The following is a 55,737-nucleotide window of genomic DNA, read 5'->3' as shown; positions in this document are numbered from 1 at the left end:
GTGTCGATGCCGAGCGAATCCGACTCCGCTCGCATCCACGCGAATGCCGCTGCGCAATCGTCCAAGGGAACGGGGAAGGGATGCTTCGGCGCGAGCCGATAGTCGACCGACACGACCACGGCCCCCGTGGCCACCGCAGTCTCGGCGCTCATGCGGTCGTCCATGGCCGCCGAGCCGAGCACCAGTCCCCCGCCGTGGACCCAGAGAAGGCCCGCCCCGGTGGGCGCGGGCGGCGTGTGCACGCGGACGCGGACGGGCCCGCGCCGGACGATGCGCCGATCGACGCCGGCGATCCGCTTCCCCGGTGCCAGCCGGGAGAGCGTCGCGATCAGGCGGAGACGATGGCGGCCTTCGAGATCGAGCACGGGGACCCTCCGCGTGGCATCCCGGAGCGAGGGGTCGACTCTCTCGAGGTCCACTACTCCTCCTTCACCCCTCCCGCGCTTCACTCCCGGACGAGACCCGCCAGACGCAGAGCCATGTCGCCGTACTCCGACTGTAGTTCCGCGAGGGTCAGCGGTCCGTCTGGCCGATACCACGACGCCACCGCGGAAGCCATGGCGAGAATTGCGCGGGTCGCGAGCACCGGGTTGCCCGCCTCGAAGACGCCATCGGCGACACCTCGCTCCATCACGCCGCGGAATTCCGCCTCCTCCTCGTCGCGCAAGGCGACGATCAGGCTGCGGCCGGGCTCCTCGAGACTGCGCAGCTCGGAGCCGCCGACGAACGCCTCCGCCTGATGGCCCGTGTGGTACTCGACGATCGCTCCGACCATGTGCCACAGCTGCTCCCGGGGATTCCCCTCGTGGAGCTTTCGCTGCGCACGGACGGCCTCCAGGTTGTCGCGCATGGCGCGACTCATGATGTGGACGAGCATGTCCTGCTTGGACTCGAAGTGGTGGTAGACCGCCGCGACCGTCACATTCGCCCGAGAAGCGATGTCGCGCACCGTGGCGGCGCCGTATCCCACTCGATAGAACGCCTCCAGTGCGGCGGCGATGATCGGCGAGGGACCGGGGCGCGCCGCGCGCTTCGATCCATCGACATCGGTCTTCTCAGCTGTCCTGCGACTCATCCGCTCGCCTTCCCGTTCTGAGCGATCGCTCGATCCTATCCTCATTGTGATCTTGCTAAACGAGCGTTCAATTAGTTATGGTCTGATCGAGCCCTATCGATGCCACCCGGACGAAGTCGTCCCCGAGGAGAGATCATGCGCACCACGGTCGAAGCCGCCTCCGGCGACGAGCTCGTGCGGCTCATTCTGGGGGCCCGCGAGAGAACCGCATTGATCGACTCGCCCGCATGCTTCGCGGGCCTCAAGGCCTTCGCCCCGGGCGAGGTCTTCGAGAACCACTTCCACGAGCACTACGACGAGTTCTTCGCCGTGATCACAGGAGAGGTGGTTGTCTGGCAGGGCCGCGCGTCGCACACCGTCCTCAGCGCCGGATCGACGCTCCTCTGCCCGCGTGGGTCGCATCACCGGCTCGCCAACGAGCGGGATGCCCCGGCCGTCCTGCTCTACGTGAAGACGCCGTATGTCGCGGACGACACCCACTGGGTGCCGTGGGCTCCGGGAGTGCAGGAATGACGAAGTTCGGCACCGCCGCCGTCGCCGGCTCCACCCGGGCGTTCCGCGTGGAAGGAGAGGCGGTCGCGCTGCTGCCCGCCGCCGACGTGGGCGAGCTGCTGCGATCGCCGGCTCTGCGCGACGCGCGCGGAGAACCGGCCGCGGCGCCCGCGCCGCAGGAGTTGCGACCCCCCGTACTCAAGCCGGGAAAGGTCGTGTGCGTCGGCCTCAACTATCGCGACCACGCACGCGAGGTGGGAAAGTCGGTCCCCGCCTATCCGACGCTGTTCGCGAAGTATCCCAGCGCGTTCGTCGGCGCGTCCGAGCCCATTCGCCTCCCTCGGGCGGACGTCTCGGACCGCGTCGATTGGGAAGCCGAACTCGTCCTTGTGATCGGCACCACGGTCTTCGAGGCTGACGCCGAACAAGCGGCCGCGGCGATCTTCGGCTACACGGCGATGAACGATGTATCGATGCGCGATTGGCAGCGCCGTACCGAAGAGTGGCTGCAGGGCAAGAACTTCGAGCGCTCCACGCCGATCGGCCCCGTCGTCGTCACGGCCGACGAGCTGTCGCTCGACGGCGGGCTCGACGTGGATTCGTGGGTCGGCGACCGCCGAGTGCAGTCCGGCTCGACCGACGACCTGATCTTCCGCCCCGTCGAGATCGTGCAGTACATCACGCAGTTCATGTCGCTCGAGCCGGGAGACCTGATCGCGACGGGCACTCCGGCGGGCGTCGGGGTCTCGCGCACGCCGGCCGAGTTCCTCGAGGAGGGCGACATCCTGACCACCCGGATCACGGGGATCGGGGAGCTGCGCAACCGGTGCGTGCGGGAGGTGTCCCGATGACTGAGACGAAGCCTCCGGAGAACCGCTTCTTTCCCCTCAACAGCGGAGAGCGGCGCGTGGTGGTGCTCGACTCCGCTACCCACGCCCACCGCCACGCTGCGAACTCGAAGGCGGCGGCCCGGAGCGAAGTCGTCGTCAACGCATCGTACGCGGGCGTGTACTGCGCGCGGCTGCTCCAGGAACTGAATCCCTTCGCGACGATCGGACTGGACTGCGGCATCGGGAAGGACGGCGCCGGGATCGCGGGGCTCTGGTTCTTCGAGGCCCTCGAAGTCCCGGCCGCGGCTGTCCGCATCGACGATGTGCAGCACGGGAACGGCGCCGACCTCTGGGAGAACGGCACCATCTCGCGGGTGAACGCCTACGCGGCCGCCGCCGGAGTGCGGCCGGGGATGACGGTCGCCGACGCCGCTCTGGTCCTGCTCGAGGCACCCGACCACATCGTCGTCGACTCGACGGAGCGGGAGGTGGTGTTCCGCGGCGACGGGCACGACGTCGTCTGCACCAACTCGATCGCCGACGCCCTTCCCGAGGATCGGGACCGCAACGTGCTCTGCACCGCCGGGCATACCGGCCGCAGCGTCGTGGACTACGTCCTCGGCTTCCGTCCGTGGGGCTTCATCTGCTCCGACGGGGCCATGGGGAAGGACGACTCCGGCATCGCGGCGCTCGCGCCGGCGAACGACGCCGGTATCCCCGGAGCGGCGGTCTCGGCCGCAACGGCCCGGATGGGCGACGGGCACAGCACGTACTTCGATGGCGTGATCAGCGCCTGCAACGGCCTCGCATTCGCGGCCGGCGTCCGCGTCGGTCAGTCCGCTCGCGAGGCGGCGCGACTGCTGGTCTCACGGTGACTGAGGAGAACAGGATGACCGCTCGATACTGGAATCTGCCGGAGGGTGCGGACCCGACCGCGTTCGACGTCGTCGTCGTCGGCTCGGGAGCCGCGGGCCTGCTGGGCGCGCTGGTCGCGGCGCGCGGCGGCCGCCGCGTGGTCGTGATCGAGAAGGCCGACCTGTTCGGCGGAACCTCGGCGATCTCCGGCGGCACTCTGTGGGTGGCGAACAACCCCTACATGCGCGCCCGCGGTCTCGACGACAGTCCCGAGGCGGCCCTCCGGTACCTGTCGGAGATCACGCGGGGACACACGCCCGAAGCCGTGCTGCGCGCGGTGATCGCCGAGGGCCCGACGATGCTCGAGTGGGTGGCCGACAACGCCGGGCTGACCTTCACATCGGTCGACGACTACCCCGACTACCGGCCTGATGTCGATGGATCCGTCCCCGGGGGACGGTCGCTCGATCCGGCCTTCTTCGATAGCACCACCCTCGGTCCGCTGCGCGAGGCTCTGCGTCCCGACCGCCGGATGCCCTTCTCCATGCAGGAGTACGAGCAATGGGTCGCCTTCACACGGTTCCCGTGGGATCTGCTGCAGGAGCGGTTCGACGCCGGACTCGTCTCGCGCGGGAACGCCGTGGTCGCGCCGCTGCTGAAGGCCGCAGCGGATGCCGGGGTGACCCTCGTGTCGGGTGCGGCCGCCGAGCGTCTGTCGACGACCGACGGGCGGGTCGCGGGCGTGGTGGCGGACGGCATCGCCTTCACGGCGACCGAGGGCGTCCTCCTCGCGTGCGGTGGCTTCGAGTGGAACGACGAGATGACGTCCCAGTTCCTCGCGGGCCCCCTCATGGCGCGCTGCTCCCCTCCCTCCAACACCGGCGACGGCATCCGGATGGCCCAGCGGCTCGGCGCCAAGCTCGGCAACATGCGCGAAGCCTTCTGGGCGCCGATGTCGGTCATCCCGGGCGACTTCTCGGAGGGCCGTCAGCTGGGCACGCTGCTGCGGTTCGAGCGACAGGGACCGGGCTCGATCATCGTCGACAAGCACGGACGCCGGTTCGTCAACGAGTCCCAGAACTACAACGACATGACGCGGGCGTTCCACGCGGTCGACCCGGTGAATCACAATTTCGCGCACATGCCCGCCCACGTGGTGGTGGATGACGAGTACATGAGCCAGTACGGTTACCTGACCTACCGGTCGGGCGACGAGGTCCCCCCGTGGATGCTGCGCGACGACACTGTCGAGGGCCTCGCGGCGAAGATGGACCTCCCTCCGGGGGCCCTGACCGCGACGATCGAGCGGTTCAACGCCTTCGCGCGCGCGGGTGTCGACGAGGACTTCGATCGCGGCGGCAACGACTACGACCAGTACTGGGGCGACGGTGACCGCGGCTACCCGAACCGCTCGCTCGCCCCGCTCACCCGCGGCCCCTACTACGCCGTCCGTGTCGTCCCCGGCGCGTTCGGCACGAACGGCGGGATCGTCACGGATCACAACGCCGCGGCCCTCGATGTGGACGGTGTCCCGATCCCCGGCCTCTACGCCGCGGGCAACACCACTGCCCACCCTTCGGGCGCCGGCTACCCCGGTGCGGGCGGAACGCTGGGCCCGGGGATGACCATGGCCTTCATCGCGGGCCGCCGGCTCGCGGGAGACCGCACCGACACGAAGGAGACGACCCGATCATGACCGAAGAGCTGCGCTGGGACGAACGCCCGCAGGTGACGAAGTCGGGCGAAGAGGACACCCACACGATGCAGTCGGGCGGCGCGGTGCGCGTGAGCGGAGTCGGCCCGCAGCACACGCCGGCCACGCGCATCTGGTTCGGCCAGGTCTCCAACACCCCTGGCTACCGCTCGCTTCCTCACCACCACGGCGAGGCGGAGACGGGGGGCTACGTCCTCCGCGGCACCGCCCGGATCTATTTCGGCGAGGGATACCGCGACTTTCTTGACATGTCCCAGGGAGACTGGGTCTGGGTCCCGCCCTACATGCCGCACGTCGAAGCCAACATGTCGACGACGGAGGACCTCGTCTGGCTCACCACCCGAACCCCGGACAACATCGTCGTCAATCTCGAGGACGTCGACGACGACACCCTCGAGGGCTACCGCCGCGCCTAGCGGCATCCACACCACCCATCCTGTCGAAGGAGACAGCAATGTCAGAAGCAGCCAACGTCCGCGACCTGCTCGCCAACTCGCCGACCAACTGGGGCCGCTGGGGAAGCGACGACGAGCTCGGGGCCGTCAACCTCCTCACGCCCGAGGCCGTGAAAGCCGCCGTGGGAACCGTACGCTCCGGGAAGGTGTTCACGCTGGGAAGCGAGTTCGGCACGGGCAACGATCCGATCTGGCCCGGCCGCGCACAGACCCAGCGGTACAACACCCAGGACCGCAGCTCGTACACGGCGGGGAAGAAGATCACCAATCCGGGCGGCACCGAGTACGCCGACGACTATGTGGCGATGTTCCTGCAGGGCGCCACCCACTATGACGCCCTGGGCCACGTCTGGTACGACGATCAGATCTACAACGGCTATCCCGCCGACACGACCACACTCGGGATGGCGAAGGACGCGGTGCTGCCGATCGCGCGCCACGGCGTCGTCGGACGCGGCGTGCTGCTCGACATGGCGCGCCACTTCGAGGTCGACTACCTCGCCAAGGCGACCGCGATCGGGCTGCCCGACGTGCTCGCGTGCCTGGAACGGCAGCAGGTCGAGATCGGCACGGGCTCGATCCTCCTCCTGCGCACCGGCGAGATCGGGAGCTTCGCCTCGCGCGACCCGCAGGAGTTCTACGCCGATTTCATCGAACCGGGCATCAACTTCAGCCCCGAACTCGTCCAGTGGTTCGCCGACAACGACGTCGTGAGCTTCGCGACGGACACGATCGGCAACGAGCGCACCGTGCACGAGTCCGGCGCCGCCTTCGTGATGCATGCCGCGCTCATGCGCAACCTGGGCATCGCCTTCGCGGAGATCCTCTCGCTGGACGCACTCGCCGCCGACTGCGCCGAGGACGGCCAGTACGACTTCCTGTACGCCGCGGGACCGATCAAGATCGCGAACGCGACCGGTGCGCCGGTGAACCCACTCGCGATCAAATGAGCACCGTCTTCGAGGCCCGTCCCTGGGATCGCATCTGGGGCGACACGACGGGCTTCCACGACGCCGGCGAGGCGCCGAGCGTCCTCGCTCCGTTCCTCGCACGCTGCCGCACCCACCCCGACCGCATGGCGTTGGCGTACTTCGACCGGGCCTGGACCCACGCCGAGTTGGATGCCGAGTCCGACGCGCTCGCGGCAGCCTTCGCCGACGCGGGCCTCGGCCCCGGTGATGCCATCGGGCTCTATCTCCAGAACATCCCCGAGTTCCTCGTGGCGACCATCGCGGCGTGGAAGATCGGCGCGGCGATCGTGCCGATCAACCCGATGTACCGGGAACGCGAACTGGGGCACATCGTCGAGGACTCGCAGCTCGCGGCGCTCGTGGCGCTGGACTCCCTGCTTCCGACGGTCGACGCCGTCCGAGAGCGCTCCGCGATCCGTCTCGTGATCGCCACGAGCGGGCTGCGTGCGCTCGGACGCACCGACGACCTCCCCGCCCCGCTCGCCGACGTGGAGCCGCTGGCCGTCGAGGGCGCTGAGCTCTACGACGACGTCATCGCGCGATTCGCCGGGCACCCGCCCCCCGCCGTTGATCCGTCCCCGTCCGACACGGCGTACATCGCGTACACCTCCGGAACGACGGGCGCTCCGAAGGGCGCCGTGCTCACGCACGGCAACGTGCTCTTCAGCGCGCAGACCTTCCGCAGCATGCGGCAGCTGGACGAAGACGACGTGATCTTCGCGATGGCGCCCCTGTTCCACGTCACGGGTCTGATCTGCAGCGTGGCGCTGACGCTGCTCGTCGGGGCCCCGCTGGTGCTCGGGTACCGCTTCGACGTGCCGACGATCCTGGATCTCATCGACCGGTACAAGGTCACGTTCACCGTCGGCGCGACGACCGTGTTCCTCTCGTTCCTCGACAGCCCTCGATTCGGCGAGGTCGACATCTCATCGCTGACGAAGATCATCTGCGGCGGGGCACCCATCCCTCCGAGCGTTGTCGAGCGCTACGAGAGCGCCACGGGCGTGTACCTCCACAACGGGTACGGGATGACCGAGACGACCTCACCGACTTTCGGCACTCCGCTCGGGCACCGCAGCCCGGTGTCGTCCGCGGGGTCACTCGCCCTCGGCATCCCCGTCCCCGACACGGAGGCGATGCTGCTCGGAGACGACGACCAGCCGGTCGGGGTCGGCGAGACGGGCGAACTCGTCGTGCGGGGGCCGCACGTGATGGCAGGCTACTGGAACAACCCGGAGGAGACGGCCCGCCAGCTCACGGACGGGTGGCTCCGCACCGGCGACATGGCCACGATGGATGCCGAGGGATGGTTCTACCTCGTCGATCGCAAGAAGGATCAGATCAACGCATCCGGCTTCAAAGTCTGGCCCCAGGAGGTGGAAGAGGTGCTGTACGAGCATCCATCGGTGCGCGAGGCGGGAGTCGTCGGGGTTCCGGACGAGTATCGCGGCGAGACCGTGAAGGCGTTCGTGAGCCTTCGACCCGGCCGGACCGCCACGGCCGAGGAGCTGATGGCGCACTGCCGCGAGCACCTCGCCGCCTTCAAGGTGCCCCGCGTGATCGAGTTCCTCGACGACCTGCCCAAGACCGTCACCGGGAAGATCACCCGCATGTCGCTGCGAGAGCTGGATCGGGATGGATGACGCTGCGCTCACGGCGAAGTCGGACCTGTTCGACAGCGAGTCGCTGCTGACCGACGAGGAGCGTCGCACGCGGGCGAGGATCGCACGGTTCAACGCCGACCACGCGGCACCGGGAGCCGCCGAACGGTGGGTGGAGGGTCGCATGGCGCTCGAGCTCGTTCCCGAGCTGACTCGCCTGGGGGTCTACGGCGGCGGGGTGCAGGGCTACGGATGCTCCGGCCTCGGCGACGTCGCGGACGGGCTCGTGGCCGCCGAGCTGGCCAAGGTCGACTTCGGACTCAGCGCCTTCTTCGGCATCCACGGCGTTCTCACCCTGCGGGCGATCTCCTCGCTCGGCACGCCCGAGCAGAAGTCGCGGTGGCTGCCCGGGATGGCGGACGGCTCATCGATCGGCGCCCTGGGCATCACCGAGCCGGATCACGGGAGCGACACGGCGGGGATCGAGACGCGCGCGCGCAGCGTGGAAGGCGGATTCCGGATCACGGGCCGCAAGCGATGGGTCGGGAACGCCTCGGTGGCGGATCTCACGGTGGTGTTCGCGAAGGACGACCACGACGCGGTGGCTGCGTTCGTCGTCCCCGGAGGATCCGAGGGATTCCAGGCGACTCCCATCGAGGGGAAGATCGGGATGCGCTCGTCGTGGCCGACGGACATCGTCCTCGAGGACGTGTTCGTGCCCTCGGACCATCGCCTGGACGGCGCGGACGGCCCGCAGATCGCGGGGGCGTTCAACGCGGTCCGCCCGATCGCCGCGTGGCAGGCGCTGGGGCTCTCCATCGGGGCCTTCGAAGCGACGCTCACCTATCTCGACGCGCGGGAGCAGTTCGGCAGCCCGCTCACCTCGTTCCAGCTCGTGCAGCACAAGCTCGCCGAGATGGCCGTCGCGATCTCCTCCATGCGGCTGACCTGCATCCGCGTCAGTCGCGCACTTCAGGACGGCAGTCTCACCCACGTGATGGCGTCGGCGGCCAAGATGCTGTGCGCCCGGCAGGGACGATCGGTGGTGTCCACCGCACGGGATCTGATGGGCGGGAACGGCCTCCTCGCCGACCGCGTCGTCGGCCGGCATTTCGCCGACATGGAAGCGGTCTTCACCTACGACGGCACGGATCACATCCAGAGCCTCATCGTCGGCAAGGCCATCACGGGCCGGTCCGCCTTCCGCCGCGCCTGACGGCCCTTGACACGACCCCGGTCATTCTTTAGCCTTTCCCAAACTAGCGTTCGTTTAGAACTGACGCACTCCGCCCCGAGGGACCATGATCACCACCTCCGTCCACGAAGACGTGGCCACCCTGACGATCGACCGTCGCGACATCCACAACGCGCTCGACACGGCGACGCTGCTCGACCTGGAGTCGGCGTTGGGCGACCTCGCCGCGCGCGACGACGTCGCGGTCGTCATCGTCACCGGGGCCGGCGAACGGGCTTTCGTTGCCGGAGGCGACCTGGCCGAACTCGCCCAACCGGCCGGCGTCCGGGAATCCCTCGGTCTCCCCATGCAACGGGTCTTCGATCGCGTCGCCCGGTTTCCGAAGCCGACCATCGCCGCCGTCAACGGCATGGCGCTGGGCGGGGGCCTCGAGCTCGCGCTCGCGTGCGACATCCGCCTCTGCGCCGAAACCGCCACCTTCGCGCTCCCGGAGCTGGGCTGGTCCCTGCTTCCGGCAGCCGGCGGCATCACGCGGCTCGTCAGCGTCATCGGGGCAGGGCGCGCGCTCGAACTCGTGCTGACGGGTCGGCGGTTCGATGCCGCCGAAGCCCTCCGGATCGGCGTCGTCACGGCGGTCTTGCCCTCGGACGAACTCCTGACCGCCGCCCACGAGGCGGCGAGGGTCATCGCCGACAAGGCACCGCTCGCCGTCCGGGTCGCCCGCCTCGTGACGTCCGTCGCGGCGGAGAGCGGGACGAACGCCGCACTGATCGCCGAGACGCTCGGCTCGGCGGCCCTGCACGGCACCTCAGACCGGGACGAGGGCCGTCGCGCCTTCGTCGAGAAGCGCGCACCACGATTCGGGGGCAAGTGAACATGAAGGTGGAGAGAGTCCTCGTGGTCGGAGCGGGCGCGATGGGATCGCAGATCGCGATGCTCGCGGCACTCGGCGGCATGCGGGTGCACGTGCACGACGCCTACCCCGGGGCGCTGGCCGCCGCCGAGCAGGCGCTGCGCGGCCGCGTCGGCCGCCGCGTCGAGAAGGGTCAGCTGAGCCAGTCGGAGATGGACGACGCGTTCGCACGCCTCACGTTCACGCCGGACCTCGCGACCGGTGCTGCGGATGCCCAGCTGATCATCGAGGCCATCAAGGAGGACCTCGATGCCAAGTCGGCGCTGTTCGCAGAGCTCGACGCGCTCGCACCGGCCGAAGCGATCCTGGCGACGAACTCGTCGAGCATCACGGCATCCCTGCTTGGCGCCCGGACGCGGCGGCCGGGACGCGTGGTCAACGCGCACTTCTTCAATCCCCCGCTCGTCATGGATTGCGTCGAGGTCGTCGCTCACGAGCGACTCGATCCGGATGTCGCACCCGCCGTTCTGGACGTGTGCCGGCGGATGGGCAAAGCCCCCGTCGCACTGCCGCGCGAGGTTCCCGGCATCGTGGCCAACCGCATCCTGAGCGCCATCGTGCGCGAGGCCGCGGCTCTCACCGACGGGGGCTTCGCCACGGTCGAGGCCGTCGACGAGATCTGCCGGAACGCCCTCGGCCACCCGATGGGCCCGTTCGAGCTGCTGGACATGGCCGGCCTCGACGTCAACCTCCAGATGCAGCAGCTGATCTTCGAGCAGACCGGTGTCGACCAGGACCGGCCCATACCCGCCGTGGTCGACCTCGTCGGCCACGGGCGACTCGGACGCAAGAGCGGCGGCGGGTTCTACGACTACGACGAGGAGACGTCACGATGACGAGCGAGCAGGCCCCCCGGATCACGGAGTCGCCCCGAGCCGTGTTCCTGCGCCACGCCGCCGAGGGCGGCCTCGCCTACCAGGTCGCTGCGGCGAGCGGCGCGCCGGTGTTCTTCCCGCGAGTGGCGGAACCGCTCACCGGCGACACCGAATTGGAGTGGCGGATCTCATCCGGCACCGGTGTCGTCTACGCCGCCACGACGGTCCGCCCACGCGGCGGCGAGCCGCACAACGTCTCGATGATCGAGCTCGACGAGGGATTCCGGATGATGTCGACCGTCGTCGGCGTCGCCCCGGACGACGTCGCCATCGGCCAGCGGGTGCAGCTCGTGATGCGCCCGATCGGCGACGACGGCGCGGATCTGCCGTGCTTCGAACCGGTAGGAGGAGAGCAATGACCCGGGAATTGAGGGGACGCACCGCGATCGTCGGCGTCGCAGAGTCGGATCTGGGCGAAGTCGCCCCCGGCACGACACCGGCGGACCTGATGGGTCAGGCCTCGGTGCGCGCCCTCGCCGACGCGGGGATCCCGCTCTCGGAGGTCGACGGACTCTTCGCGGCGGGCACCCAGATGATGATGGGGTCGCTGAGCCTGGGCGAGTATCTGGGCATCAACGCCCGGTACTCCGACGGGTCCAACACCGGCGGGTCTTCGTTCGAGGCGCATCTGCACCACGCGCAGGCGGCGATCGAAGCGGGGCTGTGCGAGGTGGCGCTGATCGCCTACGGGAGCACGCAGCGATCGCTGCTGAAGTCGGGGGGCGTGATCCCGCAGGAGGCTCCGAACCCGTACGAGGAGCCCTATCGCCCGATGATGCCGATCAGCGCCTACGCGCTCGCGGCGTCGCGTCACATGCACGAGTTCGGGACCACCCGCGAGGATCTCGCGCGCGTGGCGGTCGCTGCGCGGGAGTGGGCCGTGCAGAACCCCGTCGCCTGGTCGAGATCCCCACTGTCGCTCGAGGACGCGCTCAACGCGCCCATGATCAGCGATCCGCTGAGCGTGAAGGACTGCTGCCTGCTCACGGACGGCGGCGGGGCGGTGGTCGTGACCTCCGCCGACCGGGCACGCGACCTGCGCAAGCCGCCCGTGTTCGTCCTCGGCGGCGGCGAGGCCCAGAGCCACCTGCACATCTCGAGCATGCCCGACTTCACCACGACCTCCGCGGTGCAGTCCGGAGAGAGGGCGTTCCGCGCAGCGGGGCTGCGTGTCGAGGACGTCGACGTCGTCGAGGTGTACGACGCCTTCACGATCAACACCCTGCTTTTCCTGGAGGATCTCGGCTTCTGCGGCAAGGGGGAGGCCGGCGCCTTCGTGAGGGAGGTCGGAATCGGCCCCGGCGGTGGACTGCCCGTCAACACGAACGGCGGAGGGCTCTCCTACGCCCATCCGGGGATGTACGGCCTTCTCCTCCTCGTCGAGGCCGTGCGGCAGATCCGGGGCGAGAGCGGGGACCGTCAGGTGCGGGATTGCGACGTGGCCCTCGTGCACGGGAACGGCGGGTTCCTCTCGAGTCAGTGCACGACGCTGCTCGGAAGCGAGGCGGCGCTGTGACGACTCTGGAGCTGCGGACGTACGCGATCGTCCCGGGCCGCCGGGATGCGCTCTTCGCGAGGTTCCGCGACCACACGGACGGACTGCTGCGCGCTCACGGGATGACGCCGCTCGGCTACTGGAGCGCGCGAGAGGACCCCGACCGGCTGATCTACCTCATCCGGCACGACGGCGACCCGGACGCCAACTGGCGGTCGTTCCGCGAGGATCCGCGCTGGATCACCGCCCGCGACGAGTCCGTGGCGGACGGCGAGCTGACGCGCTCCATCGAGTCGGAGCTGCTGGTCGACAACGATCTGAGCACACTCACCGAAGGGATGCATCCACTCTCTTGACAGCGCGGGCGCATGCTTGCATGATGCAACATATCGAACGCTCGTTTAGAACTTTCGATTGGTCCGATCCCGAACCGGACCCTCACAGCAGCCGCGAAGACGCGGCGGAGAAAGGACGATGATGTCTCGAATCAGGAACACCAGGCGGGGCGTGCTCGCAGCCGTGGCGGCATCCATCGCCGCACTGGCGCTCGTGGCCTGCTCGTCGGGCCCCGCGGCGACCGACCCCACGGACGACGGCGGATCCGGCGTCGAGGGCGATGTGATCGCCCTCTCGGGCGCCGACGCCGACAACCTCGGCGGCGACTTGACCATCCCGGTCGGCATCAATGTGGCGCTGTCCGGCCAGGGCGCCTACTTCGGAGAGGTGATGGTCCAGGGCGCGCAGCTGGCTGCCGACCAGATCAAAGCCGCTGGAGGGCCCGACTTCCAGCTCAGCGTCAAGGACCACAAGTCGGGCGACGCGCAGGCGGGCGTGCAGACCACGCGCGAGTTCGCCCAGGAGGGGGTGCGGATGGCGCTGTACTCCTACATCGCGGTCCTGGGCTCGGCCCTCCAGCCGATCGCTCAGTACGAGATCCTCTCGCTCGACGGCGGCGGCGGCACCCAGGAATTCGGCAAGGGCCAGCCGTTCTTCTACGGCACCCGCGCCCTGCCGCCCAACGACACCTTCGCCGGAACCGCGCAGTACATCGCCAGCGCGATGCCCGAAGTGACGAAGGTCGCGATGATCATCGGCGACACCGGTGCCGAGAACACGCAGGACTCGATCGACAAGGCGACCGCCGAACTCGAGGGGAGCGGCATCGAGATCGTGGCCACGGAGGTCGTCACCTACGGCGGCACCGACTTCACCAGCGCGATCAACAAGATCATCGCCTCGGACGCCCAGCTGATCGTCGAAGCGCAGTACGGCACGGACGGCGGCTACTTCCTCAAGCAGCTGCGGGCCGCCGGCTCGGACCTCCCGGTCATCGGCACGGAGTTCATCCCCGACGTCGCCGAGATCGCGGGCTCTGCAGCCGACGGCTTCATGTTCTCGCTGGACTACTTCGACGCGGCCAACCCGTCCAACCAGTGGGCGCAGTACCTCGTGGACACCGCCGCCGAGGAGTACCCGGAGACGACGGTCGACTTCTACTTCGCGAATTACTACCAGGACATGTTCAAGCTGTGGACGGTCGTGCAGCGGGTGCTGGCGAACGGCGGCGACGTCAACAACCCCGACGACCTGCTGGCGGCCTTCGAGTCCGACCTCACCTTCCCCTCCGTCTACGGCGGAACCATGGACGACCTCCACGGCGAGGAGTCGATCGACGCGGTGTCGCACAGCCTCTCGGCCCGCGACATGGGCGTCTTCCTCTGGGACGGTGAGAACGTCACGCGCCTGGCCACCTACGGCATCGGCGGCGTCGACTTCAGCCTCGCAGAATAGCCGACCCGGGGCCGGCCCACCCGGCCGGCCCCCTCCCCTTCCAGGAAGAGATCGACGTGGATCCCACCCTCCTCGCACAGCTGGTGCTCAACGGCGTCATCACCGGTGTCCAACTCGCCGTGCTCGGACTCGGGATGTCGCTCATCCTCAACGTCGCGCAGCGCTTCCACTTCGCGTACTCCCTCACCATCACGCTCGGCGCCTTCGTCGCCGCGCTTCTCGCCGGGCTCGGCATCCCCGCGATCCTCGCCGCCCTGGCCGGCGTCGCGGCGGCGGCGGTGCTCGGCGGGCTGATCGAGCTCGTGCTGTACCGGCCGCTCGCCCGTCGCTCCGGCGACGCGGCTCTGCTGCCGATCTTCGTCACGGCTCTGGGACTTTCCATCGGCGGTCAGAGCCTGATCCAGTTCCTGTGGGCGCGGGAGAGCACCTCGATCCCGTTCGAGCTCTTCCCCATCCAGATCATCCCCCTCCCGTTCGGCTTGCAGATGACGACGCTCGACCTCGCCACGCTTCTCGTGTTCGGGGCGATCGCCGCCGCCGGGGTCGTCATCCTGCGATACTCCCGGGCCGGCCAGGTCGTGCGCGGAGTGCGGGTCAACCCCACGATGGCATCGGTGGTCGGCATCCGCCCCGAGTCCGTCTTCGTGGTCATCTTCGTCGTGGCATCCGCGGCATCGGGCCTCGCCGGCGTGTTCGCCGCGGCGCGATACTCCGCCACACCGGCCATGGGCTACGACCCGATGTTCGCCGCGTTCGTCATCGCCTTCCTCGCCGGGTCGACCGCCCCGGGCCTGCGGGTCGTCCTCGTGGGCCTCGCCCTCGGCGTGGTCCAGGTGGTGAGCGCCCTGTGGATCCCTTCGAACCTCACGAACATCGTGGTGTTCGGATGCCTGTTCGTGTACCTCGTGCTCAAGGGGCTCGGCGTTCTGCGACCCCTCGCACCGGCGACGGCGAGGAGCTGAGCCATGGAATTCTGGATCGGCTACCTCGATCAGGCGCTCATCTTCGCCATCTTCGCCGTATCGCTCAACGTCCTCATCGGCTACGCCGGCATCTTCTCGATCGGCTCCTCGGCGTTCGGCGCCTTCGGCGGCTACACGACGGCGATGCTCCTGCTGCACGCCGGCACGCCGACACTTCTCGCCTTGCTCGGCGGCGCCGTCGTCGGCGCCGCCGCGGCGCTCATCATCAGCGGTCCCATCCTGCGGCTCAGCCCCGAATACGTCATGCTCATGACGCTGTCGCTGTCGATCCTCACCGTCACGGTCATCGTCGCCTCCCCGGAGCTGGGAGGCCAGCAGGGCCTCATCGGCCTGCCGCTGCCGAGCTTCTTCGGAATCGAGGCGCTCCGGCCGACCGACTTCCTTCCGTGGCTCGCCCTCTTCCTGGTGGTGGCGGTCGCGATCTGCGCCCTCATCGCCGAGTCGCCGCTGGGCCGGCTGCTGCGGGCCGCGAAAGACGATCGCGTCGCGGTGCGCTCGCTCGGGAAGTCGCCGCTCGGAGTGCAGCTGTTCACCTTCGCCGTCATGGCGGGGCTCCAGGCCTTCGCGGGCGGGCTGCTGGTGCTCTACAACGGCATCGCCGCGCCGAGCCTCTTCTCGCTCGACCAGACGATGCTCGTGTTCGCCATGGTCGTCGTGGGGGGAATCGGCTCGATCCCCGGATCGCTCGTCGGCGCGGCGCTCATCATCGCGGTCACCCCGGTGCTCCAGCAGGTGCTGCGCCTCCGCCCCGAGGACTCCGCCCTCATCCGACCGGTCGTGTTCGGGCTGCTCCTCATCCTCATCATGCGCTTCCGGCCGGTCGGCCTGATCCCCGAGCGGCACCGCGTCCCCCGCGCGCAGCGCCGTGCCGCCGGGGACTCCCCCGAGCCGGCTCCCGCCCCCGTCGTCCCCGACTCCACCGCGCCACGCGACGGCGAGCGCGGCGAACCGGTCCTCACGATCCGGGGAATCGACAAGAGCTTCGGCGGAGTCCACGCGGTGCGCGATCTCAGCCTGCAGCTGCGCAGGGGCGAGATCACCGCGCTCGTCGGTGCGAACGGAGCCGGCAAGAGCACCGTCTTCAACCTCGTCACCGGAGAGATCCGGCCCGATGGCGGGACCGTGCTGCTCGGCGACACCGATATCACCGGGTGGAGCGCCGATCGCGTTGCCCGCGCGGGGATGGTGCGCTCGTTCCAGGACCTCCGGGTGTTCGGATCGCTCACGCCGATCGAGAACGTCATGATGGCCGGCCGGCCCCACTCCGGCGAGAACCCCCTTCTGCTGTTCCTCGCGCCCTGGGTCTGGATCCGTCGCGAACGCGCCCTGGCGGAGGCGGCGGCCGAGTGGCTCCGCTTCGTGGGCCTCGATCCCGGTACGCGCACACCCACCAGCGCGCTGTCCTTCGCGCAGCAGAAGCAGGTCGCCTTCGCCCGCGTCCTGGCGACGGGTGCCGAGATCTTCCTGCTCGACGAACCGCTCTCGGGCATCGAGGGCAGTGCGGCGGACGAGCTGCTCGGACTGATCGAGCGGATGCGGGGACTCGGTCACACGGTCTGCATCGTCGAGCACAGCATCCAGGCCATCAGTCGCCTGGCCGATTGGGCGTACTTCATGGAGAACGGCACGGTGACGGCGGAGGGACGCATCGAGGATCTTCTCGCCGACCCGCGACTGACGGAGGCCTACTTTGGAACCGCGTGACAGCGACGCCGCCCCTCGACTGGAGCTGCGCGGTCTGTGCGGCGGGTACGGCTCGAAGCAGATCGTCTTCGACGTCGACCTCGCGGTCGCACCCGCCTCCATCACGGTGCTCCTCGGGCACAACGGGGCGGGCAAGACGACGACCATCGCCACGGCGTTCGGTCTCCTGCCGACGAAGTCGGGCGAGGTGCTGCTCGACGGCTCCCGCATCGACAAGGGCAGTCCGCGCGATCGCGTGAGGTCGGGCGTCGGGTTCGTTCCGTCCGAACGGTTCGTCTTCCCATCTCTGACGGTGGAGGAGAACCTCACCTTGGGCGCTTTCACCGAGCAGGATGCCGCGCGCCGCGCGGCCCGCCGGGAGTGGGTCCTCGACCGCTGGCCCATCCTCGCAGAGCGGCGGTCGCAGCTGGCCGGCACGATGTCGGGCGGTCAGCGCCGCATGCTGAGCCTCGGCATCGCCCTCATGTCGTCGCCGCGCCTGCTCCTCCTGGACGAGCCCTCTCTCGGGCTCGCCCCCGTCGTCGTCGATCAGCTCTTCGCGGACCTCCGCCGGCTCGCGGACGAGGACGGCCTCTCTGTGCTCCTCATCGAGCAGAGCATCGCCAAAGCCCTCGCCGTCTCCGACTACGCGTACGTCATGCGCTCCGGCCGCATCATCGCGCAGGAGCCGGCGGCGGAGCTCGCCCGGAGGGACTCTCTGTGGGAGCTCTTCTGATGCCGCGCCGCACACCTACCATCAGCACAACCCCGACCAAGGAGTAGTCATGTCAGAACGAACGGTCCTCATCCTCGGAGCATCCGGAGTCGTCGGCTCCGCGAGCATCGAGCGCTTCGCGCGCGATGGCTGGAACGTCGTCGCGGGATCGCGCCGACGGCCGCAGTTCGTGGACGAGTCGCTGTACACGTTCCTGCCGCTCGACCTCATGTCCGCGGAGGCGACGCGGGAGGCCATCGCGGGCGTGTCCGGGATCACGCACGTGGTGTACGCCGCGCTCTACGAGATGCCCGGACTCATCAGCGGCTGGCAGAACGAGGAGCAGATCGCGAGGAACCGCGCCATGCTCTCCAACCTGCTCGACGCGCTGGATGCCACGGGCACGCGCATCGAGCACATCAGCATCCTGCAGGGGACCAAAGCGTACGGCGTGCACGTGCAGCCGATGCGGATCCCCGCGAAAGAGTCGCAGCCGCGCGTCGAGCACCGCAATTTCTACTGGGAGCAGGAGGACCTCATCAAGGAGTGGGCTCCCGCGCACGACGCCGCGTGGACGATCTTCCGCCCGCAGTTCGTCTTCGGCCTGGCCACCGGAGCGGCGATGAATCTCATCCCGATCATCGGCCTCTACGGCGCGATCCGGAAGCACCAGGGCGAGTCGTTCGCGTTCCCCGGCGGCGCATCCTACGTCGCCGAGGCCGTGGACAGCCGCCTCATGGCGGGCGCACTGGAGTGGGCGGCGACCGATCCCGCCGCACGCAACGAGACGTTCAACATCACCAACGGAGACGTCTTCGAGTGGCGCGACCTGTGGCCGGCGCTCGCGGAGGAGCTCGGCGTCGAACAGGGTCCCGATTCTCCGCTGCAGCTGGCGACGTGGCTGCTCGAGCAGGAGGACGTCTGGGCCGAGATCGTGCGCGAGAACGATCTGGTGCCCACCACCATCGCCGAGCTGGTAGGAGAGTCCCACCACTACGCCGACTTCGCCTTCGCCTACGGCTCCGACGGCCGCAACAGCAGCCCGGCGTTCGTGAGCACGATCAAGCTGCGGCAGGCCGGCTTCACCGACGTCATCGACACCGAGCAGATGTTCGTCGAGCTCCTCCGCGGACTCCGCGAGCAGCGCATCCTCCCCTGAGTACGACCGCCCCGATGAAAGAAGAAGACATGACACTCAAGCTCGCCGGCCGCACAGCATTCGTCACAGGGGCGGGGTCCGGGATGGGCCGGGCGATCTCGCGCCGGTTCGCGGCGGAGGGCGCCAACGTGGTCGCCGTCGACCTCAATGCCGAGACCGCCGCCGAGACGGCCGCCGCGATCAACGCCGAGGGGGGCGCCTCGGTGTCCGCCGGTGCCGACGTCCGCGACCGAGAGCAGGTCGCCGCCGCCGTGCAGGTCGGGCTCGACGCGTTCGGCGGCTACACGACGCTCGTCAACAACGCCGGGATCTTCGACAACCAGGCTCCGCTGCTCGAGACCGACGACGCGCTGTGGGAGCGCGTGATCGGCGTCAACCTCCTCTCGGCCTACGTCGTCACGAAGGCCGTGCTGCCGCACATCATCGCCGCGGGAGGGGGCACCGTCATCAGCACCGCGTCGGTCGCGTCGTTCGTCGCCGGGTCCGGTGGCGCGGCGTACACCACCAGCAAGCACGGGATCCTCGGGTTCACCAAGCAGCTCGCCCTGGACTACGCGCCGCACAACGTCCGAGCCAACGCCATCTGCCCGGGGGCGATCGACACCGGTCTCACCCGCCCGTTCTGGGAGGCCGACCCGGCATCGCTGGAGCTCTTCTCGGCGGTGCCGGCCAAGCGGGTGGGCGAGGCCGACGACATCGCGCGGCTGGCGCTCTTCCTGGCTTCCGACGACTCCTCCTTCATCTACGGCACGGGGGTCGTCATCGACGGCGGCTTCCTCCTCACCTGACCGAGATGAGCGAGGTGACGACGGCGGATCTGGAGGAGGTCCGCCGCCTGAAGTCCCGCTACTTCCGCTATGTCGACACGAAACGGTGGGATGCACTGCGGACGGTGTTCGCCGACGATGCGGTGTTCGACGGCTTCGCGTTCGCCACGGCAGGCCCCGACGCCTTCGTCGCCGGCGTGGCGGCGTATCTGGACGGGATCGAGTCGGTGCATCAGGGATTCATGCCGGATCTGCGCCCGTGGGACGACGGGCGCATCCGCGGTGTGTGGTCGATGTTCGACCGGCTCGTGTGGGAGCCCGGAAGCCGCGGCTACAAGGGAGTCGACCTCCCGGGACAGTGGGGCATCACCGGCTACGGGCACTACGAGGAGGAGTACCGCCGCACCGCGGACGGATGGCGGATCTGCTTCATGCGCCTCACTCGACTGCGGGTGGAGCCGCTGGTGGGGTCGGGCTACGACGTGCCCGCGTACGACCTTCCCCGCCTCACGCCCGACTGGCTGGACTGAGCCCGCGTCGCCATCACCACTGCGTGCGCGCGGCCATCCGCTCGACAGCGCGGCGATAGGGGATCGGGATCGGCGGCTCGGCGGCAGCCCCGAGTTCGACGGATGCCGCGCGCGCCCAGTACGGATCGCGCAGCATCGCCCGGCCGATCAGGACGAGGTCCGCCTTCCCGTCGCGGATGACGGACTCGGCCTCGCCGGGCTCGGTGATCAGTCCGACCGCCGCCGTGCGGACGTCGGCGTCGCGACGAATGCGGTCGGCGAACCCCACCTGGTAGAGGGGCGCGGCGGGCACCTTCTCGCCGGACACCACCGCTCCGCTCGAGCAGTCGATGACGTCGACTCCGAGTTCGCCGAGCCAGCGGGCGACGGTGACCGACTCGTCGAGCGTCACGCCTCCCTCGATCCAGTCGACGACCGACAGTCGCACGCCGAGGACGACGTCGTCGCCGATCTCGGCGCGCACCGCCGCCGAGATGCCCAGAGCGAGTCGGGCTCGCCCTTCGAGCGAGCCTCCGTACCCGTCGCTCCGCAGGTTGGCGAGCGGACTGAGGAACTGGTGGACGAGATAACCGTGGGCGAAGTGCAGCTCGATGACGGCGAAGCCCGCGTCCACGGCGCGGCGCGCCGCGCTGACGAACGCGGCCACTACGGCGTGGAGGTCCGCATCGCTCAACGGAGTCGGTTCATCCCAGCCGTCTCGGAACGGCAGGGGGGACGGCGCGAGAAGGCGTCCCCATCGTTCGGGCGCGATCGGCTCGTACCCCGCCCACGGCACGGTGCGTCCCCCTTTTCGCCCGGCGTGCGCCAGCTGGATGCCGGGCACGGCGCCCGCGGCGCGGATCTCGCCGGCGATCCGGGCGAGCGCCTGCGCCTGCTCGTCGTTCCAGAGTCCGAGGTCGCCGTCGGTGATGCGCCCCTCGCTCGTGACGGCCACGGCCTCGGTGAACACGAGCCCCGCTCCGCCGACCGCTCGGCTTGCGAGGTGGACCAAGTGGAAGTCGGTCGCCACGGCGTCGGGACCCGCCGAGTACATGCACATCGGGGAGACGCCGATGCGGTTCGGGAACGTGACCCCGCGCACGACGAGGGGCGAAAAGAGGCTCGTGTTCGCAGACATGCTCCGCCCGGGCTGAAGATCGGCAACGGGCGGACATCACCGCCCGCACCTATCTTAGCGATCGTTTAGAATGATGTCTCCATGAGTCGCCCGATCCCCGATGCCGCTCCCCGGGGGATGTCCACGGGCCTCGCGATCCTCTTCGCCGTCGCGGGCGGAGCCGCGGTCGGCAGTCTCTACTGGGCGCAGCCGATCCTCGCCATCATCGCCGACGGGCTCTCCGTCTCGACGAGCACCGCGGGTCTGCTGATCGCCGTGACGCAGATCGGGTACGCACTCGGGGTGTTCCTCCTCGTGCCACTCGGGGACATCCTCGACCGCAGACGGCTGATCCCCGCGCTGATGCTGCTCGCCGCGATCGTGCTCGCACTGAGCGCCCTGGCTCCTTCCTTCGCCGTGCTACTGATCGCCCTCACCCTGGTGGGCGCCAGCACCGTCGCGGGACAGCTGCTGGCACCTCTGGCGGGTGATCTCGCCGCCGACGATGAGCGCGGACGGATGCTGGGCATCGTCGCCTCCGGCCTGCTGCTGGGCATCACGATCTCCCGCGCGATCAGCGGCTTCATCACCGAGCTCACCGGCTGGCGCCCCCTCTACGGATTCGTGGCGGTCGTGATGGCGATCCTCGCGGCCGTGATGCACCGGATGCTGCCGACGCTGCCGCCTCGCGCGCGGGTGCCGTACCCGGAGGTGGTGGCATCCGTGCTTCGCGCCCCCGCCCTCAGCGCGGCTGTCCGGTGGCTCGGAGTCGTCGGCGCGGCCTCGATGGCGACGTTCACCCTCTTCTGGACCGGGCTCACGTTCCTCCTGACGGAAGAGCCGTTCGACCTCTCACCGTCGCAGATCGGGCTGATGAGCCTCGTGGGGATCGTCGGAGCCGTCGCCGCAATGCGCGTCGGGCGTCTCTACGATCGCGGGTGCGCGACCCCTGTGATCGGCGCCGGTCTCGCGGTCGCGCTCACGGGCCTCTCCTTCGCGGGGTCCGGCGCGACCTCGCTGACCGCGATCATCGTCGCGATCGCGCTCTACTCCGTCGGCATCCAGTGCGTCATGGTGCTCACCCAGGCCCGCATGCTCGCGATCGACCCCACCTCGCGCAGTCGCCTCAACACTGTCTTCGTCGTCGCCAGTTTCGTGGGCGGGGCGTTGGGCTCCGTCCTCGCCAGCTCGCTGTGGGACGTCGGAGGATGGCCCGCCGTCATCTCCGTCGCGATCGTCATCCTGGGCATCGCGGTAGCGGTCTGGGCGGCGCAGCGCACGCGGAGCTTCGCGCGATGACGGGGTGATCCGCGGCGCCGTCGCTGTCGTCTAGAGCCTCGGGTCGATCGCGTCGGACTCGAGAGCGAGCACGCCGAAGACGGTCTCATGCACACGCCACAGCGGCTCCCCCGCTGCGAACCGCCGAAGCGCCTCCAGTCCGAGTGCGTACTCCCGCGAGGCCAGCGACCGCTTGTGGCCGGTGTCGCGGTCCCGCAGGCGGGACAGGTTCGCCGCCTCGGTGTAGTCGGGACCGTAGATGATCCGCAGGTACTCGCGTCCGCGCACCTTGATCCCCGGTTGCACGAGTCCTTTGCCGGTGCGGGTGAGGTTGGCATACGGCTTGACGACCATGCCTTCTCCGCCGTCGCTCGTGAGCTGGTCCCACCAGGAGACCGCCGCGCCGACGGATTGCGCATCCCCGAGATCCGCGCGCCGTCGTCCCGTGGGTGCGATCAGGTCGGGCGCGGCGGCTGCGAGGCGATCCGCGATCTCGAGGTGCCATCCGTGGGCGTGGGTCTCGAACGTGGCATCGCCGGCGGCGAGCACCTGGAACGGCGCGAAGCGCACGGCCTCCGGCGCACCGACGTAGCGGCGGTAGGCGTCGCGGAACCGGCTGACGTTCTCGGCTCTCGACTGGATGCGCGATCTGAGCGCGGAGACGTCGATACCGGATGCCGCTGCCCGGCCGAGCACCGATGCCGCCGACGTCGTCGCTGCCACCCCCGCGGCGCCGACCGATGCGTAGAGGTCGCGGATGAGCTCTCCCGCCTTGAGCGACCAGGGCAGCACCTCGCCGTCGAGGAGGATCCAGTCCGAGCCGAGCTCCTCCCACAGCCCCGCCTGCTCGAGGGCACGGTCGATCTTCCGGAGGAATCCGGCTTCCGTGGCCGGGTCGAAGAAAGGTCGGCCGGTGCGGGTGTGCACGACTCCCGGCCACCCGCCGGGCGCGTCGAACCGGCGCGGGTCCCGTGCGACGAGCACGACGGCGCGCGAGCCCATGTGCTTCTCCTCGCAGATCACGTCGGTGACGCCGTGCTCGCGGAAGTAGGTGAACGCCTCGTCCGGGTGCTCGAGGTAGTCCGGGCGGGCGGACGCGTTCGGCGGGGACATCGTGGGCGGCAGGTAGACGAGCCATCGGGGGTCGACGGCCCATCGGCTCATCGTCTCGAGCCCGCCCGCGGACTGCTCCTCCTTGATGCCCACGCGGCCGTGCGCGGCCGTCTCGATGATCAGCTTTCCCCGAACGTCGTCGAGGTTCAGGACGCCCGGCTCGCGCCGGCTGGGCTCGGCCACGAGCGGACGGATCGGCTCGTACCAGACCCGCTCGGCCGGCACGGAGACGACTTCGCGTTCGGGGTAGCGCATGGCGGAGAGCGCGCCACCGAAGACGCAGCCCGTGTCGAGGCAGGCGGTGTTGTTGACCCACTCGACCGTCGGCACCGGGGTGTGCCCGTAGAGCACGACCGCCTTGCCGCGGTAGTCCTGCGCCCATGGGTAGCGCACCGGCAGACCGAACTCGTCGGTCTCTCCGGTGGTCTCGCCGTAGAGCGCGAAGGCGCGCACGCGCCCGGATGCCCGGCCGTGGTACTGCTCCTTGAGTCCCGCGTGCGCGACGACGAGCTTCCCGTCATCGAGGATGAGGTGGGAGACGAGGTCGTAGCAGAAGGCCGCGACCTGTTCGCGGAACTCCGCCGACTCCTCGGCGAGCTGAGCCAGGGTCTCCTCGAGCCCGTGCGACACGGTGACCTGGGCACCGCGCAGCGCGCGCACGAGCTTCGCCTCGTGATTGCCGGGGACGGCGAGGGCGTTGCCCGACGCCACCATTCCCATGGCGAGGCGCAGCACGCCGACGACGTCCGGGCCGCGGTCGACGAGATCGCCGACGAAGACGACGCGCCGGCCTCCGGGGTGGCGGGCGTCCACGGCCCGTCCTTGCGCGTCGCGGCCGATGTCGTAGCCGAGGCGCGTGAGGAGGGCTTCGAGCTCGCCGCGGCATCCGTGCACGTCACCGATGACGTCGAAGGGTCCGTGCTCGTCGCTGCGGTCGGTGAGGAGTCGAGTGCGCTCGATCGAAGCGGATGCCACCTCCTCGGGAGTGCGGAGGATATGCACCTTGCGGAATCCCTCCTTCGCGAGGTGACGCAGTCCGCGTCGCAGCTGGTCGCTCTGCCGCTTCACCACCCCCGCGGGGATGGCGCGGTCGGTGCGCTCGGCGTTGCGAGCGACGCTGATCGACTCGGGCAGGTCGAAGACGATCGTGACGGGGAGGACGTCATGCGCCTTCGCGAGCTCGACCAGCTTGCGGCGGGCATCCGGCTGCACGCTCGTCGCATCGATCACCGTGAGCAGTCCGGCATCCAGACGCTTGCCGGCGACGTACTGAAGCGCGTCGAACGCGGCCGCCGTCGCGGACTGGTCGGCTTCGTCGTTCGCGACGAGTCCGCGGAAGGTGTCGCTCGAGAGCGTCTCGTACGGCCCGAAGTGCTCGCGGGCGAACGTGGACTTGCCGGAGCCGGAGGCACCGACGAGCACGACCAGCGACAGAGCGGGGATGTCGATGACGCTCATGCGGATGCCCCCTTCCGGAAGAGGGCGAGCTGCGTCGGCGCGCCGAGCGCGGCATCCTCCTCGCCGACCGGGCGGAACTCGACGGCGTACCCGTACCGCGATGCGGTGTCGTCCGCCCATTCGCGGAACTGTCGACGGGTCCACTCGAACCGGTGGTCGCTGTGGCGGAAATCCCCCTCGGCGAGGTTCGGGTACAGGGCGTTGTGCTCGGCGTTCGGCGTCGTCACGATGACCGAGGCAGGCGCGGCGCCGCCGAAGACCGCATCCTCCAGAGCAGCGAGACGGGAGGGATCGACGTGCTCGATGACCTCCATGAGGATCATCGCGTCGTAGCCGCGAAGGCGTTCGTCCCGGTACACGACCGATCCGTGCAGAAGATCGATGCGATCACGCTCGACGTCGGATGCCGCGTCCAGCCGCAGCATCCGGGCAGCTTGCTCCAGCGATCGGGCGGAGACGTCGACGCCGACGACCTTGGTGAACGACCGATCCTTCGCGAGCCGTGACAGCAGCGCGCCCGATCCGCATCCCATATCGATGACTCGGTGAGCTCCGGCATCCCTCAGTGCCGACATCACGGCGTCGGCCCGCACCACGCGCAGCGGTGTCTCTCCTGCCGGTGCTGCGCCATCGCCGTCCTGCCCGAGGAGCGATCGCCGGTGGAGCAGGTAGCGGCGCGTGATGAGCTCGCGTTCGGGATGCTGCGCCAGCCAGCCCTCGCCGGCGCGTTCGAGCTTCGCCACCTCGTCGTCGCCGACCCAGTAGTGCTTCGCGTCGTCGAGGACCGGCAGCAGCACGTAGAGCTGCCGCAGCGCCTCGGCGAGCCGGACGGTGCCGGTCAGCGTGACGGCGCCGTAGCGCGAGTCCCCCCATTTCGGGAATTCCGGATCCAGCGGAACGCGATCCTCGTCGACGGTCCAGCCGCAGGGTTCGAACACCCTTCGGACGAGGTCGTCGAGATCACCCCTCGAGGAAACGGCCGGGAGTTCGATGCGCAGCGGGAGGGCGGCGGCCGCCAGCTCCGGATAGGTGTCGCTGCGCCCGGTCATCGCCGTGCGGAATACGGTGGCGAGCGCGACGGCGAGCATGCTCGACGACACATACGGGCGGTCGTTCACATAGTGACCGAGCGCACCCGCGTCGCCGCGGAACCTCTTGTTCCGGACGAGTCCCACCGGATCGACTTCCAGAAGCACGGCGATGGTGCACCGTTCGGCCGTCGCCTCGGGATAGAAGACGTGGATGTCTCCGACCGGCGCTGTGAACGTCTGCACCTTCGCCGGGTGCTTGTGCAGCAGGAACCCGAGCGCCGTCGCGTCGACACCGGAGTCATGCCCCGGCTCGTATGTCAGCGTGATCAGCACCGTCGACTCCCCCGCGATCGAATCCGCACAACTCTAGCCGTGCGTGAAGCCGAGCTCGCGCACACGCTCCTCATGCGCATACTGGACGAGTGAGCGGCGATGCGACCCCCCGGACACAAGCGGAATCCGCTCGGACGCTCACGGTTATCCGCGTCTGCCTCGGGATCGTCATCGCGGGTCTGGTCGTGAGTGGAATCACGGCGTTTCCTCTGCGAGAGGAGCTCACACTGGGTGCGGAGCTGCTCGACCGCATCGGGGCGGGGTCATGGGCGCCAGGACTCTTCGGGTGGGTGGACCACGTCGCCGGCGCGCTGACCGTGACCGGCGAGGAGTACCCGTTCCTCGCCTACGGCACGGACTGGCTGGCGTTCGCCCACCTTCTCATCGCCGTGGCTTTCATCGGGCCCCTGCGTGACCCCGTGCGGAATGTCTGGGTGACCCAGTGGGGACTCATCGCCTGCGCGGGGATCGTTCCGCTCGCGCTGATCGCCGGCGGGGTGCGTGGCCTGCCCGTGGGGTGGCAGCTCATCGACATCTCGTTCGGGGTGGTCGCGGCCGTCCCGCTGGCCATCGCACTCGCGATGACGAAGCGTCTCGAGCGCACCGCCGGCCGGTGACGCGTCGCGGTCGCCGTTGCCGCCCGACGGCACTCTTCGGCGACGGCCCCGGAATGTGATCCCTCACTTTTCGTCCCCACCCTCGCGCCGCCTGGCACCGCGCGGGAAGGCCGTTACGCGAATGTTACCGCTCATACTCTGTTGCAATTCTGGATATGAAGGCTAACATCACGTGCAAGCGGATCCCGCGGGAGCGGGTCCGCGCAACGACTCCGGCAGCGATGCCGGACCAGAACGAGGAGGTTTTGGCATGAAGAAGAAGACGCTTCTCGGCGGGTTCGCGCTCCTGGGGGCACTCGCCCTCGTCGCGACCGGCTGCGCAAGCTCCACCGACGCCGGCGGAGACGGAGGCGACGGAGGGGGCGGCGATGAAGTCATCACGGTCGGCTTCGCCCAGACCGGATCCGAGTCGGGATGGCGCTCGGCGAACACGGAGTCGATGAAGGAGGCGTTCTCGGCAGAGAACGGCTTCGAACTCGTCTTCAACGCCGCCGACAACGACCCGGCCGCGCAGATCGCCGCCGTCCGCGACTTCATCAACCAGGGCGTGGACGCGATCGTCATCGCGCCGATCGTCGAGGATGGGTGGGACGACGTCCTCCAGGAGGCGGCGGATGCCGGTATCCCGGTGGTCCTCGAAGACCGGACGGTCACGGCATCCGACGATCTCTACGCCAGCTGGGTCGGACTCGACTTCAAGAAGGAAGGCGTGATGGCCGGCGAATGGGCGGCGGAGACCTTCGGAGACACGCCCACCAACATGGTCGTGCTGGAAGGCACGACCGGTTCGGCCCCGGCCAACGACCGCGCAGCCGGATTCGACGAGGCGATCGAGGGCACCGCGATCGAGAAGATCGACTCCCAGACCGGCGACTTCACGCGCGACGGCGGGAAGACCGTGATGGAGGGCTTCCTCCAGAAGTACGGCGTCGACGGCATCGACCTCGTCTACGCGCACAACGACGACATGGCCCTCGGCGCGATCGAGGCGATCGAGGCGGCAGGCGCCGAGCCGGGCGTCGACATCCAGATCGTGTCGATCGACGCGGTCAAGGACGGCATGCAGGCGCTCGTCGACGGGAAGATCAACTTCATCGTCGAGTGCAACCCGCTTCTCGGTGAACTCGCCGCGCAGCTCGTGACCGACGTGCTCGCCGGCGAGGAGGTCGAGAAGGAGGTCTACGTCGAAGACCAGTCCTTCACGCAGGAGCAGGCAGCCGAGGTCATCGACAGCCGCCCCTACTGAGCAGGGCGCGCATCCTGTAGCAAGGTAGGTCGAGAGCCCGTCCGCCGGGGCCGCGAAGGCCCCGGCGGACGGAGCCTGCGATGAAGCTCCGAAAGGCTGAATCATGTCCGCGGACACCGAAGTCCCCCCGGTCGTCGAGATGACCGGGATCACCATCCGCTTCCCCGGCGTGCTCGCGCTCGATCACGTCGACTTCGCCCTCCGGCCGGGCGAGGTGCACTCGCTCATGGGCGAGAACGGCGCCGGCAAGTCGACGCTCATCAAGGCGCTCACCGGCGTCTACCGCATCGACGAGGGCGACATCGTCGTGGGCGGCGAGCGCCGCCGCTTCACCGCGACGGCGGATGCTCAGGATGCCGGCATCTCGACGGTGTACCAGGAGGTCAACCTCTGCGCGAACCTGAGCGTCGGCGAGAACGTGATGCTCGGCCACGAGGCGCGCACCGCCGGGGGCATCGACTGGAAGGCCACGCACCGCCTCGCGCAGTCCCACCTGGAGAGCCTCGGTCTCGACATCGACACGCGCACGACGCTGTCGAGCCACTCCATCGCCATCCAGCAGCTCGTCGCCATCGGCCGAGCGATGGTGCTGGACGCGAAGGTGCTGATCCTCGACGAACCGACGTCGAGCCTCGACCGGGGGGAGGTCGAGCGGCTGTTCGCGGTGATCCGCGACCTGCGCGACAAGGACGTCGCCATCCTCTTCGTCAGCCACTTCCTCGACCAGGTGTACGAGATCTCCGACCGCATCACGGTGCTGCGCAACGGGCAGCTCGTGGGCGAGTACCTCGCCGACGACCTGCCCCGCGGCGAGCTGGTCACCAAGATGGTCGGTCGCGAGCTGGACGAGTTGACCGCCCTGGCGTCGGCCGCCGGGCGCCCGATCGACCGCTCCGGCACCCCGGTGCTCCGCGCCGCCGGAGTCGGCCGTCGCGGCGTGCTCGAACCCGTCGACATCGACGTCTTCGACGGCGAGGTGGTCGGCATCGCCGGGCTCCTCGGCTCGGGGCGTTCGGAGCTCGTCCGCCTGCTGTACGGCGCCGACAGGTCCGACAGCGGGCGGCTCGAGGTGGAGGGGCGGCCCGTCAAGCACTCCACGCCTCGTCACGCGATCGACAACCGCGTCGCGTTCTCGTCCGAGAACCGGCGGGCGGAGGGGATCGTCGCCGACCTGACCGTTGCCGAGAACATCGTGCTCGGCATGCAGGCGCGGCGCGGAGCGATGCGGCGGCTGCGGCGGGCCGAGGCATCCGCCGTCGTCGCCGAGTACATCGCCGCGCTGGGGGTGCGGCCGGCCGATCCGACGATGCTCGCCGGCAACCTGTCCGGCGGAAACCAGCAGAAGGTGCTCCTCGGTCGCTGGCTGGCCACGATGCCCGAGCTGATCGTGCTCGACGAGCCGACCCGGGGCATCGACGTGGGAGCGAAGGCCGACATCCAGCGCAAGGTCGCCGAACTCAGCGCGGCCGGGCTGTCGGTGATCTTCATCTCGTCGGAGCTCGAGGAGGTGCTCCGACTCGCGCAGCGGGTCGTCGTGATGCGCGACCGGCGCAAGATCGGGGAGCTGGAGGCCAGCGACACCGACCTCGACGGCCTCATCGACTACATCGCCAACACCTCCGAGGAGGCCGTCGCATGAAGACCATCGTGAGGCACCGGCTGTTCTGGCCGGCCGTCGCGCTCCTCGCGCTGATCGCGATCAACACGATCGCGCGCCCGCAGTTCATCCTGGTCACCGTCCGCGACGGCGAGCTCTACGGCGCCCTCATCGACATCCTGCGCAACAGCGCGCCGCTCATGCTGGTCGCCCTCGGCATGACGATCGTGATCGCCACCCGCGGCATCGATCTGTCGGTCGGAGCGATCATGGCGGTCTCGGGAGCGGTCGCGCTCACGATCATCGACGGGTCGTCCGACCCCGGCGGACTCGGGACCGTCCTGGTCGCGCTGTCCGTCGCCGTCGCCGTCGCTCTCGTGCTCGGCGTCTGGAACGGATTCCTCGTCGCGGTCGTCGGCATCCAGCCGATCATCGCGACCCTCGTCCTGATGCTCGCGGGCCGCGGCGTGGCGCTCCTCATTACGGGGGGCTTCATCACCACGGTGAACAGCGCCCCGTACGAGTTCATCGCCACGGGCTACCTCATCGGGCTGCCGTTCGCGTTCCTCATCGCGGTCGCGGCGATCGCGATCATCTCGCTCCTGGAGCGGCGCACGGCCCTGGGCATGCTCACCGAGGCGGTCGGCATCAATCCCGAGGCGAGCCGGCTGGCCGGCGTCCGGGCGCGCGGGATCGTGTTCAGCGCGTACGTCGCGAGCGGACTGCTCGCGGGCATCGCCGGCATCATCTACAGCTCGAACATCCGCGCCGCCGACGCCAACGCCGCCGGCCTGTTCATCGAGCTCTACGCGATCCTCGCCGTGGTCCTCGGCGGAACGTCGCTCATGGGCGGCAAGTTCACGATCGCCGGAACGGTGATCGGCGTCCTGATCATCCAGACCCTGGAGGCCACCATCCTCTTCCTCGGAGTGCCGTCGGCACAGAGTCCCGTGTTCTTCGCGATCGTCGTCATCGTGGTGGTCCTCGTGCAGTCGCCGAGGCTGCACAGCTGGGGGCGCGGAGCGATCAGAGCCGCGCGCGCGCGATCGTCGGCGGATGCCGGCGCCCGGGCGGGGGTGGCGTCATGACCAAGGTGCTGGAGACCCCGACCCGCCGCGTCGCGGCGCCCTCGCGGTACGCGACCTTCCTGTCGAGGCACGCGTCGCTCATGCCGACCTTCGCCGCCGTGGCGATCCTGATCGTGCTGCTCATCGGCGCCCAGTCGCAGTTCCCGAGATTCCTCAGCCCGGGCAATCTGTCGGCCCTCCTGCTCGACAACGCCTACCTCGTCGTCCTCGCCGTCGGCCTCACCTTCGTCATCCTCACGGGCGGCATCGACCTCTCGGTCGGGTCCGTGATGGCGTTCACCGGCATCCTGGGTGCGAGTCTGCTCGCGCAGGGCCTTCCGGCCGCCGTCGTGATCCCGGTGATGATCGTGGCGGGCGCGCTCATCGGGCTCCTCATCGGCGTTCTCGTGCAGTACTTCGGAGTGCAGCCGTTCATCGCCTCCCTGGCGGGCCTGTTCCTCGCGCGTGGTCTCGCGTTCGTCGTGAGCCTGGCCTCGATCCGCGTCGAGGATCCGGCGGTGCTGTGGCTCCAGCGCACGCGGTTCAGCGTCGCCGGGTGGTACATCACGCCGACCGGCATCATCGCGCTGCTGACCGTCGCGATCGCATTCGCCGTGCTGGTGTGGACCCGGTTCGGCCGGACGGTCTACGCCATCGGCGGCAGCGAGCAGTCCGCGCGCCTCATGGGCCTCAACGTCGCGCGCACCAAGGTCGCCGTCTACGTCATCAGCGGCGTGTGCGGGGGCCTGGCCGGACTGCTGCTCACCGCGTACTCGGGTGCCGGCTACCCGCGCAACGGCATCGGAACCGAGTTGGATGCCATCGCCGCGGTGGTCATCGGCGGAACCCTGCTCACGGGCGGCACCGGCTACGTGCTGGGCTCGCTCGTCGGCGTGCTGGTGTACGGCACGATCAAGAAGGTCATCTCGTTCATGGGCGCCGAGCAGGCGTGGACGCAGATCATCATCGGCGCGCTGCTCCTGCTCTTCATCGTGGTCCAGCGCGTGATCGTCGCCCGATCGCAACGTCGCAGATAGGGGACGACATCACCATGCCGCACGGCGGTCGCGGCATCCACCATCGGGATAATGGCCTGATGGAGGAGGCATCGCCGCTGCTGCAGCTCACGGGCGCGACCGTGCGCTTCGGCGCGGATGCCGCGATCGACCGTGTCGACTTCCGCCTGTTCCCCGGCGAGGTCCACTCGCTGATGGGCGAGAACGGCGCGGGCAAATCCACGCTGATCAAGGCCATCACCGGCGCGCTCCCCCTCGACGAGGGCAGGCTCGAGCTCGAGGGGCGTCCCGTGCGCTTCGCGTCGCCCCACGACGCCCAGCGCAGCGGCATCAGCACGGTGTACCAGGAGATCGACCTGCTGCCCAACGTCTCGGTCGCCGAGAACATCGCGCTGGGGCGAGAGCCGAGACGAGCTGGACGGATCGATTGGCCGCGGATGCGGCGCGAAGCGCGCGAAGTCCTGGCCGAGCTCGGACTGGACATCGATCCGGCGTCTCGCCTCGGCATCCACTCCCTCGCGGTGCAGCAGCTCGTCGCGATCGCCCGCGCGATCTCCGCCGACGTGAAGGTGCTCGTGCTCGACGAGCCCACCTCGAGCCTCGACCTCGACGAGGTCAGCGAACTCTTCCGGGTCGTTCGCGAGCTCAAGGAGCGCGGCGTCGCCATCCTCTTCGTCTCGCACTTCCTCGACCAGGTCTACGAGCTGTGCGATCGCGTGACGGTGCTGCGCGACGGCCGGCTGGTGGGCGAGTACCTCACGCGGGAGCTCCTGCGGATCGACCTCGTGCAGGCGATGCTCGGCCGCAGCGCGGCGGCGCTCGATCAGCACTCACGACCCGACGTCGCCGTCGACGCCGGCCGGGTCACCCTGACGGCTCGCGGGGTCACCGCAGCCCCGGGCATCCGAGACGCCGATGTCGACCTCGCCGAAGGCGACGTGCTCGGCGTTGCCGGGCTGCTGGGGTCGGGGCGCACCGAGCTCGCGCGGGCGATCACCGGGATCGACCGCATCGACAGCGGGGTGATCCGCATCGAGGGCGCCAAAGGCAGTCCGCACGGACCGCGGTCAGCGATCTCGCTGGGCGTCGTCTACTCCTCCGAGAACCGGCGCACCGACGGGATCATCAGCGACCTCAGCGTGCTCGAGAACATCACGCTCGCCCTGCAGGCGGACCGCGGGATGCTGCGGCGCATCCCCCGCCAACGACAGCGCGAACTCGCCGCGAGCTGGGTCGAGGCCCTCGACATCCGCCCGCCGGATCTCGACCGTCCCGCCGGAACGCTGTCGGGAGGCAACCAGCAGAAGGTGCTGCTCGCGCGGCTGCTCGCGCTGTCGCCCCGGGTGCTCGTGCTCGACGAGCCGACCCGGGGGATCGACGTGGGCGCGAAGGTCGAGATCCAGAACCTCGTCGGCGAGATGGCCGCCAACGGCCTGTCGGTCATGTTCATCTCCGCCGAGCTCGAAGAGGTGCTTCGGGTCGGTCACCGGGTCGCGATCCTCCGCGAGGGCCGTATCGTCGACACGATGCCCTCGGACGAACTCACCGTCGACTCCCTCCTCGCCCTCGTCGCGCGACCGGACGAGCTCGATGGCTGAGTCCAAGGCGAGCGCCGAGGACGGCGCGAACCGGGCGGCGAACATCTTCGACGTGGCCCGGCTCGCCGGGGTGTCGCACCAGACCGTGTCGCGGGTGATCAACGATCTGCCGAACGTGCGCCCCGCGACGCGTGCCCGGGTCGAGCAGGCGATCGCGCAGCTGAGGTACAGCCCGTCCCCCGCGGCGCGGGCGCTCGTCACCCGACGCACGCGCACGATCGGGCTCGTGACCCCCGGGGTCTCGGACTACGGGCCGACCTCCATCGCGATGCACTTCAACTTCGCCGCGCGCGCTGCGCGCTACAGCGTCGACACCGTGAGCGCGCTCGACCCCGAGCCCGCCGCCATCCGCGGTGTCGTCGAAGGCCTCCTGCGCCAGCGGGTCGATGCGATCGTGCTCATCGTGGTGGATGCCGGGGTCCTCGAGGTCGTGCGCGGCCTGGACCTCAGCATCCCTCTCGTGGCCGCCACCTCCTCTCCGCGTCGCAGCCCCCTCATCGTCTCGATCGACCAGTACCGCGGCGCCCGGTCGGCCGTCCGGCATCTTGCCGAGCTCGGGCATTCGCGCATCCTCCATCTGGCCGGCCCGACGCGCGCTCCGGACGCCCTCGAGCGGATCCGCGGCTGGCGCGAGGAGCTCTCGGAGCGCCGGCTGCAGATCGTCGAACCCGCCCACGGCGACTGGACGGCCAAGAGCGGCTACGACGTCGGGCGCGCGCTGGCCATCGAGCCGGGGTCGGCGATCTTCGTGGCGAACGACCACATGGCGATCGGGCTGATGTCCGCCCTCCGCGAGCGAGGGCTGCGCGTGCCGGAGGACGTCAGCGTGGTCGGCTTCGACGACGTCCCCGAGGCCGGCTATCTCTTCCCGGCGCTGACCACCGTGCGACAGGACTTCGACACCCTCGGCGAGCTGATCATGCAGAAAGTCCTCCTCGCCGTCGAAGAGCCCGACAGCGTCACCGAGGACACGCCGATCCCGACCCACCTGATCGTCCGGCAGTCCACCGCGCCGCCGCGGGAGTGAGGGGCCGGACCCTCACGCCGGATGGGCTCTGCGCGTCCCCGTTCCGTAAGAAACGACACCGGATCCGGAGCCGGACGCGGCGTACTCTGCTTCGCATGAGCGATGTCCGTCAGCCTCCCGCGAAGTACGACGACCTCCACGCGGTCTTCATCAACTGCACCCTCAAGCGAAGCCCCGACCTCAGCCACACTCAAGGTCTGATGGACCGCAGCATCGCGCTGATGCGCGCACAGGGCGTCGTCGTCGAGAACATCCGCTTGATCGATCACGACGTCGCGACCGGTGTGTATCCCGACATGCGCGAGCACGGCTGGGCTCGCGACGCGTGGCCGGAGGAGATCTGGCCGAAGATCGATGCCAGCGACATCCTGGTCATCGGCGGACCGCTCTGGCTCGGTGACAACGCCTCGATCACGCGCCGGCTCATCGAACGGCTGTACGCGATGAGCGGGCTGTTCAACGACAAGGGTCAGTACGTGTACTACGGCAAGACCGGCGGCGCGATCATCACCGGCAACGAGGATGGTGTCAAGCACGCCGCGATGTCGATTCTCTACAGCCTGCAGCACATCGGATTCACGATCCCTCCGGCGGCGGATGCCGGGTGGATCGGCGAGGTCGGGCCCGGCCCCAGCTACCTCGACCCCGGCTCCGGCGGGCCCGAGAACGACTTCACGAACCGCAACACCACGTTCATGACGTGGAACCTTCTGCACATGGCGCGCATGCTGAAGGATGCCGGCGGCATCCCCGCATACGGAAACCTGCGCGAAGCGTGGAACGACGGGGAGCGATTCGGTTTCGATGCGAACCCCGAGTATCGGTGAGCGACGGCTCTCGCCGACGAGCGCCGTCAGGCCGCGTCGGGCTTTCGCGGGGTCATGAACCACTCCACGAACTTCACCGCCCGGCCATCGGGTGCGAACCAGACCTCCCACATGTTGGAGTAGCGCTCGTGGCCGGGGTAGTCGACGGTGCCCGTGACGATGCCGACCCGGTCGTCCTCGACGAGCACCGAGAGGTCGTGGACGGGATCCGCCGGCTCCGGATCGCCCCACATCTCCACGATCGCGTCGATCCCCACCACCGGCTCGGCGTCGTCGGGACGGAACCAGTACTCCGCGTCGTCGGCGAAGATCGCCCGCACGTCGGCCTCGTCCTTCGACCCCCACGCCTTGATGTAGCCCTCGAGCCAGTCACTCGTCTTCGTCATCCCCCGTGTCTAGTCGCGTCGGGGGCGCGCGACAAGAGGAGGCGAGATCCTCGGACTGACCGAATACCGCTCGGCGCGACGGGCTCCGCCCGCCGCGGTCGTACGCTCTAGCGCCGTCTCACGTAGATCGAGACGCCGGCCCCGCCGTCGAGGTCCAGCCGGAACTCCTCGCCGCGATACCACGCAGCCGTCGGGATCGACCCATCCGATTCGCGGTCGCATTCTTCGACAGCGACGGTGACCCGGTTCCGGCCGCCGACATCCACTTCGTCGAACCGCGCGGTGAACCGCTCGGGTGGCTGCATCATTGGCGGCTCCTCTGCGGGGGTGACGTGGCGGACGCCGAAGACACGATGGATCGACGATCTTCGATCGAACTCTACAACCGAGGCTCGGGTCCTCCCCGTCAGCCAGCGGAAAGGTTGCGGGCTTCCGACTCCGACCGGAGGAGTCCCATCACCACGATGTCCTCGTATCGGCCGCGGACCCAGGCGTGATCGCGCAGGTGACCCTCGACCGCGAAACCTGCCTTCTCGTACGCGCGGATGCCTGCGCGATTGGAGGCGATCGCCTGCAGGTGGACCCGGTGAAGGTTGCAGCGGACGAACGCGAACTCGAGGATCTGCTGAATCGCGGCCGTGCCGATGCCCCTGCCGCGGGCTTCAGCGAGCAGGGCGATGCCGACCTCGGCGTGTCGGGCGAGGTCGTCGAAAGAGAACAGCGAGACGCTTCCGACGGCCACTCCGTCCGCCTCGACGACGAAGGTCACACCTTTGTCCTGGCCGCCGTCGACCTGAGCGAGCCGCGCCTCGTACGCCGTCCGCGTCAGCGGCGAGGGAAGGGACGGATTCCGCTCCTCCCACGTGCCCAGGTCGGCCGCGACGGCGTACAACACGTCCACGTCCGCCGTCGTATGCGCCCTCAGCTCGACGACGGCTTGCCCCGGCCGACCGGCGACCTCGTCCGCACCGTCTGATCTGCTCGGCGATCCGGCCATGGACCGTCTCCTGTCTCTCCTGGTGGACTCCACGCCTTGCCGCACCCTCGTTCTGGAGCGTGCCCGTTCGGCGCGCCCAACCACGGCCGCTACATCATAGGGAGTTCGCGGGACGACCGCACCGCGAGATGCCGGCACGTTGACCGCTACCACCCACGCCCGACGTGCAAGAGGTAGTGACGCCGAACAGGCGGATCGAGGCCTACGTCGGTCGAGTTGCCCTGTGCGAGAGCGCGGCGCGCGTGTCGATCTGATCCACCTCAGATCCTGCTGCAGGATCAGGGCGCCGACAAGGGAACGCATTCGAGCAGGACGCCGCCGGTGAGCCCTTCAGGGGGTTCCCGCACCGTCCCCGGGTGGTTCGGCGACGTCGAGAATAGCGTCCGCGAATGCACGCGGAGCTTCAGCCGGGAGGTGGTGGCCGGCGTGCGGCACGCGGCGGTGCTCGCGCCAGCCGGTGAAGCGCGCGGCGTCGCGAGTCCCGTCGGTGGCCGGGAAATTCCCGTCCGCGGTGCCGTCGAGGGTGATGGTCGGCACGCTGATCGCCGGGAGCGCCGCGAGCGAGGCTTCGTCGGCCTCGTGCGCTGATGAGCCGGTCGCCAGCCCGAGGCGGTGTCGGTAGGAGTGGATGACGATGTCGACGTAGTCGGGGTTGTCGAAGGCGCGCGCAGCGCGAACGAGGTCCCCTTCCGTGAATGCCCATTCCGGTGAGTTGCGCCGCCAGATGACGCGGGCGATCTCGCGGCGGTTCGCATCCAGTCCCGCACGGCCGCGATCGGTCGAAAAGTACCAGAAGTACCAGAACCCTGCCTCCCGTTCCGGTGCGATCGGACTGCCCGACGCGGCGATGTCCTGGATGAGGTAGCCGCCCGCGCTGACGAGACCGCCGACGCGTTCCGGATGCAGTGCGGCGACGACGCACGCGGCGCGACCACCCCAGTCGTATCCGGCGAGGATCGGCTCGCGCAGATCGAGCGCGTCGAGGAAGGCGAGCAGGTCGGCACCGAGAGCGGCCTGTTGGCCGCTGCGTGGGATCGCGTCGTCCCGGAACCTCGTCGGACCGTGACCGCGCAGGTAGGGGACGAGTACTCGGAAGCCGGCCTCCAGGAGGAGAGGCGCCACGGCACTGTAGCTGTGCACGTCGTACGGGAACCCATGGAGCAGCACGACGGGCTCGGCGGTGGGCGAGCCGAGGTCGTAGTAGGCGACGTTCAGTTCACCGGCGTCTACGTGGTGCAGTGGTGGAGCAGGAATGATCACCGTGCGTCTCTCCTCGTCAAGGCGGGTGCGATGGCGCGGTGCCCCGGCCGCCGGACCTGCAACCGGGGCACCGAGTCGGTCAGGCCGCGGTGTCGGCCTGAAGGGATGCCGCGTACGCCTTCCCAGCCTCGGCGATCACGGCGGCGACGGCCCCGGGCTGCGAGACGCTGATCGCGTGCGAGGCACCGCTGATCTCACGGGTGCCGCGGGAGGATGCACGCTCTGCACCGGCCCGGTGGACGGCGACCGGGATGTTGAGATCCTGATCTCCGAAGACGTGCCACGACGGGATGTCCTTCCATGCCGGGCGGGAGGTCGGGAGACCTTCCGACAGCGCGGCCTCGGTGACCGGCCGCTGGGTCGCCGCCATGAGCGCGGCTTCCGCGGCCGGGACGTCGGCGGCGAACTGATGGTGGAACACGTCGGGCCGGATGGCGAACTCGTTGCCGCCGGTCGCGACCGGGTATGCGGCGAGTGCTTCGCCAAGGGTGGACCCGGGCTCACTGGTCGAGAGGGCGAAGGCGCTGTGCCCGGTGTCGGGGACGAATGCGGCCGCGTAGACGAGCGCCACGACGGCGTCGTTCTCTGCGGCGGCCTCGGTGATGACGAGGCCGCCGTACGAGTGACCCACGAGGATCACGGGGCCGCCGATCGACGCGATGACGTCGCGCACGTAGGCCGCGTCTCCGGACACACTGCGCAGCGGGTTGGCGGCGGCGACGGCCGTGACGCCGTGCGCGTGGAGCTCGGCGATGACGCCATTCCAGGACGCGGACTCGGCGAACGCGCCGTGCACGAGGACGATGGTGGGCTTCTGACTGTTCATGATCGGACTTTCTGTGAGGTGGAGGGTACTCAGGAGCGGCCGAGGGCCTTGCGGAGGATGTGGATGGCCTGCTCGATGGCAGCCGTGGTCGCCGCCGAACGGCGGAGCGGATTCAGCATCATGAAGTCGTGGATGGTGCCGTCGTACCGCACGAGCGTCGTCGGCACGCCGGCCTCGATGAGCCTGCGGCCATACGCTTCGCCCTCGTCACGGAGCACGTCGTTCTCGTCGACGATCAGGAAGGTCTCCGGCAGCCCCTCGAGCTCGTCGGCGAGGGCTTGCAAAGGGGATGCGGTGACGTCGCTGCGGGCGTCCAGCTCGGGCAGATAGTTGTCCCAGAACCAGGCCATCGCATCGGCGCGGAGATGGAACCCTTCGGCGAATTCGCCGTAGCTGGCGGTGTCCATTCGCGCATCCGTGACCGGGTAGTACAGCGACTGGTGGACGAAGGCGACATCGCCGCGCCTCTTCGCGAGGATCGCGAGCACAGCGGCCATATTGCCGCCCACCGAGTCCCCGGCAACGGCCAGCCGCGAGGCATTCAGTCCTCTCTGCTCGCCGTTCGCCGTGATCCAGCGCGCGGTGGCGTACGCCTGTTCGATGGCGACGGGATGCCTCGCCTCCGGCGACCGGGTGTACTCGACGAACGCCACCGCAGCGTCGACGCCGGTGGCCAGCTCCCGGACGAGCCGGTCGTGCGTCCCGGCGTTGCCGAGCACCCAGCCGCCACCGTGGACGTAGAGCACCACAGGGAGCGTGCCGGCAGCCGTGACGGGGCGGACGATGCGCACCTGGACATCGCCGACCTCGGCGGGCACGGTGACCCACTCCTCGGCGATGTCGGGCGCGTCGATCGGGGCTGCCTGGACGTCGTCCAGTAGCTGCCGGGCACCGTCGACGCCGCGTTCGACGAGCGTGGGCGGCGCTGCCGCGGCGTCGGCAAACGCTCGCGCCTCCGGTTGCAGGATGTGTTCGGTCATGTGCGGATCCTTCCGTGGAACTGACGGGATGCGGTCCGGTGGGCCGGCATCGGGCCGGCTCTGCAAATCACGACAGCCGACCCGGACGATGTGTGACCGGATCGTCGCGATCAGATCAGAACCCGCGATTCGGTCACACATCGCCACCCTGCGCTGTCTCTGTGAGCAGGACGCGCCCGACCCGTGGCGCCTTCGGAAGGAGTCCTCGAATGAAGATCACGGTCGTCGGCGGCACCGGGCTGATCGGGAGCAGGGTCGTGAAGCTGCTGAGCGAGAGCGGCCACGATGTCGTGACGGCAGCACGGGAGACCGGCGTGAACTCGTATACCGGCGAAGGGCTCGCGGAGGCACTCGCGGGCGCGAGCATCGTGATCGACGTGTCCAACTCGTCGTACATCGACGAGGCGGGAGCGCGCGAGTTCTTCTACACCTCGACGATGAACCTCCTCACGTACGGCGACTCGGCCGGTGTCGACCATCACGTCGCACTGTCGGTCGTCGGCACCGACAGGCTGGCGAGGGGGCAGGGCGGCTACTTCATCGCGAAGGAGCAGCAGGAGCGACTGATCGTGGCGTCCGGCCGACCGTTCTCGATCGTGCATGCGACGCAGTTCTTCGAGTTCATCCGCTTCATCGCGGACACGGCGGCCGCCACCCGTCAACCACGTCTACCGGATGTCCTGGTGCAGCCGATCGCGGCGGACGATGTCGCGCAAGCCGTCGCCGAGACGGCTGTCGGCCCGGCGAGCGGCGAGGTCCTCGAGTTCGCCGGTCCCGAGATCTTCAGTCTCACGGAGCTGGCCGAGATCGACCTGCTGTTCCGGCACGACGAACGCGAGGTGCGGCCCGACCCGCTCGGCACCTATTTCGGTGCGCGACTCGCCAGCCGGGACCTGCTCCCGGCGTCGACGGCGCGGGTCATGCCGACGAGGTACCACGAGTGGCGCGTCTCCGAGCCGGTGGCCGGCTGGCCGACGCGATCCTTCTCCCGATAGATCGGTTGCTATTTACTCGTACACGAGGTAAATTCTCGCCTGAGCCAGTCGGTCGGAACCCCAAGCCCACCTCACCACCAGGAGTGGAGAATGTCGACGGACATCAGCACCACCGATCCGGATGCGCTCGTCGCGTTCACAGAGTCCCGGGGGCGCCTCTTCGGGATCGCCTACCGCATCCTCGGCTCAGCTGCCGACGCAGAGGATGTGGTGCAGGAGACATGGGTGCGGTGGCAGCTCTGCGATCGCGACGTCGTTCGTGAACCGGCCGCTTTCCTGGCCACGACGACCACTCGCCTCGCTATAAACGTCCTCAACAGCGCACGGGTCACGCGCGAGACGTACATCGGTCCTTGGCTTCCGGCACCCGTCGACACCAGCGCAGACCCCGCCCTCGGTGCCGAGCGCGACGAGGCCCTCCACTTCGCCACCCTGATGATGATGGAGCGGCTGACGCCGACGGAACGCGCAGCGTACGTCCTCCGGGAGGCCTTCGACTATCCCTACGCGCGGATCGCGGAGATCATCGAGTCCACCCAGACCGCTGCCCGGCAGCTCGTCAGCCGCGCGCGCAAGCACCTCGGCCAGAGTCAGCGACGGCATGCATCCGCCGCGTCCCACCACATGTTCCTCCGGGCCTTCCTCGATGCCGCGCGTTCCGGAGACACCGCGAAGCTCGAGACGCTCCTCGCGACCGATGTGGTCAGCCACACCGACGGCGGCGGGGTCGTCCGCCACACCGCTCGACGGCCGATCGTGGGTCGCGAGAAGGTCGTCCGCTTCCTCGCGGGCCTCTCGCAGTGGTTCTGGGGCGACGTCGAGGTGGAACCCCTGGACGCCAACGGCCGTTCCGCTGTCTTCCTCCGGCACAACGACGACGTGTTCGCCGTTCTCACCGTGACCGTGCAGGCGGGGGCCATCAGTCAGGTCCTCTGGATCATGAACCCCGCGAAGATCGCGCCCATCGGCATCCATGCCTCGTTGCACATCGGCCGACCGGAGTGGGCCGCGTGACGCCCGAGAGCGACCGTCGCGCCGTGGCCCAGACTGCGAACTCCGTCCGACTGGACGACATGGTGTGCTTCAACCTGCACGCCGCGTACCGGGCCGTCACGGCGGCGTACCGCCCGCTGCTGGAACCGCTCGGAGTGTCGTACCCGCAGTACCTCGTCCTCGCTATCCTGTGGCGTGACGGAGACCTTCCGGTCGGTGACATCGTCGGCGCGCTCCGATCGGACTACGGCACGATGACCCCGGTGATCAAGCGGATGGAGCAGCAGGGGCTGGTCACGCGCAACAGGAACCCCAAGGACGAGAGGTCGGTCACGGTGGCACTCACCGCGAAGGGCGGCGAACTGCGCGAACACGCGACGGGCATCTACCAGGCGATCAGCGACACGTTCGGATTCACCGAGGAACGCGCCGACACAGCACTGCAGGTGCTGCGGTCGATCACCGCCCGCGCCGCCGAGCGCTGACGCTCGGTATCCCGACCTCGTCACAGATCCGCCCTCCGTCCGGTCAGAGATTCAGCGGCGCCTTGTACGGGCGCCATCGCTCTGGCGGTTACGGAGGCGCGGATGCGCTCAGACACAGAAGAGACAGGTCTCGACGAAGCTGCGCGGCAGTTCCAGGGCGCAAGACCACGCGTCTTCGGTATCGCGTACCGGATGCTGGGGAGCGTCGCCGATGCGGAGGACGTCGTGCAGGATGTCTGGATCCGCTGGCAGACAGCTGAGCGCGGCAGCATCCGCGAGCCGGTCGCCTTCCTCACCACCGTGACGACCCGCCTCTGCATCAATGCGCTCACTTCGGCGCGCGCGCGACGGGAGACATACATCGGCCCCTGGCTCCCCGAACCGGTGAACACGGAGGATGATCCCGCGCTGGGCGCCGAACGCGGTGAAGCGCTCACGTACGCGGTCATGATCCTGCTGGAGCGGCTGAAGCCCACCGAACGCGCCGCCTACGTCCTGCGAGAAGCACTCGACTACCCGTACGACCGCATCGCGGAGATCGTCCAGACGACGCCGGCCGCCAGCCGGCAACTGGTCAGCCGCGCGCGCAAGCACCTGACCGCAGAGAAGCGCCGCACCGCTTCGACCGCTGATCAGCGACGACTGCTGGCCGCGTTCCTCGCGGCCGCGCAACGGGGCGACACCGCCGAGCTGGAGGCCCTGTTCTCGAAGGACGTCGTGAGCTACACCGACGGCAACGGAGTCAAGCTCGCCGCCCGGACCCCCGTCGCCGGATCTCAGCGCGTCGCCAAGTTCGTCGCCGCGTTCTCCCGTCACTTCTGGCAGGGGAAGCGCATCGAATGGGTCGAGGTGAACGGACAGCCCGCCCTTCTCCTCATCGAACGCGATCGCGTCGACACCGCTCTCACCATCACGACCGCGGGACACAGCATCAGTCGGGTCCTGTGGATCATGAGCCCCGACAAACTGCGGCACGTGACGACGGCCGGAGCATGACCCGATGCCTCAGCCGCCATCAACCCCGTCGCGGGCCATCGAGAAGGTCGTGGTCGAGGAGGTCGCGCCGCGTCATCACGGCGTTCGTCGACGCGTGTGAGCGCGAGGACGCGAATGCCCTCGGGCGGGTGCTGCGCCGCGACGCGGTTCTGACGATCGACAGCGGCGGAACGATCCCCGTTCGACCGCATGCCCGCGGTCGAAACGACGTCGCTCGGCTCATCCTCGAACTCATGGGGCACTTCCCCCTCCTGCGATTGGAGCCGGGACACATCAACGGCCGGCCGGGAATCGTGCTCAGGTCATCTGGTCGGGTCGTGGGAGTTCTCAACGCGGTCCGGCGAGGCGGCGCGGCACAAGAACTGTGGATCGTCGTGAATCCGGAAAAACTGCGGCACTGGGACGCGCTGTGAGCCAGGTTGTCACAACTCACCACGGGCCGCTGTCATCCCTATTGCACCCCCCGGCGGGGACCACCACTAAGTCGAAGGGCAACCACCATGTCAAAGATCGTCGTCGTCGGAGGCACCGGCCTCATCGGCTCCAAGGTCGTCGCGAAGCTCTCCGAGCACGGCCACGAAGCCGTCGCCGCAGCACCGAACACCGGCGTCAACACCCTCACGGGCGAAGGACTGGCCGAGGCGCTGCGCGGCGCGGACGTCGTCGTCGACGTCTCCAACTCGCCGTCGTTCGCCCCGGACGACGTCATGGAGTTCTTCACCACATCGACCATCAACCTGCTTCGCGCCGAGGGCGACGCCGGCGTGCGCCACCACGTCGCCCTGACGATCGTCGGCACGAACCGGCCGCACGGCATCCCCTACTTCGCCGCCAAGGTGGCGCAGGAGAAGCTCATCCGCGAGTCCGGGATGCCGTACTCGCTCATCCACGCGACGCAGTTCTTCGAGTTCCTGGGCAGCATCGCGGACGTCTCCACCGACGGCGACACCGTCACCCTGCCCGGCGCGCTGATCCAGCCCATGGCGGGTGAGGACGTCGCCACAGCCGTCGCGCGCCATGCGGCATCCGACCCGGTCGGCGACGTCGAGATCGCCGGACCTGAAGCGTTCGGCCTCGACGAGTTCATCCGCCGGGGCCTGACGTTCCGTGGCGATCCGCGCACCGTCGTCCGCGACGACACCGCGCCGTACTACGGAGCTCAGATCGAGGAACGCACGCTCATCCCTCTCGACGACGCCGAGATTTTCACCACCACCCTGGACGAGTGGCTCCCGCTCAACCCGCCCCGCCGCTGAGTGCTTGCGAATCCTCGAGAGGTGTCGGAGCGGCGTCCGCCACGATGAGGCTGACGACGGCGATCGCGGTTCCCGTCAGGAGAAGCAGCCCGGCAACGGAGCTCATATGGTCCTGCTCATCAGCGTGCGATGCCGGTTCACCTCGACCGATGCTGTGAGCCTGTCGATGATCGCTCCGACGATCGTCCATGGGTCACCGCCCTGACCCTCGTACTCGAGAGTCAGGGGTCCTGAGTATCCGTTGGCGGAGAGAATCCCCCTCACGGTGCTCATGTCGACCGGGCCACTGGCGCCGTCCGCGGTCGCCCAGTGCGCCTTCATATGGACCAGCTCGGCGTGCGGCGCCAAGGCGCCGATGCCCTCGTAGACGGGAGTCAGATCCAACGAGTCGAGCGACGCGGCCTCCATTCCGGCTGGACTCCGCAGGGCCTCCATCAGCGGCATGAGGATGGTGTCGAAGTTGGCGGTGTCCAGCAGAAGACCGAGGTCTCGCGCGCCGACCGCTCCCAGCAGTTCCGCGATCCACGCGGGATCGCTGGATGAGCCGCCATGATTCTCGATGAGCAGTCGGGCTCCGACGGATGCCGCGTACCCGCCCAGATCGCCGAGCGCATCGACGAGGTGGCTGGGCGGGCGGGATGATCGATCGGAGCTGAAAGGCGACCCGGCGTTCACGCGGACGCGTCGGAAGCCGACGTCGGCGAACCGCGCGATCCACACCTTCATCGCCGTCACGTCCTCGGCGCGTCGCGCGGGATCCCGACCAAGAAGATTGCCGTGGTCTACGGCCGCGTTGGCGAGCTCGAGTCCGGCGCGCCGAGCGTTCGTCGCGAACCGGTCGATCTGGGGATCCTCCGGGCCGTCGAATTGGAAGGCCACGGCTTCGACTGCGGTCGCCTTCGTGCGCGCGGCGACGCGGAGCGGAAAGTCACCGATGGTCATCCGCTGCGGGAACTCCTGACGGAACACGTGCTCGGTGCCGTCGTCTGCGGTGAACGCGGCAGCGATCGGGCCGAGTTCCTCGCGCAGGCTGTACGAGGACAGCGCGATGGTCGTCGTCGACATGGCGGCCCTCAGGCGTCGACCGTGACGCCGCGGGTGATCCGCGCGAAGCGCGGGTCGTTCTCGCGGCCGACCTCGGGAATGCGGGCCACTGCCAGCGCGCCCAGGAGGGCGGCGATGCCGAGAGCGATGTAGAGCGCGGCGAAACCGCCCAGGGCGATGAAGGCGGGAGCGACGAACGGCACGATGGACTGGGGCAGCAGCCCGGCCATGTTGATGACGCCGAGGTCCTTCCCCGCGTTCTCTCGATTCGGCAGGACGCGCACACAGAGGGCGAGGTCCACTGATCCGACGAGGCCGATCGCAACGCCGAGCAGCGCGGCCGCGACGTAGACGAACCACATGTCGCTCGCGATCGCCATGAGCGCCAAAGCGGCCGCGGCCGCGATCCCCGCGCCCGCGGCGAACGGCTTCTGGCGCTGGAGCCGATCGGACAGCGGTCCCGCGACGACGCTCGTGAGCGCCAGTGCACCCACGTTGATCAGTGTGACGAGGAGCACGGTCGGCGGCACCGCTTCGGCGGAGATCCCGAACCTGTCCATGAGGAAGAAGGCGTTGTAGGTCGAGCTCGCGACGGCGCAGAACACGAGGAACCGCACCAGCCAGGCCCATCCGAAGGCGGGGTGCCGCCACGGGTTGACCCAGAACGACTTCGCCAGCTCGACGAGGCTGAACCGGGAACCGTCTCGCGCGGGGATGTGCTGCTTGTCGCGCAGAAGAAGGACGGAGACCACCGCGAGGAACGAGGCGGCGACCGCCGTGACGACCCACTGCAGCATCGGATCACTGACCGCGCTCACCGCCGCGACACCGACGAGCGGCCCGACCGCGGCGGAGAGACCGAGCAGCCCGGAGGCTGTTCCGCGTCGCCGCTGCGGAACCTGGTCGGCCATCAGGGCGCCCGTGGCCGCGAGCTGGAAGTTGAACAGAGCCTGGATCGCGCACCACAGCAGGGCCATCTGCCAAACCTCGGTGGTGCCCGCCATCGCGAAGACTGCGATCGACCCTCCGATGGCCCCCGTCAGGATCCACGTGCGTCGCCGTCCGAAGCGGGCCGCCGTGCGATCGCTGATGCGCCCGCCGAGCGGGCTGGCCACGAGCGCCGCCAGCGCTCCGAATCCGGTGATGATGCCGAACGCGGCCGCCGCGCTCGGCCCCGCGATGCGGGTGAGGTGGAGCGTCATCAACACTTGGAGGGGCGTCAGCAGACCGATGAAAGCGCTGACATTGGAGACGAACATGGCCGGCAGGAGCCGAGCGACCGGCGTGCTCTCCGGATCGATGACGCCCGAGGCGACGGTGGATTCTGTGGCGGACATGACACTCCCTTGTGGACACGTTTGGAACTGACTTCCATTTGGTAGTGACTACTCTTACAGGATCGACCCGAGATCCGTCAAGCTTTCGGTAGCTACTTCCATTCGGTAGGAGCGGCTACTCTCTTGGCATGAGCTTGAGGCAGAAGAAGGCAGCCCAGACCCGCCAGCGCATGGTCGATGTGGCAGTCGCGCTCTTCGAACGCAACGGGTACGAAGCAACCAAGATGGAGACCATCGCGGAGAAGGCAGAAGTCGGAACCACGACGCTGTATCGCTACTTCCCCACCAAGGAGCTGCTGCTCCTCGAGCAGTTCGCCGACGTGCTGGACCTCTCGACGAGACTGCGGGATAGGCCCGCCGCGGAACCGCTCGCGATCGCGCTCGGCGAAGTGCTGCTCGACGTGGGTCGCACCGTCGACGACCCGAAGCGGAACATCGCCTCCCTGCGGTCGCTCATCGACAACTCCCCGGGACCGCGCGCCAAGCTGTGGGACTACTTCCTTCAAGCCCGCGACCGGCTCACCGTCGCCATCGCCGAACGTGAAGGAGTGCCCGCGACCGACCTCGGCGCGCGCGTGACCGCCGCGATGACACTTGAGCTCCTTCAGTTGATCGACGTCACGCATGCCCAGAGCGACCCGCCCGTGCCCCACGCCGCAGTGACCGCGTCCATGCTTCAGCAGCTCTCTCAAGCCGACATTCACCTCCCCGTGGCACCAGCCCTCGTCGGACGCTGATCGAAGGCGCCTTCACCATTTGGTAGTCACTACCATTTTGGTGTAGCTTCCACTTGGAAGCCACGAAGGAGTGCCATGAACGCGCAGCTCGCGACCCGCAGAATCCCCCTCACCGATTTCGTGCTGACGCACACCGACCCCGCGCAGTCGCCGGAGGTAGTCGAGGCGCCGGACCTGGTCTGGACGCCAGCCGTCGTCCCCGGCGGCGTGCACGAGTCCCTCCTTGCGGCAGGAGCCATCGAGCATCCCTACTACGACCAGAACGAAGCATCCGTCCGGTGGATGGAGGACCGTGATTGGTGGTACCGGACGACGTTCCGCGCACCGGCCGATCTGACACCGGGCGACGAGGTCGTCTTGGTCTTCCACGGTCTCGACACCGTCGTGGACGTGTGGCTGAACGGCACCAAGCTCGGACATCACGAGAACATGTTCCGTCCCGCGGAATTCCGCATCGACGCCGAGCTCGGGCCCGAAAACGACCTCCTGCTGCGGTTCTCGCCCCCGCTCGCCGGGCTCACCCCCTCCCCGCCCGCCGTCGCCCAGCTCCGACGCGTCGCCCGTGCGCTCATGCCCGACCTTCCGGACGATCTCGACGTCACCGCGATGGGGCCGTCGCCAGAGTTGACGATAGCGTCACAGCGGCGTAAGGCCGTGTTCTCGTGGGGGTGGGACTTCGGCCCCCGGGTGCCTTCGATCGGCATCTGGCGTCCCGTGGAAGTCGTGGTGACGCCTCGGGCGAAGATCCTCGGCCACCACGTCCGCACGGACTCGCTCGACACGAAGACCGGAACGGCCGATGTCACCGTCCGGATCGAGGTCGACCCGGCGCTCGCAGGGCGCGGAATGACCGCGGAGATCCACCTCACGTCCCCCTCCGGTCGGACGCACCGGTCGACCATGCCGATCGACGCGGGTGAGGCCGAGACCCGGCTGTCCTTGACGGAGGTGGAGCCGTGGTGGACGCACGATCTCGGCCGGCCGTCGCTCTACGACGTCCGCATCGAGCTTCTCGACAGCTCGGACGTGTGCGATGTCGTCACGGATCGCGTCGGGATCCGCACCATCGCGCTGAACCGGTCACCGGCCCCTGACGGTGGGCGACTCTTCCAGTTCGTGCTCAACGGCGCGCCGGTCTTCGCCCGCGGAGCGAACTGGCTGCCGGCCAGCACGATGGTCGGCTCGGTCCCGCCCGAGCGTCACCGGCAGCTGCTCGAGCTCGCCCGAGCCGGCGGCATGAACATGCTCCGTGTCTGGGGCGGGGGCATCTACGAGGCCGACGCGTTCTACGCCGCCGCAGACGAGAACGGCGTCCTGATCTGGCAGGACTTCATGTTCGCGTGCGCGGACTATGCCAGCGACGACCCCGAGTTGCTGCGCGAGGCGCAGCTCGAAGCCGAGTACCAGATCCGACGCCTTCGCAACCGTGCCTCCATCGCCCTGTGGTGCGGCAACAACGAGATCCAGCTCCTCCACGGCTTCGCCTACCAGGAATACGAGCCCGGCAACTGGGGATGGGAGATCTTCCACCGCGTCCTCCCCGAGGCGGTGCGCACGTGGGACCCGTCCGCGACCTACTGGCCGGGCAGTCCGTGGGGAGAGGACACCCCCGAGGGGTTCATGGCCGTCAACGGCGTCCTCGACGGTGACCGTCACGCGTGGGAGGTGTGGCACGGGTTCGACGCCGGTGCCGGCAGCGGTGAGCACTACGAGACCGTCGGCGAGGCCCGCCACTTCCGCCGCTACGCGCACGACCGCGGCCGCTTCATCAGCGAGTTCGGGATCCACTCCTCCCCTGAGCTGTCCACGCTGTCCCGGTGGATCCCGGCATCCGAGCTGACCGTCCACAGCCCGTCCTTCGACGCGCACAACAAGGATCATCCGAAGGACAAGGGCGACGCGCTGCTCGAGATCGTGACCGGACTCCCCGAGACGATCGAGCAGTACGTCGACTTCACGATGGTGTCTCAGGCAGAAGGCATGAAGTTCGGCATCGAGCACTACCGGCGCCGCCAGCCGAATTGCAGCGGGACGCTCGTCTGGCAGTTCAACGACGTCTGGCCGGGCATCACCTGGTCGCTGATCGACTACGACACGGTTCCGAAGGCCGCCTACTACGCCGCGGCCCGCGCCTACTCGCCCGTCATCGCCAGCTTCGTCCACCACGAGGGCACGCTCAGTCTCTGGATGACGAATTCCGGACTCGACCGAGTCACCACGAACGCAGCCGTGGCGGTGCGCGGCTTCGACGGCGCGACGGTCCTGGAGGACGAGGTTTCCGTGAGCCTCGAGCCGAGTTCGTCGCGTGTGGTGTGGTCGGCTCCGGTGTCGGCATCTGCGCACACCTACGCGTGGGTCGGCAGCGGCGGTGGCGCCTTCCCGGACAACCGCCTCTTCTTCGCCGACGTCAAGGATCTGCCGCTTCCCGCGGGCAACCTGCGGTCGACGGTCACGGTGACGGGTGAGACGAGCGCCGAGGTGTCGATCGAATCCGACGAGTTCACCTACCTGACGCGCGTCACCTCCCCTCATCCCGGCACGCGATTCAGCGACAACTACTTCGATCTGCCCCCCGGAGCGGTACGAACGATCCGGGTGACCGACCTTCCCGCCGGATTCGACCCCGCCGATCTCGTCGTCGGGAGCTACAACGGAGCTGCACGATGAGGACGCACTCCGAAGGAACCGTGCGCGGGACTGTCGCCGATGGCTACGAGTCCGTCGCGGACGAGTTCTCAAGAGCGATCGCGAACAGTCCACGAGGCGGCGCGGCGCTGTGCATCATGGTCGACGGCGAACCCGTCGTCGACCTCTGGGGCGGCCGCGCGGGGAACGCCGCCTGGACCGGCGACACACCGACGGTGCTCTTCTCGTGCAGCAAGGGGATGCTGAGTGCCCTCGTGGCCCGATTGGTCGAGGCCGACCGCATCGAGCTGGACGCTCCCGTGGCCACCTACTGGCCCGAATTCGCGCAGGCCGGCAAGGGCGACGTCACCGTGAGGACGCTGATGGCGCACGGCGCCGGACTCAGCCACATGACCACATCGGTCAGCAAGAGAGACATGATCGAGTGGGACCCCGTCGTGGCCGCACTCGCGGCGCAGACGCCGCTGTGGGAACCGGGAACCGGGTGGTCGTATCACGCCATCACGTTCGGATGGATCGTCGGCGAAGTCGTGCGGCGTGTGACGGACCGAACGGTGGGTCAAGCCTTCGACGAACTGATCGCCGCACCCGTGAACGCCGACGTGTGGTTCGGCGTCCCGGGAACGGTGCTGCCGGGAGTCGCGCCCGTCGCCCCGATGGACCGCGCCACCATCAACCTGATCAAGGTGCTCCCCGGCGGTCGCAACGTGATGCGAGCGCTCACGCTCGACGGTGCGCTCCCGGACAGTCTCGTCGGCCCTGGCACGGGCTTCAACGATCCGGAGCTGCAGGCGTCCGAGATTCCCGGCGCCGGAGGTATCGGCACGGCGCGGGGCGTGGCGAGCGTGTGGTCTTCGCTGGTCGTCGGAACCGAACAGGTCCGTCCGTTGAGCGCTGACGTGCGCGCCGACATGACGAGATCGCTCACGTCGGGACGCGCTCAGCTGGGGAGCCCCGTCATCCCCAATCCGCGCTGGGGCACCGGCTTCCAGGTCGATGCGCCCGGGCGGCCCCTGCTGACGGCGTCGTCGTTCGGGCACGACGGCGCGGGCGGGCAGCTCGCGTTCGCCGACACGGACGCGCGAATGGGCTTCGCGTTCCTCACCAACCACATGGGAGGGATGACGGACCGCCGTTCGCTGCGGATCCTCGACGCCCTGCGCCGGGTGACCTCAGGGCAGCGGCGCTGATCCGGACCACCGAGCATGGAACAGCCCGGCGAGCGAGAATGATCGGCTTCGTGCACGAGACCGGCGCGGCCGCGCATGCCCTGACGTAGTCGGTCCCTCAGAGCCCCGGCACGCGGCCGACCAGATTCACGCGGATGCCCATGCGATCGAACATGGCCGCCTTCGCGGCGAGGGCTCTGTCGGCGGTGTCGGCGTCAGGCGCGTAGACGAGCTGCACGTGGTTGGCTTTGTGGCGGGCCATGAACTGGTCGCGCGACACGTCGTGCAGCACGACGTGGGCGATCGGCCATTCCGGGTTGGTGGCGTCCTTGCGGCGCTGGGTCTCAGCATCCGGAAGCTCCACCACGGTGCCGCGGAAGATGTCGGCCTGCAGGATGCCGTCGGCGATGAACACCCGTGACAGCACCACCTCGCCGGGCTTCGATACGCCGTTGATGGTCGACCCGCCGGCGGGGAAGAACACCGGGCCCTGACGCCATCCCTCGGCCCGGTCCCAGCCGCCCAGATGCGAGGCGGGCACCGAACCCGAGATCTCGTACACCCACACGAACCGGCCGTCGTACTCCTCCCCCCACCGCACGTCGTGGAGAGTGTTGTCGGGCATGAGCCCCATCGCCCGCCACACCCGGTCGGTCACCAGCGCGTCCACGGCCACCCCCTCGTCCGCCTCGTTGAAGTGGGGGACGGCACGACCGGCGAACAGCTCACGCGACCCGTCGCGGGAGAGCACCGGCGGCCGGTCGGTGGAGTTGAGGATGCCTTCGGCGAGATCGGATGCCGGGACCAGATCCTTCAGGCCCTGCTGGTACTGGATCCCCACCGCGTCGAGCCCGAAGTCGTCGGCGATGCGCAGCGCGGCGATGTACATCTTCAACTGCCAACGCACCTGCCCCTCCGTCAGCTCGGTGGCCTCGTCGGTGCCGAAGCGAAACCGCATCCCTCGATCGGTCAGCCAGCCCCGGGCGGTGTCGGCCTCGGCATCGCTCACCTGCAGCATCTCGGCGTACAGCGCCGACTGCGACAGGCGCTCCTTGTAGATCCCGGTGAGGTTGAGCAGCTCGTCATCGAAGATCGCGTTGTACATGCCCATGCATCCCTCATCGAACACGCCGATGATCGCCTTGTCCGTCAGCAGCTCCTCGCCCAGCGCGCGACCGAGCTCGACCTCCGGTGTATCCGGGAGCGGAGGCAGGGCGCGCACGTGCGACACGTCGTGACGGATGCGACCGGTCTCGGTCCACTCCCGGATCCCGTCGCGGAACCACCCGTCAGCGAAGTCGACCGACCAGATCGTCGCGTAGTCCTTGCCCATCTTCGTCAGGCCGGCGTTCAGGCCGAGGAGCCCGACAAGGCCGGGCCACTCCCCGGCGAAGTTCGCCACCGTGAGGATCGGCCCCTCATGAGTGCGCAGACCCGCGAGCACGTGATGCGAGTACTGCCACACCGCCTCCGCGACGATGAGCGGAGCATCCACGGGAACCGTCTTGAACACCTCCAGACCCATCCGCTGACTCGAGATGAAGCCATGCCCGGTGGCCGCATCGGGCTCGTTGGCCCGCACCACCTCCCAGCCCAGCGCATTCAGCACACGGGTCACCGCCGCCTCCAACTCGACCTGCGCCGGCCAGCCGGCCACGTTCGCCGACTCCCGAAGATCGCCCGACGCGATCAGATATGCGGTCCTCGCCGGGGCCTCACGGCGGGGGCGGGGGGCAGGAAGGGTGTAGCTGGTCATGCGATCTCCTCAGATACGTGCTGTAGATCATGGCGGGCGCGCTCGTCGATCGCGGTCACGCCGACGGCTGCTGCTACGAGTTCCTTCGTGCGATCGTCCTGATCGAGTCGCAGGTCGTTCGTCAGAAACGCGAGGCCAAGACCGCTGTCAGGATCGGCGGCGACGAGCTGCCCACCGAAGCCGTCGTGTCCGAAGCTGCGCGGACCCAGCAGTCGCCGCCACTCGGAGTCGAGCTGGAAGCCCATCCCCCATCTCGCCCACGGCGGCGGCTCCCCGGCGACCGACGGACCACTCGTCTGCTCGGAGGTCGCGCGTTGCACGACCGAAGGACTGAGCAGCGGATCCGTCGGGTCCACCATCGACGATGCGAACAACGCGAGCGAGCGCGCCGTCGTCACGGCGCCCGCGCCGGGAATGCCTGTGGCCAGAACGGCTGGGTCATCGATCGCTGTCACGTCACCGGCCAACCAACGCTCCATTCCGGTCGCGCGGTCCTCTCCGTTCGGTCGGTCACCGACGTCGACGCGTGCGCGGAGTTCTGTGAGTTCAACCGGATACCGGAGCCAGATCGGTTCGGCGACGCGAGGGCCGATCACCTCCGCGAGGTGGTCCTCGAGCGCGCGTCCCGTCGCCCTTTCGATGATCGTGGCGGCGAGCCACCCATAGGTGAGGGCGTGGTACGCGTGAGCACTGCCCGGCGGCCAGCTCGGATGCTGAGCCGCCAGCACAGCGGAGATCCGCTCGCGGTCGACGACGTCGGCAGGTGTCAACGAGCGACCGAGGACGGGCAGCCCGACGCGATGACTGAGCACGTCGGCCACCGTCGCGAACCGCTTGCCTCGTGCGGCGAACTCCGGCCAGTAATCCGCGACGGGGGCGCCGTAGTCGATCATGCCGCGGTCCACGGCGTGAGCGACCAGTGCAGCGATCACCGCCTTGGTGCACGAGAAAGCGATCGTCGGCGTGTCGCGCTCCCAGAGGCGCCCGGACCGACAGTGCGCCGTTCCCGCCCAAACGTCCACGAGCGGCTGGGTCCCGCGGAAGACGGCGAGCGCGGCACCGCCACGCTCGCCGTCGATCGCGGCAGCGAAGCGCTCGACCACCGGGGTCCACGAGCTCTCCCAGTCGCCGTGGACCGCGGTCATCCCGCGTCCAGCACCGGAAAGGGCGCGTGCGGCTCGCGCTGATACCAGAGGGCGACGGTCGCGAGGGTGTCATCGACGAGCTGGATGTAGCGGTCGTCGTGTCCCCAGCCGAGGGCCTGTACGTCCACCTTGAGAGATGAGTGGAAGCGTATGGGATCGGGGATGTGCCAGCGGTACATCGCGAAGCGCCGATCGAGGGCCTGGTGGAACCCGAGGTACGCGGACGAATAGGTCTGGTAGCCCGCCCCGGGCGTCATCTCGAAGCACCATGCCCCGCCCACGTAGTCCTCGACCCCGGTGCCGCACACGGTGGGGTACTCACCGTCGCCGTCCAGGAAGAAGCGCACCTCGCCTTCGCCCCACCAGCCATCGAACGCGGTCGTCCAGTCGAAGACCGTGCCGACGTAGTGACCCTCTCCTTCGACGCCGTCCAGGATCGTGTGGATCGCGCCGGGAATAGTCTCACTGCGCCGCCATTGCGCATGGAGATACGGCGTAGCCGCCGGAACATCCTCGAGCGTGTAGTCGATCTGGAAGAAGAACTGGTGCACGGTGTCGCCGCGGTTCTCGATCGTGATCCGTGCGCGCTCGCGGAACGGCATGGGCCAGTAGCTGTTCATGCCGCCCCCGACCAGGACGGCGATCGGCTCTGAGGTGACGAGGGCCGTCTCCGGTGATCCGTTCGCGAAGAAGTCTCCCAACGGGACCTCGATCGACGGCGACCCTTCGCCGTCCCACTCCGCTCGCAGGATCAAGGTGTTCCAGCGCGAACGATCGCAGGTCATCCAGATGTGCCTGATGATGGCGGGGCCGGCGATGTCGGCGAGGACCGCGGTCGCGCCGGCATCGATCCGAACCGCGGGAGCGACTTTCCATCCCCGGCCGAGCCGCTCTGCCGCCTGCGCCCCGGTACCGTCGACCGCCCGCCCTCCCCCACCCCTCGACCCGTCGGGATTCTCCGCGCTGATCGATCGCGACTGCCGCGCGCCGAGCGTGGTGAGGGACTCCAGCCCCGTCACGACAGCCCCTCGCGCGCGAGACGAAGTGTGCGTTCAGCGAGATCCGAGATGCGCGTGTTGTCGAACCCGAAAAGTGCCGAGCGCGTGCGGTCGTGAAGCGGGTCGACGAAGTGCGCGGGCAGACGCTCCGCGCCGAGGATCACCCCGCACACGGATCCGGCAGTCGCACCATTGGAGTCGGTGTCCCACCCGCCCTGCACGGTGAGTCCGACCGTCGCCGCGTAGTCGTCGGCGCCCCAGAGGAGACCTGCGACGATGACGGCGGCGTTGTTGATCGTGTGGACCCAGTGATAGTGACCGTACGAGT

Annotated in this window: 56 protein-coding genes (2 of these 56 cut by a window edge); 38 read left to right on the top strand and 18 right to left on the bottom strand. The window is 68.9% G+C overall.

The annotated features are described in order from the left end of the window. Positions 1 to 419, bottom strand: the 5' end (the start) of a protein-coding gene (locus tag ACFQ0P_RS08425; protein WP_204978242.1) for an alpha/beta hydrolase. 496 nt of this gene lie to the left of the window's left edge; 419 of the gene's 915 nt are visible here — the first part of the coding sequence; its start codon is at positions 417 to 419; its stop codon lies off the left edge, out of view. Positions 420 to 445: 26 nt separating this feature from the next. Next, positions 446 to 1,075 carry a TetR/AcrR family transcriptional regulator gene (locus tag ACFQ0P_RS08420; protein WP_204978241.1) on the bottom strand — a complete coding sequence of 210 codons (630 nt, stop codon included), beginning with the start codon at positions 1,073 to 1,075 and terminating at the stop codon, positions 446 to 448. 135 nt (positions 1,076 to 1,210) lie between these two features. On the opposite strand from ACFQ0P_RS08420, the gene ACFQ0P_RS08415 reads away from it, so the two are divergent. From ACFQ0P_RS08415 to ACFQ0P_RS08320, 20 genes are all read left to right on the top strand, one after another. Next, positions 1,211 to 1,588: a cupin domain-containing protein gene (locus ACFQ0P_RS08415; protein WP_204978239.1), complete on the top strand. Its 378-nt coding sequence runs from the start codon at positions 1,211 to 1,213 to the stop codon at positions 1,586 to 1,588. Next, positions 1,585 to 2,418 carry a fumarylacetoacetate hydrolase family protein gene (locus tag ACFQ0P_RS08410; RefSeq protein ID WP_204978237.1) on the top strand — a complete coding sequence of 278 codons (834 nt, stop codon included), beginning with the start codon at positions 1,585 to 1,587 and terminating at the stop codon, positions 2,416 to 2,418. Before ACFQ0P_RS08415 ends, ACFQ0P_RS08410 begins: the two co-directional genes overlap by 4 nt. After that, the gene (locus tag ACFQ0P_RS08405; protein WP_204978235.1) at positions 2,415 to 3,272 is read left to right on the top strand and encodes a hypothetical protein; all 858 of its coding nucleotides are present in this window, start codon (positions 2,415 to 2,417) and stop codon (positions 3,270 to 3,272) included. The genes ACFQ0P_RS08410 and ACFQ0P_RS08405 overlap by 4 nt, the downstream gene beginning before the upstream one ends. Positions 3,273 to 3,286: 14 nt before the next feature. Then, a complete protein-coding gene (locus ACFQ0P_RS08400) occupies positions 3,287 to 4,948 on the top strand; it encodes an FAD-dependent oxidoreductase (protein WP_204978233.1) in 1,662 nt (553 codons plus the stop codon). Beyond that, positions 4,945 to 5,382, top strand: a complete 438-nt coding sequence (locus ACFQ0P_RS08395; RefSeq protein ID WP_204978231.1) for a cupin domain-containing protein — start codon at positions 4,945 to 4,947, stop codon at positions 5,380 to 5,382. The genes ACFQ0P_RS08400 and ACFQ0P_RS08395 overlap by 4 nt, the downstream gene beginning before the upstream one ends. A 38-nt stretch (positions 5,383 to 5,420) precedes the next feature. Continuing rightward, a complete protein-coding gene (locus tag ACFQ0P_RS08390; RefSeq protein ID WP_204978229.1) occupies positions 5,421 to 6,371 on the top strand; it encodes a cyclase family protein in 951 nt (316 codons plus the stop codon). Then, the gene (locus tag ACFQ0P_RS08385; RefSeq protein WP_204978227.1) at positions 6,368 to 8,035 is read left to right on the top strand and encodes an AMP-binding protein; all 1,668 of its coding nucleotides are present in this window, start codon (positions 6,368 to 6,370) and stop codon (positions 8,033 to 8,035) included. Before ACFQ0P_RS08390 ends, ACFQ0P_RS08385 begins: the two co-directional genes overlap by 4 nt. After that, positions 8,028 to 9,209 carry an acyl-CoA dehydrogenase family protein gene (locus ACFQ0P_RS08380; RefSeq protein ID WP_204978225.1) on the top strand — a complete coding sequence of 394 codons (1,182 nt, stop codon included), beginning with the start codon at positions 8,028 to 8,030 and terminating at the stop codon, positions 9,207 to 9,209. Before ACFQ0P_RS08385 ends, ACFQ0P_RS08380 begins: the two co-directional genes overlap by 8 nt. A gap of 85 nt (positions 9,210 to 9,294) precedes the next feature. Further along, the gene (locus ACFQ0P_RS08375) at positions 9,295 to 10,062 is read left to right on the top strand and encodes an enoyl-CoA hydratase/isomerase family protein (protein ID WP_204978223.1); all 768 of its coding nucleotides are present in this window, start codon (positions 9,295 to 9,297) and stop codon (positions 10,060 to 10,062) included. A 2-nt stretch (positions 10,063 to 10,064) separates the two neighbouring features. Beyond that, positions 10,065 to 10,937, top strand: a complete 873-nt coding sequence (locus tag ACFQ0P_RS08370) for a 3-hydroxyacyl-CoA dehydrogenase family protein (protein ID WP_204978221.1) — start codon at positions 10,065 to 10,067, stop codon at positions 10,935 to 10,937. After that, entirely contained in the window at positions 10,934 to 11,335 is a 402-nt protein-coding gene (locus tag ACFQ0P_RS08365) for a Zn-ribbon domain-containing OB-fold protein (RefSeq protein WP_204978219.1), read from the top strand. The genes ACFQ0P_RS08370 and ACFQ0P_RS08365 overlap by 4 nt, the downstream gene beginning before the upstream one ends. Further along, entirely contained in the window at positions 11,332 to 12,492 is a 1,161-nt protein-coding gene (locus tag ACFQ0P_RS08360; protein WP_204978217.1) for an acetyl-CoA acetyltransferase, read from the top strand. Before ACFQ0P_RS08365 ends, ACFQ0P_RS08360 begins: the two co-directional genes overlap by 4 nt. Beyond that, positions 12,489 to 12,827, top strand: a complete 339-nt coding sequence (locus ACFQ0P_RS08355) for an NIPSNAP family protein (RefSeq protein ID WP_204978215.1) — start codon at positions 12,489 to 12,491, stop codon at positions 12,825 to 12,827. Before ACFQ0P_RS08360 ends, ACFQ0P_RS08355 begins: the two co-directional genes overlap by 4 nt. Before the next feature lie 121 nt (positions 12,828 to 12,948). After that, the gene (locus tag ACFQ0P_RS08350; RefSeq protein WP_204978213.1) at positions 12,949 to 14,262 is read left to right on the top strand and encodes an ABC transporter substrate-binding protein; all 1,314 of its coding nucleotides are present in this window, start codon (positions 12,949 to 12,951) and stop codon (positions 14,260 to 14,262) included. Positions 14,263 to 14,318: 56 nt separating this feature from the next. Then, entirely contained in the window at positions 14,319 to 15,224 is a 906-nt protein-coding gene (locus ACFQ0P_RS08345) for a branched-chain amino acid ABC transporter permease (protein WP_204978211.1), read from the top strand. Positions 15,225 to 15,227: 3 nt separating this feature from the next. Beyond that, positions 15,228 to 16,949 (top strand): branched-chain amino acid ABC transporter ATP-binding protein/permease, encoded by a 1,722-nt coding sequence (locus ACFQ0P_RS08340; protein WP_204978208.1) that lies wholly within the window; start codon positions 15,228 to 15,230, stop codon positions 16,947 to 16,949. Continuing rightward, positions 16,936 to 17,664, top strand: a complete 729-nt coding sequence (locus ACFQ0P_RS08335; protein WP_204978206.1) for an ABC transporter ATP-binding protein — start codon at positions 16,936 to 16,938, stop codon at positions 17,662 to 17,664. Before ACFQ0P_RS08340 ends, ACFQ0P_RS08335 begins: the two co-directional genes overlap by 14 nt. 49 nt (positions 17,665 to 17,713) lie before the next feature. Continuing rightward, complete coding sequence (locus tag ACFQ0P_RS08330) at positions 17,714 to 18,802, top strand: SDR family oxidoreductase (RefSeq protein ID WP_204978205.1); 1,089 nt, start codon at positions 17,714 to 17,716, stop codon at positions 18,800 to 18,802. Between the two features lie 29 nt (positions 18,803 to 18,831). Further along, entirely contained in the window at positions 18,832 to 19,590 is a 759-nt protein-coding gene (locus ACFQ0P_RS08325; protein WP_204978204.1) for an SDR family NAD(P)-dependent oxidoreductase, read from the top strand. Between the two features lie 5 nt (positions 19,591 to 19,595). Then, a complete protein-coding gene (locus tag ACFQ0P_RS08320) occupies positions 19,596 to 20,099 on the top strand; it encodes a nuclear transport factor 2 family protein (RefSeq protein ID WP_204978203.1) in 504 nt (167 codons plus the stop codon). 13 nt (positions 20,100 to 20,112) lie between these two features. Here the strand turns inward: ACFQ0P_RS08320 and ACFQ0P_RS08315 are convergent, their stop codons facing one another. Beyond that, the gene (locus ACFQ0P_RS08315; protein WP_204978202.1) at positions 20,113 to 21,216 is read right to left on the bottom strand and encodes an NADH:flavin oxidoreductase/NADH oxidase; all 1,104 of its coding nucleotides are present in this window, start codon (positions 21,214 to 21,216) and stop codon (positions 20,113 to 20,115) included. 81 nt (positions 21,217 to 21,297) lie between these two features. Between ACFQ0P_RS08315 and ACFQ0P_RS08310 the strand changes: the two genes are divergently transcribed. Continuing rightward, on the top strand, positions 21,298 to 22,494 hold the full coding sequence (locus tag ACFQ0P_RS08310) for an MFS transporter (RefSeq protein ID WP_204978201.1): 1,197 nt from the start codon (positions 21,298 to 21,300) through the stop codon (positions 22,492 to 22,494). Positions 22,495 to 22,524: 30 nt separating this feature from the next. Here the strand turns inward: ACFQ0P_RS08310 and ACFQ0P_RS08305 are convergent, their stop codons facing one another. Both ACFQ0P_RS08305 and ACFQ0P_RS08300 read right to left on the bottom strand, forming a co-directional pair. Continuing rightward, entirely contained in the window at positions 22,525 to 25,044 is a 2,520-nt protein-coding gene (locus tag ACFQ0P_RS08305) for a polynucleotide kinase-phosphatase (RefSeq protein ID WP_204978200.1), read from the bottom strand. Further along, positions 25,041 to 26,408, bottom strand: coding sequence for a 3' terminal RNA ribose 2'-O-methyltransferase Hen1 (locus ACFQ0P_RS08300; RefSeq protein WP_204978199.1), 1,368 nt, complete (start codon positions 26,406 to 26,408; stop codon positions 25,041 to 25,043). The genes ACFQ0P_RS08305 and ACFQ0P_RS08300 overlap by 4 nt, the downstream gene beginning before the upstream one ends. A 185-nt stretch (positions 26,409 to 26,593) precedes the next feature. Here ACFQ0P_RS08300 and ACFQ0P_RS08295 point away from each other — a divergent pair, with 185 nt between their 5' ends. The 8 genes from ACFQ0P_RS08295 (at position 26,594) to ACFQ0P_RS08260 (ending at position 35,403) form a co-directional block, all read left to right on the top strand. After that, positions 26,594 to 27,025 (top strand): hypothetical protein, encoded by a 432-nt coding sequence (locus ACFQ0P_RS08295; RefSeq protein WP_378771879.1) that lies wholly within the window; start codon positions 26,594 to 26,596, stop codon positions 27,023 to 27,025. A gap of 250 nt (positions 27,026 to 27,275) precedes the next feature. Next, positions 27,276 to 28,271 (top strand): ABC transporter substrate-binding protein, encoded by a 996-nt coding sequence (locus tag ACFQ0P_RS08290; RefSeq protein WP_204978195.1) that lies wholly within the window; start codon positions 27,276 to 27,278, stop codon positions 28,269 to 28,271. A gap of 103 nt (positions 28,272 to 28,374) precedes the next feature. After that, positions 28,375 to 29,910 (top strand): sugar ABC transporter ATP-binding protein, encoded by a 1,536-nt coding sequence (locus tag ACFQ0P_RS08285; protein WP_204978193.1) that lies wholly within the window; start codon positions 28,375 to 28,377, stop codon positions 29,908 to 29,910. Beyond that, the gene (locus ACFQ0P_RS08280; protein WP_204978191.1) at positions 29,907 to 30,956 is read left to right on the top strand and encodes an ABC transporter permease; all 1,050 of its coding nucleotides are present in this window, start codon (positions 29,907 to 29,909) and stop codon (positions 30,954 to 30,956) included. The genes ACFQ0P_RS08285 and ACFQ0P_RS08280 overlap by 4 nt, the downstream gene beginning before the upstream one ends. Then, complete coding sequence (locus tag ACFQ0P_RS08275) at positions 30,953 to 31,972, top strand: ABC transporter permease subunit (RefSeq protein ID WP_204978189.1); 1,020 nt, start codon at positions 30,953 to 30,955, stop codon at positions 31,970 to 31,972. Before ACFQ0P_RS08280 ends, ACFQ0P_RS08275 begins: the two co-directional genes overlap by 4 nt. Positions 31,973 to 32,031: 59 nt before the next feature. Further along, on the top strand, positions 32,032 to 33,549 hold the full coding sequence (locus tag ACFQ0P_RS08270) for a sugar ABC transporter ATP-binding protein (protein WP_204978187.1): 1,518 nt from the start codon (positions 32,032 to 32,034) through the stop codon (positions 33,547 to 33,549). Beyond that, positions 33,542 to 34,576 carry a LacI family DNA-binding transcriptional regulator gene (locus ACFQ0P_RS08265; protein ID WP_204978186.1) on the top strand — a complete coding sequence of 345 codons (1,035 nt, stop codon included), beginning with the start codon at positions 33,542 to 33,544 and terminating at the stop codon, positions 34,574 to 34,576. Before ACFQ0P_RS08270 ends, ACFQ0P_RS08265 begins: the two co-directional genes overlap by 8 nt. Before the next feature lie 95 nt (positions 34,577 to 34,671). Then, positions 34,672 to 35,403, top strand: coding sequence for a flavodoxin family protein (locus ACFQ0P_RS08260; protein WP_204978185.1), 732 nt, complete (start codon positions 34,672 to 34,674; stop codon positions 35,401 to 35,403). Between the two features lie 26 nt (positions 35,404 to 35,429). On the opposite strand, the gene ACFQ0P_RS08255 is transcribed toward ACFQ0P_RS08260, so the two are convergent. The 6 genes from ACFQ0P_RS08255 to ACFQ0P_RS08230 form a co-directional block, all read right to left on the bottom strand. Next, on the bottom strand, positions 35,430 to 35,789 hold the full coding sequence (locus ACFQ0P_RS08255; protein ID WP_204978184.1) for a nuclear transport factor 2 family protein: 360 nt from the start codon (positions 35,787 to 35,789) through the stop codon (positions 35,430 to 35,432). Between the two features lie 107 nt (positions 35,790 to 35,896). Then, the gene (locus tag ACFQ0P_RS08250) at positions 35,897 to 36,097 is read right to left on the bottom strand and encodes a hypothetical protein (protein WP_204978183.1); all 201 of its coding nucleotides are present in this window, start codon (positions 36,095 to 36,097) and stop codon (positions 35,897 to 35,899) included. Positions 36,098 to 36,195: 98 nt separating this feature from the next. Then, positions 36,196 to 36,786, bottom strand: coding sequence for a GNAT family N-acetyltransferase (locus ACFQ0P_RS08245; protein ID WP_204978182.1), 591 nt, complete (start codon positions 36,784 to 36,786; stop codon positions 36,196 to 36,198). 330 nt (positions 36,787 to 37,116) lie between these two features. After that, complete coding sequence (locus ACFQ0P_RS08240) at positions 37,117 to 38,046, bottom strand: alpha/beta fold hydrolase (RefSeq protein ID WP_378771876.1); 930 nt, start codon at positions 38,044 to 38,046, stop codon at positions 37,117 to 37,119. Positions 38,047 to 38,125: 79 nt separating this feature from the next. After that, positions 38,126 to 38,872 (bottom strand): alpha/beta fold hydrolase, encoded by a 747-nt coding sequence (locus ACFQ0P_RS08235; protein WP_204978181.1) that lies wholly within the window; start codon positions 38,870 to 38,872, stop codon positions 38,126 to 38,128. 29 nt (positions 38,873 to 38,901) lie between these two features. Beyond that, positions 38,902 to 39,852 carry an alpha/beta hydrolase gene (locus ACFQ0P_RS08230; RefSeq protein ID WP_204978179.1) on the bottom strand — a complete coding sequence of 317 codons (951 nt, stop codon included), beginning with the start codon at positions 39,850 to 39,852 and terminating at the stop codon, positions 38,902 to 38,904. A gap of 209 nt (positions 39,853 to 40,061) precedes the next feature. Between ACFQ0P_RS08230 and ACFQ0P_RS08225 the strand changes: the two genes are divergently transcribed. From ACFQ0P_RS08225 to ACFQ0P_RS08200, 6 genes are all read left to right on the top strand, one after another. After that, positions 40,062 to 40,847, top strand: coding sequence for an SDR family oxidoreductase (locus tag ACFQ0P_RS08225; RefSeq protein ID WP_204978176.1), 786 nt, complete (start codon positions 40,062 to 40,064; stop codon positions 40,845 to 40,847). Positions 40,848 to 40,937: 90 nt separating this feature from the next. Then, complete coding sequence (locus tag ACFQ0P_RS08220) at positions 40,938 to 41,861, top strand: RNA polymerase sigma-70 factor (protein ID WP_204978174.1); 924 nt, start codon at positions 40,938 to 40,940, stop codon at positions 41,859 to 41,861. A gap of 23 nt (positions 41,862 to 41,884) precedes the next feature. After that, on the top strand, positions 41,885 to 42,325 hold the full coding sequence (locus ACFQ0P_RS08215) for a MarR family winged helix-turn-helix transcriptional regulator (RefSeq protein WP_204978172.1): 441 nt from the start codon (positions 41,885 to 41,887) through the stop codon (positions 42,323 to 42,325). 102 nt (positions 42,326 to 42,427) lie between these two features. Continuing rightward, positions 42,428 to 43,321: an RNA polymerase sigma-70 factor gene (locus tag ACFQ0P_RS08210; protein WP_204978170.1), complete on the top strand. Its 894-nt coding sequence runs from the start codon at positions 42,428 to 42,430 to the stop codon at positions 43,319 to 43,321. 128 nt (positions 43,322 to 43,449) lie between these two features. Continuing rightward, complete coding sequence (locus ACFQ0P_RS08205; protein WP_204978168.1) at positions 43,450 to 43,734, top strand: hypothetical protein; 285 nt, start codon at positions 43,450 to 43,452, stop codon at positions 43,732 to 43,734. A gap of 87 nt (positions 43,735 to 43,821) precedes the next feature. Next, positions 43,822 to 44,577 carry an SDR family oxidoreductase gene (locus ACFQ0P_RS08200; protein ID WP_204978167.1) on the top strand — a complete coding sequence of 252 codons (756 nt, stop codon included), beginning with the start codon at positions 43,822 to 43,824 and terminating at the stop codon, positions 44,575 to 44,577. On the opposite strand, the gene ACFQ0P_RS08195 is transcribed toward ACFQ0P_RS08200, so the two are convergent. Genes ACFQ0P_RS08195 through ACFQ0P_RS08185 form a run of 3 tightly spaced genes read right to left on the bottom strand, consistent with a single transcriptional unit; the run spans position 44,558 to position 46,958 of the window. Further along, positions 44,558 to 44,683: a hypothetical protein gene (locus tag ACFQ0P_RS08195; protein ID WP_378771873.1), complete on the bottom strand. Its 126-nt coding sequence runs from the start codon at positions 44,681 to 44,683 to the stop codon at positions 44,558 to 44,560. The genes ACFQ0P_RS08200 and ACFQ0P_RS08195 overlap by 20 nt on opposite strands. Further along, positions 44,680 to 45,642: a sugar phosphate isomerase/epimerase family protein gene (locus ACFQ0P_RS08190; RefSeq protein ID WP_204978166.1), complete on the bottom strand. Its 963-nt coding sequence runs from the start codon at positions 45,640 to 45,642 to the stop codon at positions 44,680 to 44,682. Before ACFQ0P_RS08190 ends, ACFQ0P_RS08195 begins: the two co-directional genes overlap by 4 nt. A gap of 8 nt (positions 45,643 to 45,650) precedes the next feature. Further along, entirely contained in the window at positions 45,651 to 46,958 is a 1,308-nt protein-coding gene (locus tag ACFQ0P_RS08185) for an MFS transporter (RefSeq protein WP_204978165.1), read from the bottom strand. Between the two features lie 128 nt (positions 46,959 to 47,086). Here ACFQ0P_RS08185 and ACFQ0P_RS08180 point away from each other — a divergent pair, with 128 nt between their 5' ends. The 3 genes from ACFQ0P_RS08180 (at position 47,087) to ACFQ0P_RS08170 (ending at position 51,531) form a co-directional block, all read left to right on the top strand. After that, a complete protein-coding gene (locus ACFQ0P_RS08180; protein WP_204978164.1) occupies positions 47,087 to 47,695 on the top strand; it encodes a TetR/AcrR family transcriptional regulator in 609 nt (202 codons plus the stop codon). 75 nt (positions 47,696 to 47,770) lie between these two features. Further along, complete coding sequence (locus ACFQ0P_RS08175; protein ID WP_204978163.1) at positions 47,771 to 50,362, top strand: beta-mannosidase; 2,592 nt, start codon at positions 47,771 to 47,773, stop codon at positions 50,360 to 50,362. After that, the gene (locus tag ACFQ0P_RS08170) at positions 50,359 to 51,531 is read left to right on the top strand and encodes a serine hydrolase domain-containing protein (protein ID WP_204978162.1); all 1,173 of its coding nucleotides are present in this window, start codon (positions 50,359 to 50,361) and stop codon (positions 51,529 to 51,531) included. Before ACFQ0P_RS08175 ends, ACFQ0P_RS08170 begins: the two co-directional genes overlap by 4 nt. A gap of 97 nt (positions 51,532 to 51,628) precedes the next feature. Here ACFQ0P_RS08170 and ACFQ0P_RS08165 read toward each other — a convergent pair whose 3' ends face one another. The 4 genes in view from ACFQ0P_RS08165 to ACFQ0P_RS08150 are tightly spaced (each overlapping or abutting the next) and all read right to left on the bottom strand, a layout consistent with a single transcriptional unit that may run on beyond the window. Next, positions 51,629 to 53,266, bottom strand: a complete 1,638-nt coding sequence (locus ACFQ0P_RS08165; protein ID WP_204978160.1) for a fucose isomerase — start codon at positions 53,264 to 53,266, stop codon at positions 51,629 to 51,631. Continuing rightward, positions 53,263 to 54,411, bottom strand: coding sequence for a serine hydrolase domain-containing protein (locus tag ACFQ0P_RS08160; RefSeq protein WP_204978158.1), 1,149 nt, complete (start codon positions 54,409 to 54,411; stop codon positions 53,263 to 53,265). Before ACFQ0P_RS08160 ends, ACFQ0P_RS08165 begins: the two co-directional genes overlap by 4 nt. Then, entirely contained in the window at positions 54,408 to 55,430 is a 1,023-nt protein-coding gene (locus ACFQ0P_RS08155) for a glycoside hydrolase family 172 protein (protein ID WP_204978156.1), read from the bottom strand. Before ACFQ0P_RS08155 ends, ACFQ0P_RS08160 begins: the two co-directional genes overlap by 4 nt. Then, positions 55,427 to 55,737, bottom strand: partial view of an ADP-ribosylglycohydrolase family protein gene (locus ACFQ0P_RS08150; RefSeq protein WP_204978154.1) — the 3' end only. It continues 1,000 nt past the right edge of the window; only the last 311 of its 1,311 coding nucleotides appear in the window; its start codon lies beyond the right edge, outside the window; it ends in the stop codon at positions 55,427 to 55,429. The genes ACFQ0P_RS08155 and ACFQ0P_RS08150 overlap by 4 nt, the downstream gene beginning before the upstream one ends.

The sequence above is a fragment of the Microbacterium insulae genome, assembly GCF_042677065.1.
GTDB classification, from domain to species: domain Bacteria; phylum Actinomycetota; class Actinomycetes; order Actinomycetales; family Microbacteriaceae; genus Microbacterium; species Microbacterium insulae.
This window is presented reverse-complemented; position numbering and strand designations above follow the sequence as displayed.

Bases quoted from the DNA above. Each gene is read 5' to 3' on its own strand.
- ACFQ0P_RS08420 (WP_204978241.1), bottom strand. From the start codon at position 1,075: ATGAGTCGCAGGACAGCTGAGAAGACCGATGTCGATGGATCGAAGCGC.
- ACFQ0P_RS08415 (WP_204978239.1), top strand. From the start codon at position 1,211: ATGCGCACCACGGTCGAAGCCGCCTCCGGCGACGAGCTCGTGCGGCTC.
- ACFQ0P_RS08410 (WP_204978237.1), top strand. From the start codon at position 1,585: ATGACGAAGTTCGGCACCGCCGCCGTCGCCGGCTCCACCCGGGCGTTC.
- ACFQ0P_RS08405 (WP_204978235.1), top strand. From the start codon at position 2,415: ATGACTGAGACGAAGCCTCCGGAGAACCGCTTCTTTCCCCTCAACAGC.
- ACFQ0P_RS08400 (WP_204978233.1), top strand. From the start codon at position 3,287: ATGACCGCTCGATACTGGAATCTGCCGGAGGGTGCGGACCCGACCGCG.
- ACFQ0P_RS08395 (WP_204978231.1), top strand. From the start codon at position 4,945: ATGACCGAAGAGCTGCGCTGGGACGAACGCCCGCAGGTGACGAAGTCG.
- ACFQ0P_RS08390 (WP_204978229.1), top strand. From the start codon at position 5,421: ATGTCAGAAGCAGCCAACGTCCGCGACCTGCTCGCCAACTCGCCGACC.
- ACFQ0P_RS08385 (WP_204978227.1), top strand. From the start codon at position 6,368: ATGAGCACCGTCTTCGAGGCCCGTCCCTGGGATCGCATCTGGGGCGAC.
- ACFQ0P_RS08380 (WP_204978225.1), top strand. From the start codon at position 8,028: ATGGATGACGCTGCGCTCACGGCGAAGTCGGACCTGTTCGACAGCGAG.
- ACFQ0P_RS08375 (WP_204978223.1), top strand. From the start codon at position 9,295: ATGATCACCACCTCCGTCCACGAAGACGTGGCCACCCTGACGATCGAC.
- ACFQ0P_RS08370 (WP_204978221.1), top strand. From the start codon at position 10,065: ATGAAGGTGGAGAGAGTCCTCGTGGTCGGAGCGGGCGCGATGGGATCG.
- ACFQ0P_RS08365 (WP_204978219.1), top strand. From the start codon at position 10,934: ATGACGAGCGAGCAGGCCCCCCGGATCACGGAGTCGCCCCGAGCCGTG.
- ACFQ0P_RS08360 (WP_204978217.1), top strand. From the start codon at position 11,332: ATGACCCGGGAATTGAGGGGACGCACCGCGATCGTCGGCGTCGCAGAG.
- ACFQ0P_RS08350 (WP_204978213.1), top strand. From the start codon at position 12,949: ATGTCTCGAATCAGGAACACCAGGCGGGGCGTGCTCGCAGCCGTGGCG.
- ACFQ0P_RS08340 (WP_204978208.1), top strand. From the start codon at position 15,228: ATGGAATTCTGGATCGGCTACCTCGATCAGGCGCTCATCTTCGCCATC.
- ACFQ0P_RS08330 (WP_204978205.1), top strand. From the start codon at position 17,714: ATGTCAGAACGAACGGTCCTCATCCTCGGAGCATCCGGAGTCGTCGGC.
- ACFQ0P_RS08325 (WP_204978204.1), top strand. From the start codon at position 18,832: ATGACACTCAAGCTCGCCGGCCGCACAGCATTCGTCACAGGGGCGGGG.
- ACFQ0P_RS08320 (WP_204978203.1), top strand. From the start codon at position 19,596: ATGAGCGAGGTGACGACGGCGGATCTGGAGGAGGTCCGCCGCCTGAAG.
- ACFQ0P_RS08315 (WP_204978202.1), bottom strand. From the start codon at position 21,216: ATGTCTGCGAACACGAGCCTCTTTTCGCCCCTCGTCGTGCGCGGGGTC.
- ACFQ0P_RS08310 (WP_204978201.1), top strand. From the start codon at position 21,298: ATGAGTCGCCCGATCCCCGATGCCGCTCCCCGGGGGATGTCCACGGGC.
- ACFQ0P_RS08305 (WP_204978200.1), bottom strand. From the start codon at position 25,044: ATGAGCGTCATCGACATCCCCGCTCTGTCGCTGGTCGTGCTCGTCGGT.
- ACFQ0P_RS08290 (WP_204978195.1), top strand. From the start codon at position 27,276: ATGAAGAAGAAGACGCTTCTCGGCGGGTTCGCGCTCCTGGGGGCACTC.
- ACFQ0P_RS08285 (WP_204978193.1), top strand. From the start codon at position 28,375: ATGTCCGCGGACACCGAAGTCCCCCCGGTCGTCGAGATGACCGGGATC.
- ACFQ0P_RS08280 (WP_204978191.1), top strand. From the start codon at position 29,907: ATGAAGACCATCGTGAGGCACCGGCTGTTCTGGCCGGCCGTCGCGCTC.
- ACFQ0P_RS08275 (WP_204978189.1), top strand. From the start codon at position 30,953: ATGACCAAGGTGCTGGAGACCCCGACCCGCCGCGTCGCGGCGCCCTCG.
- ACFQ0P_RS08270 (WP_204978187.1), top strand. From the start codon at position 32,032: ATGGAGGAGGCATCGCCGCTGCTGCAGCTCACGGGCGCGACCGTGCGC.
- ACFQ0P_RS08265 (WP_204978186.1), top strand. From the start codon at position 33,542: ATGGCTGAGTCCAAGGCGAGCGCCGAGGACGGCGCGAACCGGGCGGCG.
- ACFQ0P_RS08260 (WP_204978185.1), top strand. From the start codon at position 34,672: ATGAGCGATGTCCGTCAGCCTCCCGCGAAGTACGACGACCTCCACGCG.
- ACFQ0P_RS08255 (WP_204978184.1), bottom strand. From the start codon at position 35,789: ATGACGAAGACGAGTGACTGGCTCGAGGGCTACATCAAGGCGTGGGGG.
- ACFQ0P_RS08250 (WP_204978183.1), bottom strand. From the start codon at position 36,097: ATGATGCAGCCACCCGAGCGGTTCACCGCGCGGTTCGACGAAGTGGAT.
- ACFQ0P_RS08245 (WP_204978182.1), bottom strand. From the start codon at position 36,786: ATGGCCGGATCGCCGAGCAGATCAGACGGTGCGGACGAGGTCGCCGGT.
- ACFQ0P_RS08235 (WP_204978181.1), bottom strand. From the start codon at position 38,872: ATGAACAGTCAGAAGCCCACCATCGTCCTCGTGCACGGCGCGTTCGCC.
- ACFQ0P_RS08230 (WP_204978179.1), bottom strand. From the start codon at position 39,852: ATGACCGAACACATCCTGCAACCGGAGGCGCGAGCGTTTGCCGACGCC.
- ACFQ0P_RS08225 (WP_204978176.1), top strand. From the start codon at position 40,062: ATGAAGATCACGGTCGTCGGCGGCACCGGGCTGATCGGGAGCAGGGTC.
- ACFQ0P_RS08220 (WP_204978174.1), top strand. From the start codon at position 40,938: ATGTCGACGGACATCAGCACCACCGATCCGGATGCGCTCGTCGCGTTC.
- ACFQ0P_RS08210 (WP_204978170.1), top strand. From the start codon at position 42,428: ATGCGCTCAGACACAGAAGAGACAGGTCTCGACGAAGCTGCGCGGCAG.
- ACFQ0P_RS08200 (WP_204978167.1), top strand. From the start codon at position 43,822: ATGTCAAAGATCGTCGTCGTCGGAGGCACCGGCCTCATCGGCTCCAAG.
- ACFQ0P_RS08195 (WP_378771873.1), bottom strand. From the start codon at position 44,683: ATGAGCTCCGTTGCCGGGCTGCTTCTCCTGACGGGAACCGCGATCGCC.
- ACFQ0P_RS08190 (WP_204978166.1), bottom strand. From the start codon at position 45,642: ATGTCGACGACGACCATCGCGCTGTCCTCGTACAGCCTGCGCGAGGAA.
- ACFQ0P_RS08185 (WP_204978165.1), bottom strand. From the start codon at position 46,958: ATGTCCGCCACAGAATCCACCGTCGCCTCGGGCGTCATCGATCCGGAG.
- ACFQ0P_RS08180 (WP_204978164.1), top strand. From the start codon at position 47,087: ATGAGCTTGAGGCAGAAGAAGGCAGCCCAGACCCGCCAGCGCATGGTC.
- ACFQ0P_RS08175 (WP_204978163.1), top strand. From the start codon at position 47,771: ATGAACGCGCAGCTCGCGACCCGCAGAATCCCCCTCACCGATTTCGTG.
- ACFQ0P_RS08170 (WP_204978162.1), top strand. From the start codon at position 50,359: ATGAGGACGCACTCCGAAGGAACCGTGCGCGGGACTGTCGCCGATGGC.
- ACFQ0P_RS08165 (WP_204978160.1), bottom strand. From the start codon at position 53,266: ATGACCAGCTACACCCTTCCTGCCCCCCGCCCCCGCCGTGAGGCCCCG.
- ACFQ0P_RS08160 (WP_204978158.1), bottom strand. From the start codon at position 54,411: ATGACCGCGGTCCACGGCGACTGGGAGAGCTCGTGGACCCCGGTGGTC.